This window comes from Aquabacterium sp. (assembly GCF_016234775.1).
Taxonomy (GTDB): Bacteria; Pseudomonadota; Gammaproteobacteria; order Burkholderiales; family Burkholderiaceae_C; genus Aquabacterium.
Genome location: NZ_JACRAH010000033.1, coordinates 1 through 43,883, shown reverse-complemented (window position 1 = coordinate 43,883; position 43,883 = coordinate 1). Strand labels below are relative to the sequence as shown.

At 58.0% G+C, this 43,883-nt stretch carries 39 protein-coding genes; 17 read left to right on the top strand and 22 right to left on the bottom strand.

The genetic code is table 11. From position 1 onward, the window contains the following. A partial coding sequence (locus tag HY836_RS09870) for an IS3 family transposase (RefSeq protein ID WP_290675923.1) occupies positions 1-101 on the top strand: 101 nt, incomplete at its 5' end. On the opposite strand, the gene HY836_RS09865 is transcribed toward HY836_RS09870, so the two are convergent. Both HY836_RS09865 and HY836_RS09860 read right to left on the bottom strand, forming a co-directional pair. Next, positions 80-475, bottom strand: coding sequence for a hypothetical protein (locus HY836_RS09865; RefSeq protein WP_290675920.1), 396 nt, complete (start codon positions 473-475; stop codon positions 80-82). The genes HY836_RS09870 and HY836_RS09865 overlap by 22 nt on opposite strands. Positions 476-489: 14 nt before the next feature. Further along, positions 490-771: a hypothetical protein gene (locus HY836_RS09860; protein WP_290675919.1), complete on the bottom strand. Its 282-nt coding sequence runs from the start codon at positions 769-771 to the stop codon at positions 490-492. Between the two features lie 579 nt (positions 772-1,350). On the opposite strand from HY836_RS09860, the gene HY836_RS09855 reads away from it, so the two are divergent. Then, positions 1,351-2,583: a hypothetical protein gene (locus tag HY836_RS09855; protein WP_290675918.1), complete on the top strand. Its 1,233-nt coding sequence runs from the start codon at positions 1,351-1,353 to the stop codon at positions 2,581-2,583. A 1,138-nt stretch (positions 2,584-3,721) separates the two neighbouring features. Here the strand turns inward: HY836_RS09855 and HY836_RS09850 are convergent. The 3 genes from HY836_RS09850 to HY836_RS09840 all read right to left on the bottom strand — a co-directional run bounded on the left by HY836_RS09850 (position 3,722) and on the right by HY836_RS09840 (position 6,565). Further along, positions 3,722-4,444: a hypothetical protein gene (locus tag HY836_RS09850; RefSeq protein ID WP_290675917.1), complete on the bottom strand. Its 723-nt coding sequence runs from the start codon at positions 4,442-4,444 to the stop codon at positions 3,722-3,724. A 70-nt stretch (positions 4,445-4,514) separates the two neighbouring features. After that, the gene (locus tag HY836_RS09845) at positions 4,515-4,727 is read right to left on the bottom strand and encodes a hypothetical protein (protein WP_290675916.1); all 213 of its coding nucleotides are present in this window, start codon (positions 4,725-4,727) and stop codon (positions 4,515-4,517) included. Positions 4,728-5,038: 311 nt separating this feature from the next. Further along, positions 5,039-6,565 carry an SHOCT domain-containing protein gene (locus tag HY836_RS09840; protein ID WP_290675915.1) on the bottom strand — a complete coding sequence of 509 codons (1,527 nt, stop codon included), beginning with the start codon at positions 6,563-6,565 and terminating at the stop codon, positions 5,039-5,041. A gap of 227 nt (positions 6,566-6,792) precedes the next feature. Here HY836_RS09840 and HY836_RS09835 point away from each other — a divergent pair, with 227 nt between their 5' ends. Next, complete coding sequence (locus HY836_RS09835) at positions 6,793-7,068, top strand: helix-turn-helix domain-containing protein (RefSeq protein ID WP_367114670.1); 276 nt, start codon at positions 6,793-6,795, stop codon at positions 7,066-7,068. Positions 7,069-7,116: 48 nt separating this feature from the next. On the opposite strand, the gene HY836_RS09830 is transcribed toward HY836_RS09835, so the two are convergent. The 5 genes from HY836_RS09830 to HY836_RS09810 form a co-directional block, all read right to left on the bottom strand. Then, positions 7,117-8,052, bottom strand: coding sequence for a phage capsid protein (locus HY836_RS09830; RefSeq protein WP_290675921.1), 936 nt, complete (start codon positions 8,050-8,052; stop codon positions 7,117-7,119). Positions 8,053-8,145: 93 nt separating this feature from the next. Further along, complete coding sequence (locus tag HY836_RS09825) at positions 8,146-9,153, bottom strand: lambda-exonuclease family protein (protein ID WP_290675914.1); 1,008 nt, start codon at positions 9,151-9,153, stop codon at positions 8,146-8,148. Between the two features lie 89 nt (positions 9,154-9,242). Then, the gene (locus HY836_RS09820) at positions 9,243-10,220 is read right to left on the bottom strand and encodes a DUF932 domain-containing protein (protein WP_290675913.1); all 978 of its coding nucleotides are present in this window, start codon (positions 10,218-10,220) and stop codon (positions 9,243-9,245) included. A gap of 524 nt (positions 10,221-10,744) precedes the next feature. Beyond that, positions 10,745-10,876 carry a hypothetical protein gene (locus HY836_RS09815; protein ID WP_290675911.1) on the bottom strand — a complete coding sequence of 44 codons (132 nt, stop codon included), beginning with the start codon at positions 10,874-10,876 and terminating at the stop codon, positions 10,745-10,747. Between the two features lie 461 nt (positions 10,877-11,337). Next, on the bottom strand, positions 11,338-12,894 hold the full coding sequence (locus HY836_RS09810) for a hypothetical protein (RefSeq protein ID WP_290675910.1): 1,557 nt from the start codon (positions 12,892-12,894) through the stop codon (positions 11,338-11,340). Between the two features lie 807 nt (positions 12,895-13,701). Here HY836_RS09810 and HY836_RS09805 point away from each other — a divergent pair. Together HY836_RS09805 and HY836_RS09800 are read left to right on the top strand one after the other, a co-directional pair. Next, on the top strand, positions 13,702-17,811 hold the full coding sequence (locus HY836_RS09805; RefSeq protein ID WP_290675909.1) for a hypothetical protein: 4,110 nt from the start codon (positions 13,702-13,704) through the stop codon (positions 17,809-17,811). 161 nt (positions 17,812-17,972) lie between these two features. Then, a complete protein-coding gene (locus HY836_RS09800; RefSeq protein WP_290675908.1) occupies positions 17,973-19,217 on the top strand; it encodes a hypothetical protein in 1,245 nt (414 codons plus the stop codon). 179 nt (positions 19,218-19,396) lie between these two features. Here the strand turns inward: HY836_RS09800 and HY836_RS09795 are convergent, their stop codons facing one another. From HY836_RS09795 to HY836_RS09765, 7 genes are all read right to left on the bottom strand, one after another. Next, positions 19,397-20,557 (bottom strand): inovirus-type Gp2 protein, encoded by a 1,161-nt coding sequence (locus HY836_RS09795; protein ID WP_290675907.1) that lies wholly within the window; start codon positions 20,555-20,557, stop codon positions 19,397-19,399. 232 nt (positions 20,558-20,789) lie between these two features. Beyond that, positions 20,790-22,139 carry a DUF3987 domain-containing protein gene (locus HY836_RS09790; protein ID WP_290675906.1) on the bottom strand — a complete coding sequence of 450 codons (1,350 nt, stop codon included), beginning with the start codon at positions 22,137-22,139 and terminating at the stop codon, positions 20,790-20,792. Positions 22,140-22,433: 294 nt separating this feature from the next. Then, positions 22,434-22,634, bottom strand: coding sequence for an AlpA family phage regulatory protein (locus tag HY836_RS09785; RefSeq protein WP_290675905.1), 201 nt, complete (start codon positions 22,632-22,634; stop codon positions 22,434-22,436). 425 nt (positions 22,635-23,059) lie between these two features. Next, complete coding sequence (locus tag HY836_RS09780; protein WP_290675903.1) at positions 23,060-24,337, bottom strand: site-specific integrase; 1,278 nt, start codon at positions 24,335-24,337, stop codon at positions 23,060-23,062. A gap of 311 nt (positions 24,338-24,648) precedes the next feature. Beyond that, a complete protein-coding gene (locus HY836_RS09775; protein WP_290675901.1) occupies positions 24,649-24,771 on the bottom strand; it encodes a hypothetical protein in 123 nt (40 codons plus the stop codon). Between the two features lie 86 nt (positions 24,772-24,857). Continuing rightward, positions 24,858-25,349: a GNAT family N-acetyltransferase gene (locus HY836_RS09770; protein ID WP_290675899.1), complete on the bottom strand. Its 492-nt coding sequence runs from the start codon at positions 25,347-25,349 to the stop codon at positions 24,858-24,860. After that, on the bottom strand, positions 25,346-25,633 hold the full coding sequence (locus HY836_RS09765) for a DUF1778 domain-containing protein (protein WP_290675897.1): 288 nt from the start codon (positions 25,631-25,633) through the stop codon (positions 25,346-25,348). Before HY836_RS09765 ends, HY836_RS09770 begins: the two co-directional genes overlap by 4 nt. Positions 25,634-25,748: 115 nt before the next feature. Between HY836_RS09765 and HY836_RS09760 the strand changes: the two genes are divergently transcribed. The 3 genes from HY836_RS09760 to HY836_RS09750 all read left to right on the top strand — a co-directional run bounded on the left by HY836_RS09760 (position 25,749) and on the right by HY836_RS09750 (position 27,225). Continuing rightward, a complete protein-coding gene (locus HY836_RS09760; protein ID WP_290675895.1) occupies positions 25,749-26,057 on the top strand; it encodes a type II toxin-antitoxin system HigB family toxin in 309 nt (102 codons plus the stop codon). Between the two features lie 18 nt (positions 26,058-26,075). After that, entirely contained in the window at positions 26,076-26,468 is a 393-nt protein-coding gene (locus HY836_RS09755; RefSeq protein WP_290675893.1) for a transcriptional regulator, read from the top strand. Between the two features lie 319 nt (positions 26,469-26,787). Continuing rightward, a complete protein-coding gene (locus HY836_RS09750) occupies positions 26,788-27,225 on the top strand; it encodes a hypothetical protein (RefSeq protein ID WP_290675891.1) in 438 nt (145 codons plus the stop codon). A 202-nt stretch (positions 27,226-27,427) separates the two neighbouring features. On the opposite strand, the gene trmB is transcribed toward HY836_RS09750, so the two are convergent. Continuing rightward, entirely contained in the window at positions 27,428-28,195 is a 768-nt protein-coding gene (trmB, locus tag HY836_RS09745) for a tRNA (guanosine(46)-N7)-methyltransferase TrmB (RefSeq protein WP_290675889.1), read from the bottom strand. A gap of 190 nt (positions 28,196-28,385) precedes the next feature. On the opposite strand from trmB, the gene HY836_RS09740 reads away from it, so the two are divergent. Next, entirely contained in the window at positions 28,386-29,024 is a 639-nt protein-coding gene (locus tag HY836_RS09740) for a chalcone isomerase family protein (protein WP_290675887.1), read from the top strand. After that, positions 29,011-29,919 (top strand): site-specific tyrosine recombinase XerD, encoded by a 909-nt coding sequence (gene xerD, locus HY836_RS09735; RefSeq protein ID WP_290675885.1) that lies wholly within the window; start codon positions 29,011-29,013, stop codon positions 29,917-29,919. The genes HY836_RS09740 and xerD overlap by 14 nt, the downstream gene beginning before the upstream one ends. A gap of 12 nt (positions 29,920-29,931) precedes the next feature. Here xerD and HY836_RS09730 read toward each other — a convergent pair whose 3' ends face one another. Together HY836_RS09730 and HY836_RS09725 are read right to left on the bottom strand one after the other, a co-directional pair. After that, on the bottom strand, positions 29,932-30,756 hold the full coding sequence (locus HY836_RS09730) for a ferritin-like domain-containing protein (protein WP_290675883.1): 825 nt from the start codon (positions 30,754-30,756) through the stop codon (positions 29,932-29,934). A 41-nt stretch (positions 30,757-30,797) separates the two neighbouring features. Beyond that, entirely contained in the window at positions 30,798-31,640 is an 843-nt protein-coding gene (locus tag HY836_RS09725; RefSeq protein ID WP_290675881.1) for an undecaprenyl-diphosphate phosphatase, read from the bottom strand. A 108-nt stretch (positions 31,641-31,748) separates the two neighbouring features. Between HY836_RS09725 and HY836_RS09720 the strand changes: the two genes are divergently transcribed. Genes HY836_RS09720 through HY836_RS09700 form a run of 5 tightly spaced genes read left to right on the top strand, consistent with a single transcriptional unit; the run spans position 31,749 to position 35,539 of the window. Then, positions 31,749-33,305, top strand: coding sequence for a YdiU family protein (locus HY836_RS09720; protein WP_290675879.1), 1,557 nt, complete (start codon positions 31,749-31,751; stop codon positions 33,303-33,305). Next, complete coding sequence (msrB, locus tag HY836_RS09715) at positions 33,302-33,706, top strand: peptide-methionine (R)-S-oxide reductase MsrB (RefSeq protein ID WP_290675877.1); 405 nt, start codon at positions 33,302-33,304, stop codon at positions 33,704-33,706. Before HY836_RS09720 ends, msrB begins: the two co-directional genes overlap by 4 nt. A gap of 41 nt (positions 33,707-33,747) precedes the next feature. Continuing rightward, positions 33,748-34,383: a septation protein A gene (locus tag HY836_RS09710; protein ID WP_290675875.1), complete on the top strand. Its 636-nt coding sequence runs from the start codon at positions 33,748-33,750 to the stop codon at positions 34,381-34,383. 26 nt (positions 34,384-34,409) lie between these two features. Beyond that, positions 34,410-34,685 (top strand): BolA family transcriptional regulator, encoded by a 276-nt coding sequence (locus tag HY836_RS09705; RefSeq protein WP_290675873.1) that lies wholly within the window; start codon positions 34,410-34,412, stop codon positions 34,683-34,685. Positions 34,686-34,714: 29 nt separating this feature from the next. Next, a complete protein-coding gene (locus HY836_RS09700) occupies positions 34,715-35,539 on the top strand; it encodes a peptidylprolyl isomerase (RefSeq protein ID WP_290675871.1) in 825 nt (274 codons plus the stop codon). A 128-nt stretch (positions 35,540-35,667) separates the two neighbouring features. Here the strand turns inward: HY836_RS09700 and HY836_RS09695 are convergent, their stop codons facing one another. Beyond that, entirely contained in the window at positions 35,668-37,512 is a 1,845-nt protein-coding gene (locus HY836_RS09695; protein ID WP_290675869.1) for a TolC family outer membrane protein, read from the bottom strand. A gap of 316 nt (positions 37,513-37,828) precedes the next feature. Here HY836_RS09695 and HY836_RS09690 point away from each other — a divergent pair, with 316 nt between their 5' ends. Together HY836_RS09690 and HY836_RS09685 are read left to right on the top strand one after the other, a co-directional pair. Beyond that, complete coding sequence (locus HY836_RS09690; RefSeq protein ID WP_290675867.1) at positions 37,829-38,446, top strand: transglutaminase-like cysteine peptidase; 618 nt, start codon at positions 37,829-37,831, stop codon at positions 38,444-38,446. 21 nt (positions 38,447-38,467) lie between these two features. Then, positions 38,468-40,384, top strand: coding sequence for an EAL domain-containing protein (locus tag HY836_RS09685; RefSeq protein ID WP_290675865.1), 1,917 nt, complete (start codon positions 38,468-38,470; stop codon positions 40,382-40,384). 104 nt (positions 40,385-40,488) lie between these two features. Here the strand turns inward: HY836_RS09685 and HY836_RS09680 are convergent. Further along, the coding region (locus HY836_RS09680) for a tandem-95 repeat protein (protein WP_290675863.1) at positions 40,489-43,883 on the bottom strand (3,395 nt) is incomplete at its 5' end.

The following is a 43,883-nucleotide window of genomic DNA, read 5'->3' as shown; positions in this document are numbered from 1 at the left end:
CCTTCTACAATCATGCTCGTTTGCATTCGGCGCTGGGCTACCTCAGCCCCATGCAGTACGAGCAACGCTGGCTGGTGGCTCAGCGCAAGAACGCCGCATGACAACCCGGGCTAAGCACTCCGAAATCCAGGGGCAACCTCATACCAGGTTTCAGGCCCAAGTGCTGCAGGAAGTTCCAGTCAGCGTCAGTCGGACCGCAAAACACGTTGAAGCGGTGGTGGCCGCCGATGTGGTCCTTGTAGTAGCCGTCGTAGTCCTGAATAAATAGGATGGTGCTGATGATTTCGACGAACCAACGGTTCAGGTTGACCTTCTTGGTGCCCCCCTGTTTGTCCTTAACCTTGAACAGGCGGTTGTGCACTGCGTAGTGGTTCAGTTCGACCTGGCACCGGCGCGCGCCACCAACCACGAACAGCCACGCAATGATCAGTTGCGGTACGGAAGAGATGGCTACGCCAGAGATTTCGTTAAACATGTTGACTCCTTGATCTACGAAAACACGCGCAGCGCATCGACGCCGAGCGCGACGCCGCTGGCCAGCGTCCAAGCCGCCGCGAACACCTTGCCCATCGGCGTGCACAGGTGCGGCATCAGTGGATGTTGGCCAGGCAGTGCCTTGCCGCTGATCCACGTGATGGCGGGCTGCATCCAACCCGGGAAGGCACGACCGAAGCGGGCGCGTTGGTCTTGGATCTCTGCGACACGGTAGCTGGACTCCTGGGCGTCGGCGAGCGTTGCAGGAGCGACTTGCTGAATGACGGCGACCTTCATGGGATCTTTCGTGGTGGCCAAGGCGGTGACCTGGTCCGACCCCGCTGAAATACAGCTGGGCAGAACGAATGATCGAGACGCGGCTCTTCCTGGCAAAGAGGACCTTCGCCGTCACATGCGGACCAGGCGCCGAAGGGTCCGGGTTTCCCTAGTAGTCGACGCAAAGCGCAGGAGTGGAATGAATCGAGTAGCCATCTCAGCGCCGATTGCAAACCTCAATTGCAAGCTGCCAAGTCAAGCGGCGTGGAATGGCGGAGACAAGAAATTTTGTATTTGCCCGATGAGCGCAGTCACGCTTGCCTGCTCAAAGACCCGACTGCCACCTGAAGACGGGTGGTGCAAAGGCCGGGTTAAGGCTATGTTGACCGTTGACTGTCTTGGCCAACGTCTCTCTGCTCACAAAAAACAAAGCCGATGACGACCGAGTGGTGGCGTTTAGGTGCGCAAAGTCGCACTACAGGGATACCCGCATATGGCGGTAGGCGAGGCGGCCTGCCACACTGGCTTCATTCAACTTCCGATCTGCATCGCTTTAAGACTCGCTGACGTCTTCAACACCAAAGCACCAAAGGTTCTCCTATGGCCCCGCGCAAACGCCAACCTGCCGTCCAGCCGCTTTCCCGTACCCCGGAGGGGATCGGAGACTTGGCGAAATCAGGAAAGGCGGTCATTCTGAGCCCGATCGCACCGAAGGAGCAGGAGAAGCTCCTTCGCGAGGTGATGCAGCACATCGATCGGGGCGCCATCGCGGTCGCAGTGATGGAACTGTGTAGAACCTATGCCATCAAGCCGGCTGGTGACCACTTGATGCTCATGGTGTTTCGCGCGGTGAGGGCGACGGTTCAAGTGCACTACCGCCGTCCCCTCGATGCGGATCAGATTACGGCTAGCACTATCGCCTTCTTGCCTTTTGTGCTGTCGGAACTGCTGCTGGGGCTTGCCGCAGTTCACGCCGAGTGGCTGCTGGTCGCCCATGCTCCCGCTCTCACGCTGCTTCCGATCCTTCTGGAAAGCCGGGGGCGGGCGCATCCAACCCTTCTCCGTGCTGCGCGCCGTGAGCGGCCCGTACTTCCGTCGGAGGACGAGGTACGAGGCTCGAAGGCCTTTGCTTATGCCCTCGGCTGGACGATAAGTTGGCTGCAAACGCAGGACGTCCCTGAGTCGGCGACCAATTCGAACGTGTTCGAGGTGGGCAACGAGGCACTCAATGTCTTCGAGAAGGCCTATGAGGACGCCCTCTATGGCCGAACCAGTTCAGACCACTTGAACGCCTACGGTCGCGACGGTAACTATCTCATCGCTCAGTTTGAGAAAGCAGTGCTTGCAGACGTTGGTCGCGAAGCCGGCGAACCGGAGTTTGACGCTTCGTCGCTGCAGTGGCGCCTGCATCCGATCATCGCTGCCGCCATGCACTGTGACGAGACGCTTGCTAATGAGGCACTGAGACGCGATCTGCGTATGGTGCTGGAGGGTGCGCTTCGCAAGCTGTCTCAGAAGCAGCAGGTGGCGTGGCACCTGCATCACCTGCAGCAGATGTCTGACGACGACATGGCGACCGCCATGGGCATCGACAAGCACACTGCCCGAACTCACCTTTACCGCGCCAATGAATCGATCGCGCGCGGCGACTACTTCACGACGTTGCAAGAATTGGCCAACAACTGCGAAGACAAGGCACTGTTCATGGATTTGGTTTCGCTGGCACTTGGCCCCGAAGCCTATGCAGCGCTCAACATAGAACTACCAAGCAATCCGGAGAGGACGGTACTGGCAAGCGTCAATCATCGGACGCAAGGAGGGGATAAGAAATGACAGAGATTTGCATGGACTACTGGCAGGCCGCCGTAGAGCTGCTGGAAGGCGAGCGGGGGTCTTTTTTAAACTTGCAACCAAGAGAAATCTCATGGCGCACCATCTGAGAGAAAATGCTGGGCCACTTGCCCCTGCGGCTGACGGACCAACGTCTGCCGAATCCCGAGCCGATGCGCCGCCCACTGTCCCCCATAGGCGGTCGGACGCCTCCGCGAGACGGGATACCGTGAACAAACCGGTTTCCCGTCTGCCGCAGGCGCCTGCAGCAAAAGTACGCGAGGATTCCCATGAGGCAGTAGCGCCACCATTGAGTACAAGAGCATCGCCCCGCCGCGAGCGACAGAGTCTGAATGCGAAGGGGGCGCCCACTGCATCTAAAAAGGAACGATCAACGGCACATCGAGACCGAGTTGATGTGTCTAAGTCTGGGACGTCTCACGGCAAGCTCCAAGCTCGCGGTGATGCAGATGGGAGCACTACATGCAAGACTGCTCGCTCTGCCACTTCGTGCGATGCAGTTGAAATTGCTGCAGCGCCTGTTCCAACTGCTAGAGATCGAGCCAATGTCGAGAAGCTGATGCTTGTGGCTGGTCTGATGGATGATCAGCTCGAACTGTTCACAGCCAGAGCCCTTGGCGTTGATCATTCGAAGCTGCGTCGCCTTGCTGATAAAGACCGGTCCTTGATCCCAGTTATTGGCAAGCGAGGCTAATCAGCGCCGGTTTGTAGCCTGGGGCAAGAGATCTTCAGATCTTCTTTCCGACCTTGGAGCTACCCACTGGATGCGGCGACTTCGCTTCCAGTGGGCTGCGAGGAAAAAATGTGTGCTGCCTAGTGCTCCTGCAGCTTGTATGTAGCAAGGCAATGCTCCCCTGCCTGCCGTCGGAGCAGATGCTCCAGATGAGTACGGTTGGCTGCCGGTAGCGCAACTGGACGCAAAAAGATAGCCCGCCACTGAACGCTTCACTACGCCTGTTTCGTAATAACGGATACCAACACGTCGGCGAACCAGCGCGACTATGCAGTTGCACCTATTGGTTTGCTGTTAAATCGCTTCGAGCAGCAAAAATTGGAGTTGTCCTGTTAGCCCATCTAGACAACTCTCGTCTAGATGGGCTTTATGGCGTTGTGTTTGGATTCAGTGATTGCCTTGGTGAATGCGTTGCTGCACGCATGTTTTGACCAGTTCGGTTTGCCGTTGCTCAAACGTTCGGTAAGCCCGCTCTTTCTCTGGAGGACTAAGCATCGGGTTTGCCTCGAAGTCATCTGTGTTGGGTAGCGCTTTCCTGCACTGCGTCTCGATGAGGGCTTGTTCCTTCAACGATTGAACGGCCTTACTCAGACGGTTTGAGAAGTCGTCGGCTTCACTGCTCAAAATCCGAGCCAACAGAATCTCGTCGCCGTCTGTCGTCCTGATGGGGCTGCCGTTCATGGATATAGCAATGGAGTCCAAAATCGGTAGCTTGTTCAAGCGAAGTGGACCCAATACCCGTTTCTCTGGTTGAAAGAAGTTGATGGCAACATGGACTTGTTTATCAACCTCAAATTTCACCTGTATGGCGTCCACAGTTTCATTCCCTGGTGCCAAGGGCTTGCTGGTGATCACCACGTCGCTGTAGTGAGGATTGGCGCGCAGCGTCTCCAAGAAGTTGCGCTTTGTGTCCACCCCCGCCTTATCCGCTACAAACTCGTACAGATCTCTACGGCTCTTCGATCTTTCAGGGGCTTCGTCAATGGTTTCACGGTTGAAGGCCGCGCCCCTGAATAGTTCGCCGTTTGTGGAGTGTTTGACCGCGCCGTCAATGGTGAAGTTGATGCTGCCATCGCAGCCAGCTATCAGCATGATCATGGCTGCGCCCATGCACCACCGTAAGGTGGTGTTGATATTTGGATACCTCATCGCTAGATCCTTGACGTGGATGCGTGCTTGCTTACAGCACAGTGATGGCGATCACGAAGGCGATGATGATCACGCCGCCGATCAGTGAGCCAAGGCCAGGAATCAGCACCGCAGGCCAAACTAATCCCTGACCGATGTGCCAGCCCCAGGGTTTGCTAGGGTTGGAGCCAAAGAAGTGGGCGTAGCAGGCGTACAGCAGGCCAATGGCGATGTAGGCAAGAATGAGTTTGTGTTTGAGTTTCATGATTGATTTGCGCAAATTTAGGTTTGATGAAGGCACTAACTGGCGTCGATCGCTTTCTCCGGCATGCGACAAGCGCCGTCACAGCGATACATAGGTCGGTGTCGACAACTACGACCAATGGCCAGTGCGAAGAAGTGGTCGGCGAGCGCTGGGCCCGTTACGCACAGGAACCTCAGCCATTCAGACTGCCGAGAAGCTCGCCAATGAAGGCGTCTCTATCAAAGTGATCGAGCTGTGTGCTGCCTCTGGTGTGACCTCGCCCCGCAGCACCACGATGGAGTTGGGGCCTGGGGGCTTAACGATTGCGTGGGTTATTGAATAGGGGTGATGTCATCGCTATCTGGATGGAATGCGATCACATGCCCGTTTTCAGTAACCTGATCGTTTTCGAAGCGAACGTGCAAGATCAATCCGTTGTCAGGAATCGAGAGATCAATGCGATCGCCTGTCTGTATGTATTGACCTCCTCCGGAGCACGATCCAAATTCAGGAGTCCAACTGGCTCCCTGGGTCTTACTCAAGATGACGAAGAAATACAAGGTGTCGCATTTCCCTCGGCCTCCGACACTGGCTACCAACAGTGCTTGACGGTGTCCCGAGAGGTCAAAGAGCTTGACTGGCGTTCTGCGAATGGCCGGATCCCTCTTGAATATGGGGGCCCCATTGAGAAGGATGTGCGCTTGCTGTTGCATGTCCAAACCCATGGAGATCTTTCCCGCCACGGTATCAGCGGCGAACGCCATGTTGACCGTCTGAAGATCTAAGTTTCCGGTGACGTTATTGGCTGGCGTTTGGGCCATTGGTGATGATTCAAGGGAAGTGCCAGAGGAGGCGACGACTTCCTGTTGGATATGACTGGCAGGTTGCGTGCCGCCGAGTTCTTTTAAGGCTGAGTGCTCAGCCTCATCGGCCTGATTGAACTTGGACTCCAGCACGGGGTAGGCTTTGCCAACGATAACGATGGATATAGCCACCACGTAGAAGACGGCGCCCGCCACCGTCCATTGACGTTGCACACGGTTGAAGTGCTCGACGCTATCCCACTGTCGATTGCGCCAGGCCCATTCACGTCCTTTGAATCCCAAAACGAATGGCATCGGGAATCCAATGATGGGAATGGCCGTAAGCAGACCGATCCAGGTGCGATTGGGGATGGCCCAAAAGAAGTTGAGGAAGAATGCACCCCATGACCAGCCCTTGATACCTGGCGGAAGATCCAGGTCGATGGCGTGTGGTCCGCCATGGATAGATTGTGGTTCACTGCCGACATACCCATGTTGAGCGATCACGGCTGGCGACCGTGCCTGAGCACCTTGCGCGTGGGCATCCAGCAGGGTTTGCTTTCGGGCTGCAAACTCTTCGTCGTTCAAAAGGCCCTTGTCCTTGAGTCGGCCCAATTGCTCTAAGGCGTCCTCAAAGGAGGTGGATGGCACAGGACTGCGCGCAAGGCCCGCTTGTGTGAACTCGTTCTTGACACGCTCGAAGCAAGTACGCACAGCCTGTTCCACAGTCTTTTTCTGCGTGATGTAAAAGAAGATGGGAATGAGCCAGCCGATCGCCGAGAACGCCGTGATCAGCAAAATGATCCAGAACGCCATGGAAGGGCGATAGAGCACATCGGCGACAAGGAGTTGGCCACCCTCAATGGGCTTGACGTAGACCAGGGCTTCGTCTTTGCGGTTGATCGAACCAAAGGAGGCATCCAAGGCAGAGGCCTTGAAGCGCTGACCATCTGTGTCAACACGATGTGCGACTTTTTGGAATTGCGCTTGCAGCGCGGCAAGCAGTTCTTTGTCAGACCGGGAGGTCGTGACGCGTTCGCTGATTTCGAATCTCATAAGTACAACCCTCTTGAAATCGGTCAGGCCCCCCTAAATGAATGGTGGCAGCCCAGCCCCTTGAAAAGCGGAAGTGGACGACAGGCGTCCATCTGCAGCGGTGTTTGCCTATATGTCCATCCAATTTGGAGCCTCAGGAGTGAGTTCCCTGCGGTGGTTTTGGCATCACTCACTGAAATCATTTTGCCGTATATATGCGGCAATTCGGATGTTCTCGCGCCTGAACCTTGCTCACCTTATTGAGCAAGCCCTTGGAACCAGATCAAGCATTCGGGCAGGCACTGCGAAGCCTGCGAACCAAACGCAAGTGGTCACAGACCGACTTGGCGTTGCGCGCGGACGTGGACCGAAATTACTTGTCCCTGATAGAACTGGGCCGCAATAGCCCGAGCGTTCGAATGGTGTTCCGCTTGTGCGATGCCTTGGACATTGCACCGTCTGACTTGCTCAAAGAGGTTGAGCGGCGCTTGAAGGTGCAGAGGAACGTGCCCCCCGTTTTGTGACGACCCGCAACCGGCTAACAGGGGGCTTCACTTTGTTGCCTTGGTGGACTAAGTGAGTTTTCGTGCCAACTTGTCGGCCAGCGTGTGCTGTGCCGTAGGGTGCTCATTGCCAGTTGAGTCGGTGTCCAGATGGTTGGCTGGAAAGAACTCTTCCACCACTGACTGAGACTCCTCAGCAGACTCTTCAAACGCCCCCATCGCCAGACCAGTGCGTGCTGCCTCGTCAAGGGCGCTCTGGTTGAACCCAGACGCTTGCCGCTGATCCCACTCAGCGAGGGCCCAGGCAACGGTCTCAGTTAACGCGCATCCTGTTCGTGGAGCCAAGTCCACGTAGTAAATCGGCGCTCGATGCGATTGAGCCGTTGACTTGCCACGCAAGCGCAATTCAAGTGGCATGGTTGAGAGTCGTCCACCAGAAACGGCATGGAAATAGCGCAGTCGAGTTGCCAGGGTGCGGATACTGTTGAAGCCTGTGGTCCGAAAGATGAAGCTGCCTAGCGCGTCCTCATCACCTTTGCTTGTCGATTTTGCTTCCGCGCGCTCTAGATCCAAGGTCGTCGTGTCCACTCGCACATTGAGCCGTCCAAAAGGTTTGCATTGGCTATTTGAAGGCTCACAGGCCTCAGGAGAAGGGCAGGGCAGTACCTGCATGCCCGCTGACGTTGAGCGGCGGCATGACTGGCCATCTCCAACACAGATAGGGCGACCGGTGTTGCGATCAAACAAGCTATAGCTAGCGCGCAGATTCAGGTCCGGGTCATCAAACAAGAGTCGAATGGGAATGCTGCGCAACTTTGCTGCGGCATTGGCTCGGCGCAATACCTCGTCAAGCGGATGCGCTATCCACCCATCGCGTTGCTGAACCTGGCTGGTGAGCGTGAACTCATCGTCCTTTTCCGGCAAGCGCTTGCCATTACGTTCGACGACTCTGCCGATGGAGATTCGGCCAATGACAGGTGGCGTCAACGCCAGTCCTTTGAGCATCATGATCAATATCCTTTGAAATGAAGGTGAGCCATGGCATGCATTGAGCAAAGCCTGGTCACGGTGTGTGGGGGGCGGTGCGGGCTTGACGGGCTACTTTTGCGGCGTGACCAAGAATCGCCGAGTGCCAACACGTGTCGTGGCATAGCGCTCAAGCAGCGCGCCGTGTTCTTGGGCCAGCCTGTCCACGTCGAAGGACAATCCATCTTTGCAGCGCTTCCAACTGACCTCGCCAGTCTCAAAAATGGCTCGCGTAGCCTCGCCCATGCGCTGTTGGATCTGTTGCTTGAGTTGTTCTTCCAACTGGGTTTGCGCAGACAGCATCTGACGTACGGCCAGCAAGTCGGAGAACACGGCTGCCATGCCAACATCCCCTGAGAGATCGACTGTTTGACCCGTGTCCTGGGGGTAGAGCGCCAACAAAGCCTTGTGTGCAGAATCAGAGCCATCGGCTGGTGGCGCCTGGTCACGTTCCACCATTTGCCAAAAGCGACTCTCCAACTCGATCAGGCGAGCGATCATGGTTTCGTCACGCTCGATACGGTGCACGCGCAACTCTTGACCGCAAATCAACACCGCCACATCAGCAGCCTGTTTTCCTGTGACGGCCAACTGGTGCATGACTTGAAGCTGCACGTATTCGGGCACTCCGTCTTGCCACAAGCGAGCACCGTTGAGTCCAGCAGTCTTGCATTCCAAGATTTGTACGTCTTCGCATCCCATGACCTCGCGGTCCAGGTTCGCACGCATCCACGGATGGCTCGGGTGCTGTAGCACCGCATTGACCTTGCGTACCCGGTTACCCGTTCGCTTGGTGTAATGCGCTGCCACGATGGGTTCCAGCAAGGTGCCCCAGTACATGGGGCTGGTCTCATCGTTTGGATCGGGCTTGTCCATGAGGGCATCACGCCCGGTCTTGTTCAGCCAGAGTGCCAACTGAGATTGGTAGGGGTTGAGTCCCACAGCGGCTGCCGCGTCAGAGCTGCCGATACCACCTTGGCGAACCTTGAGCCAATCGTCACGACTGAGGTCCGTGGTTTTGATCAGCTTGAGCGCAGGCCTACTTCGTATGGGCTTGGGCGTTGACTGTGCGTTGTTCATGTTGATTCCATTGATTGAGCAAGACAAACAAAAAGCCCCGCCCAGAATCAACTGAGCGGGGCTTATGCCGTAGGCGAGAAAGAATGAATTCAGGCAACCAACTGCAGGGCATGGTCCAGTGCACGTTGCTTGAGCGAGGCACCTTGGCCAAACCACGCACTGTCCAATCGATGATCTTGGCTGCGCGCGCGGCGTTCGTGGTCCACGAACTGGGTGACGGCATTCAACAGGCCCCAAGCGGTACCTTGGGCTGAGGCCAACTCGGCGCCTTTACCCTGTCCGTCGTAGAGCGCTTGCACGGCTTTGAGTGCGCGCTCGTTGACCAGGGCTGGGCTGGACGCATTCGCAGGGCCTGACAAGTCCGTCTGACACATGACTCTGAGAAAGTAGTTCATGGACTCGTGGCTCTTTACCTTGCGCTCTGACAGCGCCTTCATGCGGTACATGAAGCTGTCCCACTGGCTTACTGCAATGCCAAGTCGCTGCTTGACGGCTTGGGCGTCGAAGGTTGTGCTGTGCGGCACCCGGACGGCGTGGGTTGCTCCATTGAGTGCAACGGTGAGGGTGTTGTTGCACACCACGCGCACGGTGGTTGGCGTGGCAATGGTTGCCAAGGTGCCATCGCAGGACGAAGCCAGCAGGATGTAGCCGTGTACAACATCGTGGCCTTTGAGCACACTGGTCTTGCCTGTTTTGGCCAATGCCCAGAATTTGCGGCCGCCTTTGAGAACGCCCGCAGTCTCTAGTTCGAACCCGGACACTTCGGTGAGATCACGATAGAACTCCAGGACGGTCTTTGGTTGAACCACCTGGTAGCGGCCACCAACGACAGACAAGGCAGCCTTGGTGTCACTGCGGAAGAGGACCTTTTGATCATCGACCGTTTTGATCTCCCCGAGCATTCCGCTGCGCTCAGTCATATAGCGCACAGGGGTTTCGCAAATGGACCAGTCCATGCCGGCACTTTTTGCCCAGACCTCAATGGGTTGTTTGGGCGGGAGCTGGTGGCCGAGTTCATGCCAAGGCGTTTGGCCTACATAGGCCATGTTTTCTACAAGGTGAGCCATGAATGTGAATTTCTATTGAGACGCGCGAAAGCGCACCGATGCCCGGGGGCTCGATGTCGTGCACGAAAAGTAGGGGGATGCAGTCGACCTCGCAACGAGGCGATGCGTCAAGTGAGCATTAAGGCTGCGTAGTTGGACTGAAGCTGTGCTGACATGACAAGCAGCGATAGTTGTCCAAAATGGATGTATCGATAGCCGAGCCGAGCTTGGTACCGATGGTCCAGCCAGTGGTGCCACCCATGAGAGCACTGATCACGGCACCAGAAACAGCGCCAAGCATAGCCCCCGGGGGACCAAATGCCAGCGCACCAATGGCCAGGCCAGCTTCGTAGCCAGCAAGTCCACGACAAACACCACCTACTGCGCCAGCAATAGAGCCAATCGTTCCACCCACGCGTCTAGCAACGTGGCGCTGCGAAACCTGACTGGCTCCGCATCGCGGGCAACGTAGTTGGCTCGATGAGGTGCTTTGGCGATCTAGGCCAAATGGAGATGTTTCTGTCTGACCTGGCCAGTCTGAATCGTCATCGAGCATGGGGTTGCTCCTTGCGCAGACGTTTGACGTAGTTGGTCATGCTGACGGCGAAGGCAACACCGCTGAAAAATGCGATGGCGAAGGCAGCAAGATCTTCAAGAGGGGAGGGATAGGGGCGCATGGATTTCTCCTGTCTGGTTACGAAGGAACACCGACGAGTGGCATCGGCCTTGGGAACAAAAAAAGTGCCAAACCATCCCTGAGACGGTGGCACTTCTTGTTGATCGAGGAGGTAGTACGTAACCGAAAAAATCTGTATTCAAGTGCGCGCGCAGGGGGGCGCAGAGATATCGGCTTACCTCTGCGGTAGATGAGCTTCAAAAATCTGTGGGCAGGCAGCGCTAACAAGAACGCTTTTGCTCTCTATCTAGTCAGACTGGTCTGCGCGTAACCACGCACAAGACCACTCGGATTGGCGTGTATTTTCCGCCCCATGGGGTTCAAAGGCGCCCTTGTGGGGCTGGCAACATTGGCTCCAGAACCGCAGACATTTTTTGACCAAGGGGGGGGGGGGGGTATGGATAGCCCCCTGTCGCGCCTAGATAGTGCTTGGACAGGGAGCCAAGGTAAAAAAATCAGACGCTACGCTGCACGCTTCAACAAATGCAGCAGATGAGACCAGTCTTCTTGCAATACATCTTGAACAGCTTTCACGGACCTGCGTTCCGATCTCTGCTTAGAGGCTGATGGTTGGAAGAACTCATCCAACTCAGCCATACGTTTATCTCCCACTCGATTGCCAAGCCACTCGGCGACATCATTGTCATAGAACGGCATCGGTCGCATTGAGGGGCGATGAAGCGCAATGGCCCTTAGCTGCGTTGCCCGAAGGATGTCGCACACATCGCCATCGAAGGTCAACAATTCAGCAAGGTAAAAATCCAGTTGCTCGGTGTGCGCTGGTCGGGATGCCGCCAACATGTCCAAAGCTCTGGGGATGAACATGTCCCACGCACAATTTCTCAGCAAGGCCTCTGGGTTGGGGTGATTCTGAAGCGAGTTGAGTTTCTGCGCCATCCTGGAGTTCTCACTCTTAGAAAAGAGGTCTCCACACACAACGAGTTCGCGCAACATCATTGTTGATAGCTCCTCGTGCATAAAAGCCACCAGCAAGGCAAGCTTGTGCTGAGGAGATTTCTTTGAGCTCAATTGAATGATCTGCGCACGCACCAGAATTGCTTCCATCATGGCAACTTGCTGCGCAATCCCTTGCGCCAAACCCGCATCCAAGTCTTGTTCGAACTCCGAGATAAGGCCTTCCGCAAAGTTCTCTGCCTGCTCTCGAAATGCGCACCTATATCGATTGCCCCATTCAAGCGACAAAGGACTACCGGACGCAGATAGCGCGTGAATGGCCGCAACCGATTCCTTGCATCGAGCCCGCGTTTTTGGAGACCAATGACGCTGCGCCTCCCAAAGATAGAGATAGAAGTTGAGGTTCTGAAGGCGGCTGCCTAACTTATTCATCAAGCGGGCATTCTGAATTACCCTATCCTGCGGCTCAGCTTGATATGCCATCGCACGCACATAGCTAGCAGCGTTGGAATCCACAAACAGCGCCGATCCTCCTCGCAGGTCAACCTTTGCAGAGGATCCAGATGCTACAAACGGCGCATCCATGATCCAAAGAGACCTCCCTCTGAACACTGTTGCAGCAAGGCCGGAGTTGCCTAACTGCAAGTTCAACAGCTTGACCGTGCCGACGTCTTGCTGGTCGGCATAAATGATCTGCCAGTCTTTGAGTACGTCGAGGTTTTCGGCGAAGCGCTGATGCGCCTGCAATGCAGTTGGTGCAGAACACACTTCTTGCACAGTGAGATATGTCGAGAAATCTACCGGTGCACGCGTACCGACAGATCTCAATCTCTCATCTGATATCAACACGCGTAGCAGTACTTCTGGGCTTAACAGATCTACGCCGTACTTGTCGCACAGTCGGCCCGCCAGGCGCGCTACCGAAAAAGCATCTACGGTGCATGCAGACACACGATCCGGAAATGCCAAAACCTCTGGCCAATTCCTAAGCCCCGGTAATGCCGCGACAAGATCTAGAGCCTGTGAATGCCCAATGCGCACATCGCACGCTTTAAGTAGGTCGCGGACAAGCTCCGCCGACAGCTTCAATTGCTGAATATCCATGCTTCTCTCCATGGGGCGTCTAAGCCGGTGCACGCATTGCGGACCGCCCTATGAGCAACATGAAAAGGGTGGCTGGAGAAAGCTCCGTCTTCGTCATGCCCATTTGGGCGCGTGCGGCTGGTGACGGCGACCTAGCTGAAACATAGCATGCTAAGCAACAGGCACTTCTCCATGGCATCACATTTGCGAAAAGCTTTCAAACAATTACATGCGATCTCGAAGCTTCCAGGCGCAATGTGATCACTTGGTTAGCTCCCCTTTACATTGACTGAGAACAGTCGTCAAAGGTGGCATCGCCGCTGCCCAAATATCTGGTTGTCGTAGTTGTGAGATGGCGCTCAACGCTTTCAATTGGCTGGGTGCGGTCGTTCATTTTCCGCATATGAGGCCGATCAGTTGCATCCCGCTGGTACAGGCCTCTTCTTGCAAATTAGCGTCACGTTCCAGCCGGCATCTCGGAGGGGCGAACTAGGTCCTTTATGGCATCTTCAGAAAGCATGGTCTTTCGCGGGGGACTCGCCGTTGTCGGTGGGGACTTAGGGCACCAACCGACCGTGCGCCTGGAGCTCTGCTTGCTGATGCAGGTTCAGCGCCATCTGAAGCTGACCGCGGATCAACGCCTGCTGCCAAAGCGGCTTGCTGTCTTGACCCATGGCCGGGAACAGCAAGGGAACGACGTTGCAGGAGTTGTGCGATGCAATCCGTACGCAAACGATGGAAAGTGCCGGTGAGCTATCAATCGCCACGCAGCCCTAGGTTTCGGCACAATGTGGCCGCTAAGAGGACGACTCAGGGAATATTACAAACGTGCACAGCATTCCACTCGAAATACCCGCACCTAGAAATGAAGCTGACTTCGAGCGTATGTGTGCTCAGGTGTACGGGGTCGTCTTCAAGGACCCCAACCCCAAGATGAACGGGCGGCGCGGTCAGAAGCAAGGTGGCGTGGACGTGTTCATCAAATCTGCGGACATCGGGCGCATTGGCATTCAGTGCAAGAAGTACACGCTGAAGCCAGTCAAGTGGGAAGACGTCCTGGACGAGGTCACCAAGGCCGATGGGTTCAAAACACCCATCAAGCAGCTATTGCTGGCCACTACCGCGCTCTCGGATGCTGCCTTGCTGCACAAGGTACAACTGCTTTCGGACGAGCGGGAGGCCAAGGGCCTGTTCAGTGTCGAGATCGAATTCTGGGAAGACATTGCCAACCACATCGACACCTACGGCGTGCTTCAGGACCACTATGCTCCGCATGCGCCCGGAGCTGCGTATCACCGTCAGGAGCAACAACTCACGACGATCGCCGCGCTGCTCGTGGAAACTAAAGACGCCGTTCTGCACGGCAATGCTCTTCCCCCAGCGAGGTCGGACTCTGTTGACAAGCTGATTAGCGCGCAACTGGACCACACGAACGACCTGCTGAAGGTCGGCAGGTACCGCGACGCGTTGACGCATCTGGCCGCCATCGGCAAGGATTTCGCTCCCTTCGACGCCCACCAGCAAGCTCGCTGGTACTTGCAGCGAGGGCTAGCCCTGTGGCTCAGTCAAGACGACAGCACGGAGGCCGCTGAGCACTTCCTGAAGGCGTTCGCGTTGTACCCCGACGATGAGCGGCTCGCTGCCGCGCAAGTCCGCGGTTTGATGCTGCAAGGCTACCTTGATGACGCCCTGGCCGCAGGCGTCAAGGCGATAGAGCGGTTTCCGCTGTCGCAGCAGGTTTGGCTTATCGTGGCCAACGTCCGCATGGTCAAAGGTGATCGCCTCGTGTTCGATGAGGTGCCAAATCATTTGCGGGCCGAGCCAGATGTGCTTCAGCTTGTGGCCATGTCCGCGCAGGCCGCGGGCAAATTTGAGGAGGCGAGCAGGTACAGCTTTCTCGCTGCGGAACACCCCGACGCCGGCTTCTTCACCCGGGCCACGACTCTTCGGCTTGCGGTGGAGTGGGGCGCCAAGCAGCCTCTCGACGCGATATACGGTGTGTTGCCCGCTAGGGCACTCAAGGCGCTGGAAGACGCGGTCAAGCTCTTTGAACCCTGGCATGAATGCCTATGGTCTATCCAGTCTGAGGCAGTGCCAGAAACCGCTGGCCATCTGGGATATGCGCTCCTGCTGCAGCGGAGGTTTCAGGAAGCGCTCGACCTTGCTATCGACGCCGATGCCCACTGCGTCAAGACACCCGAACTGCTGCGCACGCGGGTTGGCGCGCTGTCGGAATTGCACCGATTTGATGAAGTGCTGGCCCTGGGACAAGAGCGGCTTTCTGAATTTAACGCAGAAGCTCTGGTTGCTTTTGGTGAGCTCGCCGCTAGCAAGGGCGCAGTAGACCTGCTGGCCAGAGCAGCGGAAGCCGCGAAGGTATTGACTCCGACGCACGCGGACACCGTGGAAATCCTGACAGCCCTCCGCTGGGAAGCATTGAATCGCGCGGGCGAAAGGGACACAGCTGTCCAGGAAATCTTGGCTGCAGATATTTCCGCTCAGGGTAGCTTAATCACCGCTTGCGTGGCGGCCCGAGTTTTGAGGAGCGCCGGGCGAGCCTTGGAAGCGGAGGCTGTGCTTGGTCGGGCCCGAGCCCTCGTGACCGCAGACAGTCCAGCGTCCGACCAACTGGCGTTGGCCGAGTTGCTCTACAGCGCGCAGCAATGGGCGGAGGCGGCGCTTTGGTACGCGCGCTTGGTTGCTCCAGGCAAGCTTTCTGACCTGCACAACCGGCTCCTGGCCTGCTATGTACGCTCTCACAATCGGCGCAAGGCCAAGGACTTGCTGAGCCGACTACCGTTGGACTGGATCGAGGACGACGATGTGCGCAGCCTGGCAATTGAGCTCGGCCAACAGGCAGGAGATTGGACCTTCTTACAGCCTCTGGCGGAAGCTCAGGTTCGCAAATTACCGCTTCGCGCTAAGAATTGGCTGTTCAAGCTCATCGTTGCCTTGCGTGCTTCAACGCCGGCCCAATTCCAGGCTGACCTTCGCGCCGTACCCGAGAGCCTCGATGGCTCTATTCGCACCCTAGCCCAACTGAGCTCGTTCGAGCTGCGATATGGCGAGCCACAGCGAGGTATGCGCCGACTGTATCGAATGGCCCGTGTCAACTTTGAAGAACCGGAAGCGCTGTCTGCCTACTTCCTCGCCATCGTGACTGGTCCGGCCGAGCTGCCGTTGATGGATGAAAAGCTGCCGGCAGTGGCGGTGGGAAGCGCCGTGATGCTGGTAGATGAGCTGGGCCACACCTTCCAAGTCATCGTTGACCCGGACCATGTTGCCGATGCCCCAAAGCGCGAAAGCTTTTATGCAGCTACCTCAGAGGAAGCTGTTGCTCTGCTTGGCGCTGAGCCTGGACAAGCAGTGGACGTTCCGACGCAAACGCTCGGTGGGGTGCGACGCTTTACGGTGTGTGCGATTCAATCGGCCTACCGCCGCATGGTTCATTTGGCTCAGGAACGCGCGGAGTCGCTGAGTGGCCTGCCGAACATGAAGTCGGTGCCTGTTGGTACATCCGGCGACGCCGAAAAGGACTTCGCCTACTTGCTGGCTGAGCTCAAGCGGTCCACCGAGGTATCGAAGAAGCTGTTTGAGCACTACGCCCGAGGCGCGATGACCTTGGGTGGCTTCTCGCACTATCAAGGGCGTTCCCCCGTTGATGTGGCCGTCGGTTGGCCAACTGAGGGCCCGGCCATCTTCGCCTCGGCGGGAACGGCTGACGAGCGGCAGGAAGCCCTTGAACTACTTGCCAGAAAGGATGCGAGCTATGTCATCGATTCTGTGACCATTGCTGAGTTGGTCAAGCTGAGTCTTCAGGACTTGCTGGGGTTGCTGCCCAAGCTGCTCATCACCCCGGTAACCAAGGAAATTTTGAAAGCTCGACTCACGGAAGAGACCGACCGACGCAGCCTGGGTACGGCGGCTGAGGTCGAGGGCCGGATAGCTGTCATTGCACTGGAGGACAAGCACCGCGAAAAGCGCATTGAATTCGCCAAGGCGATGCTGGCCGTGGTTGACAAGTACTGCACGGTGCAGCCGGCATATGGTGAGCTGAATGCGGCCGAGGATTTCCAGGAGTTGGCGCAAGTACTACAGCACGAAGAGCTGGAACTTCTACTGCTGGCGCAGGCGAACAAGGCCACCTTGCTGACGCTGGATGGCCGATTACGTACGCTGCTGACGCAGACAGTCCAAGTGCCCGGAGTCTGGCCCCAAGCGCTGCTGATGTACGGGGTGCATGCGGGAGCTATCTGCTCGGTCCAGTGCGCCAGGGCCACCACGCAAATGTTTTTGAGCAACAGAACCTTCGTTGCCCTGACGGCGGGAGACTTTATTTGGCTGTTGCTACAGGGGGGGGGCTATGTGCAATTGGGCATGCAGCGCTTCAAGCGCAGTTTGGCTTCGGGCGATGCCGACTTCGAGTCCACCTGCATGATGATCCTGGAGCTCATTGAACGGATTGCGTGGTTCCCAATCCAATTGGGCGCTTTCGGCGAACTGCTGACGCACCTCATCGAGGCAGCCTTGCGTAACAAGCACTGCCCGCCAGATTTCATGGAATACATCGGAGAGTTTCTGGACTGCTTGACTGAAGACCTGGCACCCGTTTCGCAGGCCTATCCGCTGGTGAATGCGAGTCGAGTGGAACGATTGAAGCTGCAGCGGCGTTTTCTCTCCAAAAAGCTTGAAGAGGCCCGTATGTTCTCCGAGCAGCCTCAAGTCGATAGGCCTGTCGCAATCCGCACCCTGTACTGCACTAGAGTACCTTTGATTATGCTGGACACAAAGGTGGGAGAGCCCGTGACAACTATTGAGCCCGGGGGGCTAGGGGCACCATTCCAGTCCGAATCGGATCCGCCGTCCATGCGACCGCCTGTGAACAACAAGACCGAGGCGGCATATTTGGTGTCGGCTCCAGCAGCACATCGACGATGACCCGCTCGTCATGTAAGGACGGCTACTGACCCAAAGCGGAACTTCGCCAGGGCTTTGTGGGCGTCACCGGTAACTGGGTGGCGACCATTGTGCGCATTACTTTGTTGACGGGGGCGGGCGTCCCCAGCCCATAACTGATCGGGAGACATGGATAAATGAGAATGAACATTAAGTTTGAGCGCGTTCAGTGGCCAGTGGGCCATGGCGGCTTCCATACCGGGCGGATCAAGGGCGGACGCGCGGATTTCCGCTACTTCTTCGATTGCGGGGCTTATAGCACGGAGGGTAAGGCGTTGATCCGCGACAAGCTTGCGACCGTTGATTTCGACTTTGGCGTGATCTCGCATTTCGATCACGATCACTACTCCGAGCTGGCCAGCGCGAAGAAGGTGAAGGTGCTTTTCCTACCCTACATGACGCAGGCGGACATGGTGCTGCAGGCGTTGGCCGACCAGGCCGCGAACGGGTTGACTGTGAAGCAGGCGTTCCAGGGTTTTAATGTGCTGCGGCAACTTCAAAATAGCGGGACGCGCATCGTCATGGTGGATGGCCGCGGCGAAATGCGGGATGATGTACGTCGAGGGAACCTGGAGGAGCTGCAAGGCGGGCTGTCATTGAGTATTCCTAGTGTCAAAAACGCGGCCAAGAATACTCAGGAGATGCAGCACGAGGCGGGTGTCGAGATTCTGCAGGGCTCGGCGACGTTGGTTTACTTCAAGTTCTTCAACCACCGGATGGAGGAGGCGTCAAATGCCTTCGCGATTCAGCTTGCAGCTGCCGTGGCCGCGGGCAAGCTGAATAGGGCGGACCAAACGGCCTACACGAATGTCGACGATTTCCTCGCCGATGTGGCAGCGGGTAACGCACAGGTTGTTCGCATCAATGGCAGGGCAATGCAGGGGGTCTACAAAAAGACGCTTTCCGCCCCAACGCTCAAGGCCTCGCCGATCACCGGCTCCAACTTGAGCTCGCTCACTATGTTCAGTCGCTCAGCAAACAGCCGAAATGGCGGCGACCTGCACAGGCAGAATATGGCGCTGCGTGTCCGGGGCTCACGCTGCGGGATGTTCGGCCGTGAGGACGGGTGGATGCTGACGGGCGACCTTGAGCTGACGCCCAAGACCTGGCCCGCCTTCAATGATCACTACTTCTACGAACTTTCGGAATGTTCTGTATTTAGCGTTCCCCACCACGCCAGTGAGATTTCGCTGTGCGAAGAAGCGGTCGCCTTCTTGGTGGAGCAGTTCTTCGTCATGCCAGTAGATGCCGAGGATGACAAGCATCCTGCCAACGCGCTGACCGAGCGGTTGGTGCGCCATGGCCATGAGATACGTAGCCTGCACAGCGTGACGGCGGCCTGGGAGTCGATGGTGGCCTCGGAGTCGCTGCTGCAGATCAGGAGCTAGTATTTCTTTGAGTTCGGGCGCGCGCTCTTCACTCATACCGGTCATGATCACGCCCCGTGGATTGGTTGGAAGAGCCTGACCTTTGGCGGTGGCAGTACAGTCAACCGCGGTTCCTTTCAACAAAACAGCAATGGTCTAAGTCGTTGACACATAACGGAAATGACAATTTAGGATATGGATCATTGAGGGGGCAACCCTGGTTGGTTCGAGTTGGCATCTCCTCTGATGCGTGGTCTACCGCGCCCCTTGGTTGTATTTCGGTGTGTCAAACCAGTGCCAAAGAGATTGCAGCCCGGGTAGGGGGTTACCTGTACGAGTTGATCGTTCTTGCATAGATAACCCAATACCTTCCTACGCAAGATCGACCGCTTTTCATTGTCATAGTGGTTAACTATGCCTAGACCATAGTTCGGAGATGTGCGTTTCCACTCCATGTTGCAGTTGTGAAAGCGGCCTTGTCCCTTTGTGATGTCTTGATTCCAGTATTCGCCGATTTGCTGCGCTAACCACTCGTGATGCTCGATCTGTGCACCATTGAAAAGCAATGCCACGTGCAAGTGGAACCCCGCTTTAGGGCTGCACTCAATTCTCCAAACATAGCCAATCAGATGCCCGAAAAGGCTTGGCTTGCCCTTCATGTTGGCAAATAGACGCGCGCGGTCACGCTGTAGCTCTTCTAATGAGACGCGACCTTCTTGTTGTGTGTGGTAGGCGAGGTCATCCTCCTCGCTCCAGTACGCGGCTTTTGATGTCAAGCCGTCGGTGTATTCGGCTTGCATGAAGCCGTAAATCTCGTCGGGACTGAATGTGGCCTTGCGGTAACTGAAGTCCAAGCGAATAACAGCGACTCGAGCGTGCCTGTCAAAAATTGACTTCTCAAGTTTTAATGTGGATTTTTCATTTTTTGTAAATTTGCTTTCCCAGTCAGAAATCCTTTTTTTGACTTTAGTTTTTGTTGCTTGAGTGCGCAGGTGTTTTACAAAGCTATCAAATACATCGGACATTAGCGACGTACCGTCAACAATCTCGTGTGCCTTGAAATTTGGGAGGTGATGTATTTGATGCTTTCTGTACTCTTCTAGGAAAAATGAGATGGCTGGATGGAAGTGGTGGTTGGGATTGTATACGCTAGTGTATTGATATAGGGATCGAAGATGTTTTCCTAGAGGGGATATTGTTTTTCTTCCTGCTGTGTGTGTTTTGTAAAATAGATCCTTTGTATACAGCGCCTCATGCATAAATGCCATCAACGCAGCGATGTTCTCTAGATGATGGCTAAGAATATATTTTTTACCATCTTGGCCTAACAAGCTGTATCTGTATTCAAGTGAGGCTGTCATGTTTGTGCTGCCCTTTGTCCTTGGGGGATGGTCTAGATATGTATATGCAATTGATGACGGCGTTGTTTATTGTTGTATTTGCTTTATTAATATTAATATTTAATATGGCACTAATAAGCAAAATTGCTGGCATGTTTGGGTGTGTTGTTTGGTGGGTGAATTGTTGAGTTTCTCTGTGAATTACCCTGTTTTTGTTTGTTTGACGGGGTGTGGGAATGTTCCGATTTTTCAGTCACCATAAGGCCATGTTTGGTCGTGTGGTGATTGTTCTGATTTGACTGTTTGCGTAGTAAGGTAAAGTTGCTGCAGCATTTAGGCGTAGCCCGGTGCCTCGATGAAATGCAAGTATGGTTACTGCACCTCGGCTTGCCAATATGGGTAAGGCTTTGTCGAACTGACTTTTTGTTAATCCAATATTTGGCGCTGAACTGCGGAGCATAGATAGAGGGAAATCTGTGCTGCCAAATGTGTAGTATGTTTTGCAAAGCTCTTGGTATATAAGCTGCGCGTGCTGTTCGCTCTGAGGGATTTTTGGTGGTGAATAAATCATTTTCAAATAGCATTCAATACTCTTGTGATCAAAATTTTCTGCAATTTGAATCGTAGGGAGCTGAATCTCTGAATCGATGCCTTGCTCAAAGGCGTGCATGCTTGCTGAAAGGCGTAGAACGCGCTCTGAATGTCGGCTCGCATATTCAGCGATGCAGTTGAGTTGTTCGTTGCTGGCAAGCCTTTGCTGAACGCGTTCGCGTAGATTGATAAAATATTGTTCTGCGACTGGGGATAGTCGCAGTGCATGGCGTTTGCGTCCTTCTCGTACGTTTTTTATGGTTATTGAGAGTAGATCCTTTACCCTTGTTGAATATAGGTTTTCTGTTTGTGCGGATAGGCCTATTTTGTGCAGTGAGGAACCTACAGGTAGGCTGTCTGCCATAAATACATGGAAGCGATTAATCAATCCTACGCTGCCTGCGCTCGCGCCAAGCAAGGCTTTGGTTTCTTGAAAAACCTGGGGTTGCTCAAGAAGCAGCATGCATAGCCTGTGTCCACGCAATGAAATGCGGCCAGTAGACACTCGCGAGTGATTTAGGGGGCTTCCGTCTAGAAGTTTGGCTAGCGTAGCTGTCCCGCCCTTTATAAGGCGCTTAAGCATGCCCGCCTCATCGGTGAAAATGCCGGCAATGGGCCATTCAGAAAGATGCAGTACTGTCGATTCGCGGGTGGCATCTTCTATAAGGAATTCTGGAGTTATGCCTTGCTCATACTCGGTTTCGTCGTGTTGTTCTAAAAATGAAGATATTGAACCCATTAGGGTTTTGAATACGGCGGACTTGCCGCCACCTGATGCCGCAACTAGTAGTGTGTTCGACCCGGCAGGAATGCGGTCGCCATTTGGCCAACATACGTCGATGGCACCTTGTGTTAACAGCGAAGCAAAAGCGGAGACTTGGGCGCCAATGATGGCCGGGTCAACGCCGCTGGAACCCAGGTCATTCGCCATGGCGCCAAGAATGCCAGGGAGGTCGTACGGGTTGAGGGTTGGTTGTAATTTGCCGTTATATGAGTTCCAGATGTTGCTCATTTGAATGCCTCAAGGTGGGTTTGTTCCGTTTTGAATTTTCTGTGACGATCATTCGTTTCTATTTTTATGGCCTTGAGCTACTGAGTCAATAGGGCGTTCGGTGCGCTTTGGTGCTTTAAAAGTTGGTATTGGATTTCGTTGGAATCCATTGAATAAAGTGCGCGGTTCAAATATTTTTTCTGGTCACGTGCCTTTGTTGCCAATTTGGTGCACGTGTGGCGGATTGGTCTGTTCAAGTGGCAAAAAAAAGCGCCAGGCAGTTAAGGCTGCCTGGCGCTGTGAATGTACTGATTTTTAGTCTTGGCTATTCGTTTGCTTGAATTTCATTTTCATCCACTCAATGATTTGAGAGTGAAGCCAAGCTACTGCCCGCTCTGAGATCTTTCTTCTTTCGGGGAAAGAGGGATCCCAATACGGAGACTTTTTGTCACTCTTCAAGTAAATCATCGAACGTGAGAGGCCGGTCATTTGGATGACCTCTTTCAGGCGCACCATGCGATCATCTGTGTTAATCAATTTTCACCTCAAGCAGCAGATCGAGTTCCATTGCGGATCTGCTAAAAAATTCTCCACCGAATCAAATCAATGAGTCGGACCACATCAATGTCCTCCAGTTGGGAGGTAGCCGGGGTGTAAAACCGCGGTATGCAGGCGGGGCAGCCTTGGGCTGGCGCACCTTAGTCAACTCGGCCAGGAATGGCTCGCGAGTTGTATATCTACCTGAAAACGAGATCAGGTTTTACATGTGTAGTGGCAATGCAGTGTTCGATGTATTTATCGAAGTCAACGCGCATTGAGAAGGTGTGAGCTTGACGTGCTGGATCTTGGCGTGGCAAAAAGTTAGGGAGAGGGATGGTATGCGTGCGCAATTGCCTTGTCAACGGTCTTCTTCGCTGGCGTGCCGGTTTTCCAGCCTATCGTCACTCGACCGCGTCGGGTTTTTGTGTGTGAGAACGATGGTTGGGTAAGGTAGCGCTTTGCATGATCTCGCTCATCGTCAAGCTCTTTTTTTCACCCATAAAGTCCGCCCACTCGGACATCATCTGGCGCCGTTTTTCGAGCGCATCGCCTCGACGATATGCAGCTTCTACCTTGTCTTTCAATGTGTGAGCGAGGGCCTGTTCCGCAAGCTCACGCGGGAAGTTTGTCCGCTCCCCGGCCCAATCACGGAAGGTCGATCTAAATCCATGAGGCACTGCGTCAACTTCCATCCGTCGCATGACAGCGGTGAGGGTCATGTCGGAAAGTTGGCCTCCCCGTGGAGCAGGGAAAATGAGATTGTTCTCAGTCCTGGTTGATTGGGCGCGAAGAATTTTGACAGCCCACGTGCTCAGAGGAACGCGATGTTCCTTTCCCGCCTTCATTCTTTCGCCTGGAATTGTCCACACTTGATCCTTAAGGTCTACTTCGGACCAGGTCGCTCCTCGTACCTCGCCGCTGCGCGCAGCTGTCAAGATGGCGAACTCGAGCGCTCGTGCGGCGTTGCCTTCCCTTTGACTAAGGGCCAGCATGAAGCTTTGCATCTCATCCAAGGGCAGCGCGCGGCGATGTTCTACCTTCTTCACTTTGCCCGGCGTTGCCAGCAAGTGGTCCAGATGGCCCTTCCATCTAGCAGGGTTCTCTCCCGTTCGGAACTTGCGTACAGTGGCCCAGTTCAAGACGCTTTCAATGCGTCCCCGTAGTCGGGATGCCGTTTCTGTTTTGATTTTCCATATAGGCTCCAATGAAGCCAGAACATGTTCAAGACCGATATCCTGAACAGGGATCTCCCCCATGAACGGGTAGGCATATGTTTCCAGCGTGCTTGCCCACTGAGCTCTGTGCTTTGGGTTTTTCCAAGAGTCTCCATGGGCTTCTAGATAAAGCTCTGCCGCCTGCTTGAATGTCTTGTCGGTGGCTTGTTTGGCGCGCAATTTGGCCTTCGCGGCGTGACGTTCTGCAATAGGGTCTACGCCTTGTTCTATCTCATCTCGAGCTTTGCGTGCCTTTTCCTTCGCCTGGGCGAGAGTAACGTCAGGATAGCCGCCCAGTCCCATGTGTCGGCGCTTGTCCCCAACCATGGTGCGTAGCACCCATGATCTGGCACCTGCATGGTTGACATAGAGATATAGGCCCGCAACTCCACCGACTGCGTGATGTCCCGGTGCTGTCAGTCTTCCAACTACAAGTGCCGATAGTTCTTTTGCTTTTCTAGCCATGTCAGGATCGCTTTTGTTCTACCTTCCTTTCTACCATAATGAGTTGGATTGAGTTGCTTTTTCTAAAATCGTAATGAACGTCGTTTCGGTGAATGTTTAATCAAATCAATGAGTTGTGGCATTTCTCTGGATGTTTTTAGACTAAACGTGTGCAGACGCCCTCTCCGCCAGGAACTTAAGAGCCCCAAAATCCCTGTCAAATCATTGACTTGCGGTTCTGGGGCTTTTCTCATTTCCCCCTGGCTTTTCCCCACGCGTCTTCCTCTCGTCAGGCCTCCCCGGGCGGACTGCCCGAGGAGTTCAGGGTAGGGCTAGCAGGCTCCGGTTGCTGCCAGGAACAGCAGGACCAGGGCCACCAGCAGCTTGGCTGCCAGCTTGAGCACTTGGATCTCCAGTAGTTGCGGTGCTGGTAAATCCGTTGCGTGGTCGCTCAACTGTGCTTTCAGCAATCCTTCGGGCCATCCTCGCGTTCCCACAGGGGAGGGGGCGGGCCATGTGGGCCCTTGCTGAATCAGTTCTTCTATGCCAAGGCAGCGATGGGTAGCACCAATGTCAAAGGATTGCTGGTCAAAGCCGTGAAGCCGTGGTGTTGATAGAAGGCCGCCGCGACGTCATCGTTGGCATCGACAACCAGCGCAAAGACCCCCATGCCTGCTTGCATGGCGCGCTGCCCGGCGTCCCATAGCAAGGCCGCACCAAGTTGCCGCTTCTGAAAGTTCACGCTCACCGCCAGGCGCCCAAGGCGTGCCACAGGGACAAGGGGGTAGCGTGGCAACTTCTTGGCCATCTGTTCGGTGACATCGGTCAGTGGCACGCTGCCAGCCGCCAGCGTGTAGTACCCGGCGATGGCACCTGTCGTGGAGTCGATGGCGACGTAGCAAACGCTGGTGCGGCGGCGCATGTCTTGCGAGGCTTGCTCGCGAAGGTAGCGGTCGAGCGGGTCACTGCCGCAGGTGAAGCCAGAACGGTCGTGCTCGGTTGAGAGCACCTCAATCCGGAACGTCCCCGTCACGGCTTGGAAACGATCAGCTTTTGATGCGCTTGCGCCGCGCGCTTCATGGCTGGCGCCAGGGCAGGGGGATCCAGAAGCAGCGATGCAAAGCGCTGTTGCTCATCCATGGACAAGCGGATGATCTGCGCTTGCTCAATGGTGCGGCGGGCGGCTTCCTGCGCTGCGCCAACCAGGAAGTCACTCAGGCTGCGGCCTTCGATTTCAGCCGCACGGCGGATAACGGCCAGCACATCGGGCGCAATGCGGGCTTCAACACGGGTGGTGCGGCTGTTATCGGTGGTCATGGCAAGACTCTCTTTCACGCAAAATGTACGGCGTTTTAACGTACAAAGTCAACTTGGAACTAGAGCAAACGTCCCCAGTCTTGCGGTAGTCCCAAAATGGGACTAAAATCTATCTATGCGAGTGATTGCCGTTTCCACCCTGAAAACCTTCTGGGAGAACCCGGATCACCAAGATGCCGAACAGGCGCTGAAGGCCTGGTTTGCCGAAGCCAGCAAGGCCAATTGGCAGCAGCCATCCGACATTAAGGCCCAGTACAGCAATGCCAGCATTTTGAAGGGGCGTCGCGTGGTGTTCAACATCAAAGGCAACGACTATCGGCTGGTTGTAGCAGTCTCGTACAAGCTGCAACTGGTCTATGTCAAGTTCATTGGCACGCACAAGGCGTATGACGCGATAGACGCTGAAACCGTAGAACTGGCTTGATGGCCACGGAGGTTCAACATGGAAATTCGACCGATTCACACCAACGATGACTACCTGGGTGCTTTGCAGGAAATTGCAGCACTGATGGATCTTGATCCAGACCTGGGTACGCCTGACGGAGATCGTCTGGATGTGCTTGCCACGCTGGTTCAGGCCTATGAGGCGAGGCATTTCCCCATCTCGGCGCCTGATCCCATAGAGGCTATCAAGTTCCGGCTTGAGCAAAGCGGTTTGTCCGTCAAAGACCTGGAGCCGATGATCGGTCGCAGCAACCGCGTGTACGAAGTGCTTGCTCGCAGTCGCCCGTTGACGCTCACGATGATCCGGCGGCTTCACAAAGGCTTGGGCATTCCGGCTGAGGTGCTCATTGCTGACCCTGGAAAAGGGCCCCCGCTGGCTGTGAGTTGCTGAGCCAGCAAACGTGGGGGACTTATTGGGGGACTTGCTTCAATCCAATCGCTCGCAAAGCCAGCATTCACGCACCTTGCCGCCCATGATGTGAACGACGCCCTCCCGCCAGATGCAAACACCAAGTGATTGATTCACTTGGTGTTTTTTGCTTTCTGACTCTTTTTCACACACAGTCAGGGCGCCAGTTTTGCAAGTGATACCGCTGGGCGGCGCTGAATCCCTAGCTTGTCGATTGACCTGTCGATAGGCCTTCACTAGTCTTGTCCGATACAAATATCAGGAGAAGTTGGTGACGCCCCAAGACTTTTTGAACATCGTGATGAACTGCATCATCCGCGCGGAAATTCCTGACACGATCAGCGTCAGCGGTGCCTACGAGTTGCAGCTCAGGAACTTCATCGCTATCGACCTGCTCAAGCTGTATGGGACGTTTGGCATTGAGGTGTGTTACCCGGGATCGCAAAAAAAGGTCGATCTGGCCTTCAGGCTGAATGGGCAGATCTATCTGGTGGAACTCAAGGTCGAGAGCCCGACCAACAGCGGGCACTTTTCTTCGCATTCCACCTTGGCATCGGCCTATGTGGCAGACACCACCAAACTGGCCAAATTCAATCAAGATCAGACGTATGCCGGGGCTACAAAATGGTTTGTCGCTGTTGCCTATAGCCATGTAGGCAAGACGGCTTTGGCCAACATGTCTGCCACGGTTGTGCTGGATAACGAAGCGGGCCTGCGAGCAGGGTTGCACGCAGTTTGATGACGCAGGCTTCATTTGAGTGAAGCAAGTCACGCAAGGGATCGTTTCGTATCGCTACAAATTGCAGGGGCATTCCAAAAGCGCTAACATTCGTTTGCCTTGATTCAAGGCCCGGCTTTACCTCCCTGAGCCGGTAGTGCATCGTGATGACAGCGTTGCGCTTTGCGCCCGCCGGTCCTTCGGACCTGCGGGTTTTTTCTTGTCAGGCCTTCTTGCGGAACACCAGATCCCACACGCCGTGGCCCAGCTTCAGGCCGCGGTTTTCGAACTTGGTCAGGGGGCGGTAAGCAGGCTTTTCTGCATAGCCCTCGGCGGTGTTGACCAGGGCAGGCTCGGCACCCAGGACCTCCAGCATCTGCTGGGCGTAGGGTTCCCAGTCGGTGGCACAGTGCAGGTAGCCACCAGGGGCCAGATGCGTCACCAGCTTGGCCACCAGGGGCGACTGGATCAAGCGGCGCTTGTTGTGGCGCTTCTTGTGCCAGGGGTCGGGGAAGAAGATGTGGATGCCTGCCAGCGAGCCCGGCGGGATCATGTTTTCCAGCACCATCACGGCATCGTGCCGAATCAGGCGCAGGTTGCTCAGGCCGCGATCACCAATCTGCTTGAGCAGGGCGCCCACGCCAGGTTCGTGCACTTCGCAGCCGATGTAGTCCGTGTCGGGTTGGCCTTCGGCAATCTTGGCCGTGGCGTCACCCATGCCAAAACCGATTTCCAGCACCACAGGCGCCGTGCGGCCAAACGTGGCGGGCAGATCCAGCATTTGCTCCTGATAGGGCAGCAGGAAGCGCGGGCCGAGTTCGGCCAGGGCCTTGCCTTGGGCTTCCGTCGTGCGGCCGGCGCGCATCACATAGCTGCGGATGGTGCGGGCGTGCGGGGGCAGGTCTCCCAGGTTGGGCGCTTCAGGGGCGTCGGCAGGGGCGGAATCGGGGAGGCCTGTTTCGGCGTCCTGGGGGCGGTTACTGTCTTGCATGTCGCGGATTTTAGTCGGGGTGGCCTGTTCCGCTTTCCCGAAGGGTAGACAAAGCTTTACGTCAAGTCGGGGGGGAGTTGTCAGCCGTCTTGCTGGGCCGGGCGTTGGAGGTTTCACGGCCTTTCGCTGCGCATGGCAACATGCTTCGCTAGCAAGGGTTGGATGGCGGCTGGTCGTCAATGAGGATTCAATGCACAAGGCAATGTGGATGAGGCGGTTCGCGCGCCAGGCAGGTATGGCGGCGATGCTGCTGGGGCTGTCGGTTGGCGCGGGTTTGCCGGCGTGTGCGCAGAGCGCTTCCGAGGTGCGCATGCCCTCGCTGGAAGGGCAGCGCTTCGAGGCGACGACCGTGCTGGGCGATCGCACTCTGCGCCTCAACGGCCTGGGGCTGCGGGGCGTGGCCTGGGTCAAGGCTTTTGTGGCCGGTTTGTATGTGGCGGCCCCCAGCAAGGACGCGGGGCAGTTGCTGGCGATGCCGGGCCCCAAACGCATCCGCCTGAAGATCATGCTCAGTGCACCCAGCCATGAGCTCACCAAGTCACTGACGGGGCGCATTGAAGACCACGAGCCGCCCGAGGTGCTGGCCAGGCTGAGCGAGCGCCTGGCGCGGCTGGCCGGCCTGATCGACAGCGTGGGTGATCTCAAGCCTGGCGACACCCTGGATCTGGATTTCATCCCTGACAAGGGCGTGCACCTGCGCGTCAACGACAAGGCGGTAGGCACTGCGGTGGCCGGTGATGACCTGTATCGGGCCGTGCTGAAGATCTTCGTGGGCGAGCACCCGGTGGACCGCCGCATGAGGGAAGGGCTGCTGCGTGGCGGCTACTGAGTCATCAGACGATCCGCATCTGGATCGCTTCATCGATGCGCTCTGGCTGGAAGACGGCCTGAGCGCCAACACGCTGGCGGCCTACAGACGGGATCTGCAAGGCCTGGCGCAATGGTTGACGGCCCAGAAACAGGGGCATACGCTGGTGACGGCATCCGAGCCGGATCTGCAGGGCTATGCCACAGCCCGGCATGCGGGGTCTCAGCCTTCATCGGCGGGGCGGCGCTTGAGCGTGTTCCGGCGCTTCTACCGGTGGGCCGTGCGCGAGAACCTGTGCGCGGCCGACCCCACCGTGCGCATGGATGCGCCTCGTCAGCGCATGCGTATGCCGGGCACACTCAGCGAGCATCAGGTGGAAGCACTGCTGGCTGAACCTGACATCCACGAGCCCATCGGTCTGCGGGATCGGGCCATGCTGGAGTTGCTCTACGCCAGCGGGCTGCGCGTCAGCGAACTGGTGGAACTCAAGTCCGTGCACGTGGGGATGAATGAAGGCGTGCTGCGCATCATGGGCAAGGGCAGCAAGGAGCGCCTGGTGCCGTTTGGTGCCGAGGCGGGCGAGTGGCTGGCGCGCTATGTGAGCCAGGGCCGGGGGCTGATTCTGGGCAGCCAGGTCAGTGATGCGCTGTTTGTGACCGCACGCGGTGGCCCGATGACGCGCCAGATGTTCTGGAAGCTCATCAAGAAGTACGCGATGCTGGCGGGTATCACGCAGCCTTTGTCGCCTCACACCTTGCGGCATGCGTTCGCCACACACTTGTTGAACCACGGCGCCGACTTGCGCGTGGTGCAGATGCTGCTGGGCCATGCTGATATTTCGACCACCCAGGTCTACACGCATGTGGCGCGGGAGCGCCTGCGGCAGTTGCACGCCAAACATCACCCCAGGGGGTGAGCGCCTGGTGGCTCAGTCCACGCCGAGTAGAAAAGCCATCTCGTCTTCAGTGAAGCCGGCAGCCTTGCGGGCCGCTTCGTTGAAGGGCGGGCGCATGCGTGGCGCGTCGTACTGTTTGACCAGCTTTGGGTACAGGCTCAGGGCATCCAGCCCGCGTTCCTGGCACAGGTGGTGGAACCAGCGGTTGCCGATGGCCACGTGGCCCACCTCGTCGCGCAGGATGATGTCCAGAATGGCCACGGCTTCGTGGTCGCCGGCGCGTGTCAGTTTGTCCTGGATCAGCGGTGTGGCGTCCAGCCCGCGGGCTTCCAGGGTGCGGGGCACCAGAGCCATGCGCGCCAGGATGTCGTCCTTGGTTCTTTCGCACATGGTCCACAGGCCGTCGTGGGCATCGAAATCACCATAGTTGGCGCCCATGGATTGCAGGTGCGCGCGAAGCAAGCTGAAGTGTTCGGCTTCTTCTGCTGCGACCTGCAGCCAGTCGCCATAGAACGCGGCGGGCATGCAGGCAAAGCGCCAGACGGCATCCAGCGCCAGGTTGATGGCGTTGAATTCGATGTGGCAGATGGCGTGCAGCAGGGCCGCGCGGCCTTCTGGCGTGAACGGCGAGCGGGAGGGCACCTGCGTGGCCGATACCAGGGCGGGGCGGGCAGGGCGCCCGGGCATGGTGGCGGCTTGCTCGGCGCTCAGTTTGAGCGCTTCGTTCCGGTCGGCCTCGTCCAGGCCACCATCCCGGTGAGCTTGAAGGTAGGCCGCGCTCAGTGCCTGTGTGGCGGCGGCTTTGGTGTGGGGATCGCAGATCAGCAGGACCTGCAGGGCTTCTTGTCTCAGGCGCATCCCGCTATTTTGCGCCTGAGAAGCCATGCTGCGTGGCGGGGTCAGTCGGCCCAGATCACCCAACCCATATTGGCCGACACCAGGATGAAGATGCCGAAGGCGATGCGGTACCAGGCAAAGGGAACGAAGTCGTGGCTGGACACATAGCGGATCAACCAGCGCACACAGATCCAGGCTGACACGAAGGCGAACACCAGACCCACGCTGAACAGGGGCAGGTCATCGATCGACAGCAGGGCGCGGTCCTTGTAGAGGCTATAAGCGCCAGCGCCAACCAGTGTCGGGATGCCCAGGAAGAAGCTGTAGTCGGTGGCGGCCTTGCGCGACAGGCCCATCAGCATGCCGCCGATGATGGTGGCGCCGGAGCGGCTGGTGCCAGGGATCAGCGCCAGGCACTGGATCAGGCCCACCTTGATCGCGTCCATGGGGGTCATGTCGTCGATCGTTTCAACGCGCTGTGTCGGGCGTTGGCCCGCAAATCGCTCGGCGATCAGGATGATCACGCCACCCAGGATGAAGGTGGTGGCTACGACCGTGGGGGTGAAAAGATGGGCCTTCACGACCTTGCCCACAGCCAGACCCATGACCACGGCTGGCAGGAAGCCGATGAGCACATTGATGGTAAAGCGCTGCGCTTTTGGATCGGAGAACATGCCCGCGATGGTCTCCTTGATGCGCTGCATGTAAACCAGGATCACGGCGAAGATGGCGCCCGTCTGGATGGCGATTTCGAAGACCTTGGCCTTGTCCGACCCCGTGGCGCGGGAGAACTCCAGCAGGGAGTCGGCCAGGATCAGGTGCCCCGTGCTCGAAATAGGCAGGAACTCCGTGAGCCCTTCCACGATACCCATGAGGGCTGATTTCATGAACAGCACAATATCCACGGCTGGCATCCTGCAAGAGTCAATGGGTGCCGCATCTTAGGACAGCACGCAGACGGGTATTAGCCGACCTGGCCCCAGGGACAGGGGGGCTTGTCTAAACTGCGCCACATGTCTGCCCTGCCTCACATCCCTTTACAGAATTTTTCCTGGTCGCCGCAAGCTGAGCGCTGGCGCAACCGCTATGCCGGTTTGAGCGAGCAGCTCCAGCGTGATCTGGGCGTGGCGCTGGGGACGGCATGGCAAGGCGATGCCCTGGCCATGCCGCGATGGGTGCTGCTCAACCAGGGGCTGGCGCGCGAGTTGGATTGGCCGCAGGGGTGGCATCAGGATCCGCTGGCCTTGAACGTGTTCAGTGGCAATGCCGTCTGGCCTGGCATGGCGCCTTTTGCGTCGGTGTACAGCGGACACCAGTTCGGCGTGTGGGCCGGGCAACTCGGTGATGGCCGAGCCTTGCTGCTCGGTGAAGTCGACAGCCCGATCGGCCCGCAGGAGGTGCAACTCAAGGGTGCAGGGGCCACACCTTATTCGCGGCGGGCCGACGGCCGCGCCGTGTTGCGCTCGTCCATCCGCGAGTTTCTTTGCAGCGAGGCCATGCATGGCCTGGGTATTCCCACCACACGGGCTTTGAGCCTGGTTGCGTCGCCGCAGCCGGTGCGCCGCGAGACCATCGAGACGGCCGCGGTGGTGTCGCGCGTGGCGCCCAGCTTCATCCGCTTCGGGCATTTCGAACACTTCGCGCACAGTGGTGAGGACGGGCATCACGAGGCCTTGAAGGCCCTGGTCGATTTTGTGGTCAGCCACCATTTCCCTGAGTTGCAGGATGCGCCCAACCGTGCCCTGGCCTTGCTGGACGTGGTGGTGGCGCGCACGGCCGAGCTGATGGCGCACTGGCAGTCTGTCGGCTTCTGTCATGGCGTGATGAACACGGACAACATGTCCATCCTGGGCCTGACGATCGACTACGGTCCCTTCGGCTTTCTGGATGCGTTCGATCCGAACCACATCTGCAATCACTCCGATGACCATGGGCGCTACTCGTGGAACAACCAGCCGCAGATCGGCTACTGGAACCTGCGCGCGCTGGCGCAAGCCTTGCTGCCTTTGATCCCAGAAGCCAAGGACGACAACCAGATCGTGATCGACGTGCTGCAGACTTACGAGCAGCGCTTCCCTCAGGCCATGCGCGCACGCTGGCGTGCCAAGCTGGGCTTGCACACCGAGCAGGACGACGACGGCAAGCTCGCCGTCGAGTTGCTGCAGGCCATGGCATCGGGCAAGGCGGACTTCACGATCACCTTCCGCCGCCTGTGTGATTTCCGCAGTGATGTGCCACCGGATCATCCCGCCAATGCGCCTGTGCGCGATCTCTTCCTGGACCGTGCCGCCTTTGATGCGTGGGCCGTGCAGTACACCGAGCGTTTGAGGGCTGAAGACAGCGTTGATGCCGATCGTGCTGCGCGCATGCGCCGCGTCAACCCGGTCTACGTGTTGCGCAACCACATGGCGCAAGTGGCCATTCAGCAAGCGCAGAAGGGCGACTACAGTGAGGTGCAGCGCCTGTATCAACTTCTGCAAACGCCGTTCGACGAACAGCCCGGCGCCGAAGCCGATGCGGGGTTCCCGCCCGAATGGGCCCAGGCCATTGAAGTCTCCTGCTCATCATGACCGACTACAAAGTCAAGAAGACCGACGCCGAATGGCGCGCCCAGCTCGACCCCATGGATTACCAGGTCACCCGCCAGGCGGCGACCGAGCACGCCTTCACGGGTCGCTTCTGGGATCACTTTGAAGATGGCGCCTACAAGTGCATTTGCTGTGGCGCCAAGCTGTTCGAGTCCGACACCAAGTTCGATGCGGGCTGTGGCTGGCCAAGCTACTGGCAGCCCGCCGAGGACGGCATCATCGAGCGCGTGGCCGACCACACGCACGGCATGATTCGCGTGGAAGTGCGTTGCCAGAACTGCGGCGCGCATCTGGGCCATGTGTTCGACGATGGCCCCCAACCCACGGGTGAGCGTTATTGCATCAACTCGGCCGCGCTAGACTTCGTGCCGCGCGACAAGTAGATCGCGGTAACTTGCGGCTCGCTGGTCGGGTCGTCCAACTCATGAAGATATTTTTCGACCTGCTGCCCATCATCCTGTTCTTTGCCAGCTTCAAGTGGGCGGAAGGGCACAAGGATCTGGTGGCGCACTGGATGACGCAGCACCTGGGCTTTGCCGTGTCGGGCGGTGCGGTGGGCGTAACCGAGGCACCCGTCTTGCTGGCGACCGTGGTGGTCATCGCGGCCACGCTGCTGCAGGTCGTGGTGCTCAAGGCCATGCGCAAGCCCGTGGACAAGATGCTGTGGGCAGGGTTGGTGATCGTGGTGGTGCTGGGCGGCCTGACGCTGTGGTTCCACGATGAAACCTTCATCAAATGGAAGCCGACCGTCATCTACTGGTTGATGTCGCTGGGCTTCCTGGTCACCGAAATCGTGCTGGGCCGCAAGATGCTGGCTCAGATGATGGGCGGGCAGATCGAAGCGCCCGATGCGGTGTGGCGCACGCTGGGTTGGGCCTGGGTGCTGTTCTTTGCCAGCATGGGCGTGCTCAACCTGTGGGTGGCCTTCAATTTCCCGCTGGATACGTGGGTGAGCTTCAAGATGTGGGGCAGTCTGGGGTTCACCTTGGTGTTTACCCTGGCGCAGGGCCTGTATCTCAGTCGCCACATGGTCCCCGAAGAAAACAGCAAAGCCGATTGAACCAACTGTCATCAAAGAGGTCCATGATGAGTGACGCTTCCATTACTGCCGGTCAGCTAGAAGCCGCACTGCGCGAGGCTTTGCAGCCCGAAGCCTGCGCCGTGTCGGACGACAGCAGCCAGCACGCGGGCCATGCCGGATCCAATGGCACGGGCTCTGGTACGCACTTTTCGGTGCAGATCAAGGCGCGTTGCTTCAACGGATTGACACACGTTCAGCGTCACCGGCTTGTGTATGATGCCCTGCGCGATTTGATTCCTCAGGGCGTTCACGCTCTTGCGATCAAAGCCGAGCCCGTCTGAACATCCTTAGAAAGCTTTTACTGCTCATCATGAAGACTTCTCGTATCGCCAAGGCTGCCATGCTGGCCGTTTCGATCTCGCTGGCTGCACCGCTGGCGTTCGCGCAAAACATCACCACCGTCAATGGCAAGCCCGTGCCCCGCGCACGCGTCGATGCCATGCTGGAACAGATCCTCAAGCAGCAACAGCCCGGTCAGCCTCCTCAGGTCAAGACGCCTGAGCTCGAGCAGCGCGTGAAGGACGAGATCGTGCTGCGCGAAGTCATGGTGCAGGAAGCCGAACGCCTCGGTCTGCAGCGCGGCAAGGAATACCAGACCCAGATGGAGTTCGCTCGTCAGGCCATTCTGTTCCGCTCCTTGTTCATGGAGTTCGAAAAGAAGAACAAGCCTTCTGACGCCGAAGTGCGCGCAGAGTACGACAAGTACAAGGCCACCAAGGGCGACAAGGAATACCGTGCTCGCCATATCCTGGTCGAGAAGGAAGAAGATGCCAAGGCCCTGATCGCTCAGCTCAAGGCCGGTGCCAAGTTTGAAGACCTGGCCAAGAAGAACTCGAAGGATCCTGGCTCTGCCGAAAACGGTGGCGATCTGGATTGGGCCAACCCTGGCAACTACGTGCCCGAGTTCTCGCAAGCGCTGACCAAGCTGGAAAAGGGCCAGACGACTGATGCCCCCGTGAAGTCTCAGTTCGGCTATCACATCATCAAGCTGGAAGACACCCGCGCTGCGCAGTTCCCTGCTTTCGACGAAGTGAAGGGCCAGTTGTCGCAGAACATGATGCAGCAGAAGCTGGCTGACTACCGCAAGAGCCTGAAGAAGTCTGCCAAGACCGACTACAAGTTCGGCGACGAGTAATGACCTTCACGCTGTGGCCGTCTTGATCGATGGCCGCAGCGATATGAGGCATCACCCAAAACAATGGCGCCCCGCGGGGCGCCATTGTTTTGGGCAGGCCCTGCTGTGGTGCAGGGCCTTGCGGCCTGTCAGCGGTTGCTTTCCTTGACGATGACCCACTGACCGTCAATCACCTTCCAGGTCAGAACCTTGTTGGTCTTGTCCTTGAAGTTGGATGAGGTGTAGGTCTGCTGGAAGCTGGTCACAACCGAATCACCCTTGGGCACGGCCTTGATGTCACCGACCGACACTTCAATCGGGCCGGGCTTGGTCACCAGACGGCGACGTTCGTTGATCCACTTGGCCGAAGTCGACTTGGCCGGGGCGAAGTCCTTGGCGTAATACGTGAAGTAGCGGTCCACATCTTTGGACATCCAGGCAGCAGCCCAGTCACGCAGGCGTTGGGCCACGGTTTCTGCGGCAGCTTCATCGGCCACGACAGGCTCAGCCTTGGCGGCGATCGGTGCAGGCGTCACCACAGGTGCGGCCACAGCCGGGCCCGCCAGTTTGCGCGCACGGGCATCCAGTTCCTCTCGGCTGGCCGAGGCGGCATCCACGGCGCTCACGGGGCAGCGTTGTGCCGCATCGTCAGCGGCTTGCCAGTCACGCGCCAGGCTCTGGTTGCCGTCGTCGTTGCTGGTCAGGCCCAGGGTCGAGGTCAGGGTGTTGCGCGCAGCTTGCGTGCGGGCATAGGCCAGCTGCAGGTCGTGCTCGGCGTTGGCGTACGAACGCTTGGCGGTGTAGAGCTCGTTTTCAGCGTTCAGCAAGTCCAGCAGGCTGCGCTGGCCGATATCGAACTGCTGGCGGTAGGCGTCACGGGCCTTTTCGATGGCCAGCACGTTGCGGTCCAGCGCGGCCAGTTGGTCCTTGAGCTTCTTGATGTCGTTGTGGGCGATGGCGGCGGTTTGACGCACGTCGCGGCAAGCCTTGTCACGCTGGTCAGCGGCCTGGTTGATCAGGTCGGTGTATTGGCGCACTCGGGCCTGGTCGGAGCCACCGTTGTACAGGTTCCAGTTGAGCAGCAGTTGCACGGAGGAGTCGCGCTTCTGGTTCTGGACGCCGTCGAAGTTCTTGCCGACACCGGTGCGGGCACGGGCTTCTACCTTGGGCTGGTAAGCGCTTTCCTTGCTGGTGGCCTGAGACTGCACGGCACGCAAGTTCTCGACAGCCGCGCTGATGCTGGCGTGACGAGACAGGGCCTGGTTCACGGTGTCGCTGTTGCCAGTGGGGATGCCGCGATCCAGGCCGCTGGCGCTGGGTTGCTTGCTCGCGGGCGCTTCACCCACAACGCGCAGGTAGCGCGCGCTGACGTCATGCAGGTTGGCGACTTCCGTCGTCAGGTTGGAGTCAGCCAGGGCCAGGCGGGCATTGGCCTGCTCGCTGTCCACGCCACGGCCCACGCCAGCCTTGACCTTGGAGGCCAGTTGGTCGAAAGCGTATTTGTGCTGAACGTAGTTGTCTTCAGCCAGCGAAACCAGCTTGCGGTAGCGCTGCACGTCAATATAGGCACGCGACGCTTCCAGTGCCGTGTCTTCCGTGGCCGCCAGGAACTCGAAGTAGCGGGTCACACGGGCATGGCCCAGGCGTTCCACTTCCTTGCGTGTGGCCTGGCCGTCCCACAGCAGCTGGTTGGCGCTCAGGGCCAGGCCATTGCGGCTGAAGCTGGTCGATGCGGGGTCTCGGTTGGTGATGCGGTTGCTGTCACGGCCAACGTCAGCGGCGAGATCCACGCGAGGGTAGTAGCCACCCCGGGCGACATCGGCCTCATTGCCGGCAGCGCGCATGGCGTTGAGGCGGGCAGTGACTTCCGGGTTGTTGGAAATGGCCTTCTGAGCAGCAGCTGCCAGAGATCCTGCAGGCGCGTTCTGTGCGTGTGCAGTTGCCACGGTCATGCAGGCAAGAGCCAGGATGGTCAGACGGGATTTCATCATCATCGGTTTTGTCACCTTGCACCTCGGGAGGATTTGTAAGAGCCCCGTTGAATGGCGCTTGAACGCGCAGGTATCAACTGGACACATTTGGTGTTAATCGGCGCATTTTGGCATTAAATGAAGGGCCGTTTCACATACCAAGGTCGTGGTCCGCGCAAGTGAGTGGCGCCACTCGCGACACAGGGGAGATAAGCGGTCAAGTTTGGGCCGTTTTGGCCGATCTGACTGTGTGGTCCGCTCGCGTCCGAAAACCCCTTTGTTGAACCCGTTCTGGCGTGGCTGCAGGCCAGCCTGCTTGTGGACGTGCGCGCGGCTTGTCTTGCTGGCGCTGCTGTGCAGTGGGGCGCTCACTCAGGCGTTCGAGTCGCCACGCGTGATGACGGCGGCGCAGAAGTTGGGGCCAGGTACCTTGGCCAGGGCGCAGGCGCTTCTCCAGGAGATCGCCGAAGTCGCCAATCAGGAAGACGACCTTCGCCTGAAGAGCATCAATACCTTTTTTAATCGTCAGATTTTGTATCGCGATGATCGGGAAACGTGGGGGGCGGTGGATTATTGGGCGTCACCGCTGGAAACCCTGAGTAAAGGGCAGGGCGACTGTGAGGATTACGCCATTGGCAAGTATTTTTCCCTGATTGCGGCAGGCATTCCCAGTGTGAAGATGCGCATGGTGTATGTCCGTGCGCAGGTTGGGGGGGGTATTCAGGCTCACATGGTGCTGGCGTATTACTCTGAACCTAATGCGGAACCTTTGATTCTGGATAACCTGGTTACCGAGATTCGACCCGCTTCCCGGCGACCGGATTTGGCCCCTGTTTTCAGTTTCAACGCGGAAGGTTTGTGGCAAGGTGTAGGTGGCTCCAATGCCGGAGACCCGTCAGCCCGCCTGTCACGTTGGAGAGATGTGTTTACAAAGGCCAAGGCTGAGGGCTGGTGGTGAGTCCACAAAGGTAGAAACCGTATGTCCTTGATTCGTCAGATCTGGTTGTTGTTGCTGGTGACGCTGTTGATGGCGTTCTTCGGCAGCTTTGCCGTCTGGATGTGGTCGGCGCGCGGATACCTGGAAACCCAGTTGCGGCTCAAGAATGCAGATAACGCGCAATCGCTCGCGTTAAATCTGTCTCAGCAAAAAGGCGACATGCCCTCCATGGATCTGACGGTATCGGCCATGTTCGATACCGGCTCTTACCAACGCATCACGCTCAAGGATGCGGGTGGGCGCGTGGTGGTCAATCACGAGGCCGACAACAAGCTGCTGCGCGATGTGGCTCCGGTGTGGTTCGTGAACCTGGTGCCGGTGGAGTCGGTTGCGGGATTGGCACAGGTGTCGGATGGCTGGCGTGCGCTCGGCTCCGTCGAGGTGGTCAGCCATGCTGGATTTGCGCACGCCCAACTCTGGCAGGGCAGCGTCAAGACAGCTGGGCTGTTGCTGGTTCTGGGGGGCTTGTCGGGTGTGGTCGCTGCCTTCGGTGTGCGTCGCATCCGCGAGCCGCTGGACGCAACGGTGGCGCAGGCTCAGGCCCTCATGGAGCGGCGCTTTGTGACGGTGGTGGAACCGCGCGTGCCTGAGTTGGCGCGCCTGAGTCAGGCCATGAATGCGGTGGTGGTGCGGCTGAAGTCCTTGTTCGAGGAGCAGTCCAGCCAGGTCGAACAATTGCGGCAGCAGGCGCACTGCGATCCGCTGACTGGCTTGTCGCACCGTCGGCATTTCATGGCCCAGCTCAATGCGGCGCTCAACAGCGACGAGGGCTCAGGCTCTGGCGTGTTGTACCTGATCCGTCTGGTGGATCTGGCGGGTATCAATCGACTGTTGGGGCACCGCACGACAGACGCCTTGTTGCAGCGCTTGTCCAGAACGATGGCCGAAGTGTCGTCGGGCGTGGATGGGGCCGCGAAGGGGCGGCTCAATGGTGGTGACTTCGCTGTCTGCCTGACTGCTTCCAATGTGCCTTTGCCTGATCCCGAGCATTACGCGGATGCCATGCGCCGCTCGTTTGCCGAGCAAGCCGTTTCAGCCTCGGTGGTGGTGGGGGCCGTGCACTGGCGCCGGGGCATGCCCTTGCAGCAGGTGCTGGCTGCAGCCGACTCGGCTTTGGCCAAGGCGGAAAGCCGCGGTGCGTTTGCGGTGGACATGGCCGAAGAGCCCTCTACCCATGCAGCCGTGCTGGGCGAGGACGAATGGCGCAACAGGTTGACGTCGGCGCTGGCCGCGCGGCGCGTGCAGTTGATGCGCTACCCCGTGGTGGACCGCCAGTTGATGTTGGTGCACTACGAATGCCCCTTGCGTTTGCAGCTCGAATCACAAGGCGAATTCGAGACGGCCGCCCATTGGCTGCCCATGGCCTTGCGCTCGGGCCTGATCTCTCAGATTGACGAGATGGCCGTGGTGCTGGCGCTGGAGGAGATCGCCGAAGATCGTCAGGATCGTGGCGTGAACCTGTCGCCGGCCTCGCTGGCAGACAGCAGTTTCATTCCCAGGATCCGCGCGCATCTGGCGGCCGCGCCTGAGGCTGCGCAGCACTTGTGGCTGGAAGTGGCCGAGAGCGCGGCCGTGGAACGATTCGAGCAGGTGCGCGAGTTGTGCAAGCAGTTGCGGCCTCTGAAGGCGCGCATCGGCCTGGAGCATGCCGGTGAAAAGCTGGCGCGCATCGAGTTCCTGTTCGAGGCCGGGCTGGACTACATCAAGCTGGATGCCTCGGTGGTGCAAGGTGTGGCGCAGGATGCCTCAAGGGCTGCGTATGTATCGGCCACGGTCAGCATGCTGCATGGCCTGGGTTTGCAGGTGTATGCCGAGGGAGTGTGCGAATCGGCCGACATCCTGGCCTTGCGCCAGGTTGGTATCGATGGTGTCACCGGGCCTGCCGTGCGTTTGAACTGAGGTTTCTGACCCACCGCGCGGTTCGCGCCCATGAAAAAGCAGCCCACTTGAGGCTGCTTTTGTTTGGGGGCTCGGTTTGTGCCGAGCCCTGTCCGGTCAACAGCTCAGCAGTTGTCCACCAGCAGCTTGCCGCGGTTGACCAGCTCGCTGATGATCTGATGATCATTGGCTTGCTGATCCAGCCCCAGCGAGGCGCGGATGTCCACATTGGCCAGCACGATGTGCTGCTGCTCGGCACAGTCCGAGCTGTCGCTGTGGCCTGTTGCATCGGCGTGGAAGGCGCCATTGGCGCTCACGTGGATGATGGTGCTGCCTGGCTGAGACTGGGTGTCAAAGTCCAGGAAGTTCAGCAACTTGTCGATGTTGGCTGAACCGGATGCCGAGCCGCTTTGCTCTGCATGGAGCAGGTCGCGCAGGTCCAGCACATCACCGCCAGCGGTACGTGCTGCGCAGTTGAAGTCGTGGATGGTGTCGATGTGGTGTTCACCGGAGGTCGGGCGATCGGCCAGGTTCCAGGAGAACACCTCGGTGTCGCAACTGCTGTGGTGTTCACCGTGGCCAGCCACCACATGCTCGATGTGGTCAGCCAGCGGTGCGGCGTTCACGTCAATCGCGACGATGCTGCTGGAGATCGTCTTGGTGTCGGTGGCACCAGCCGCATCGGTGGCCTTGATGGTCAGTTGCGGGAACAGATCGACCGACAGGCCCAGCACGTGTGCCGGGTCGTAGCTGAGTGTGGACAGCAGGTGATTGACCTGGGCGACATCGATCGTGGCGCCGGGTGTTTCCGCTTCGATCACCAGGTGACGAGAGTCGGCGCCACTGATGTGCAGGCCGTGCGTGAGGGCGGGGTCGAGCGAGAGGCTGAGCTTGCTGTGGTCACCCAGCAGGGTGCCCAGTGACAGGAACTGCCCGACGCTCACGTCCACGCGAATCAGGTTGTTGTCCACGTCGTTGACGGCCACGTGCTGGTTCTTGCTCAGATCCAGCAAGGGGTTCACGGCCAGGTCAACCAGGCCCAGGATGTTGTGGCCGTCGCTGTTGGCCAGCACGGTGGGGGCGTGGTTGGTGGCGGCTGTGGCGGCGGTCGTCAGGGTGACGGAACCGCTGGCGCGGTCGCCGTCCTTGTCCACGATGGTGTAGCTGAAGGTTTCGTCGCCACCGTCTCGACCTTGCTTCATGGTGAAGCTGCCTGTGAGGGTGTTGAGCTTGATCTCCGCGCCCGATTGCAGCGTGATCGTGAGGATCTTGGTGACCGGATCCAGCACGGAGCTGACTTGTTTGCTCGACGAGAAGGCCTCAATGGTCTTGAGGCCATCCGCACCAGCCAGGCTGGCCAGGCTGCCGGACTTGAGCGTGGGCACCGTGTCAATCAGGTACTTGGTCAGCTCGGCATTGGTCTTGAGCGTGGTGGCACTTTGTTCCGTGCCGGAGATGCCGTTGTAGGCAATGGGCTCGATGTTGGCGACGTACTGCGCGGTCAGTGTGCCGGTGCCAATGGCGTAGGAGTCGATGTGGTTGTCCTTGAGGAACTTCTCCCAGTTGGCTTCGTCACTGCCGGTGTCGATGGCTTTGCCGGAATTGGGTTGACCATCGGTGATGAAGTAAGACACGTTGACGCCATCGGCCAGCTTGCCTGCCACGGCAAAGGAGGCCTTGGCGGCGGCGAGGGCCGCGTCGTAGTTCGTGCCGCCGTTGGCGGTGAGCGCGTCGACGAATGTTTTGGCCTGGGCCACGGTCAGCCATGCGGGGCGGCCTTGGCCACCGTCGTTGAACGTGACGATCTGGATCTTGACGTCCCCCAGGTCGTCATAGCGATCGATCAGGGACTTGATGGCGGCCTTGATGCCGTTGACCGTCTTGTCCGCGAGGGTGTCCTTCATGCTGCCCGAGGTGTCGATGATCAGCATGAGGTTGGTGTTTTGCGTGCCGGTGGTGGCATCGACGCGCGTGACCTGGGCACCGGAGGCGGGGCTGTCATCTTCGATCAGCACGTTCAGTGTGGCGCTGCTGGTGGTGTGCCCGTCGTTGGCATTGACCTTGAGGCCGATGCTCAGGACGTCTTCCGTGCTGGTGTTGGGGTGATCGACTGGGCCTTGCAGGGTAACCTTGTAGTGACCCTGGTCGTCAATGGTGGCCGTCAGGACGGGTTTGCCCGCCACGACGCCGATCAGCGGGTTGGGCGCCGTGCCATTGCCGATCCAGCTGATGGCGGTGCCACCCGAGGTCAACCCGCTGGGGCCCGAGAGGGTCAGGGTAATCTTGTCGCCCTCGGTGTCGCTGATGGCGAACTGGCCGGTGGCCTCCTTGGTGTTGACCGTGTCGGGAGCGCCTTGGTTGTCGGCGTTGGCGCCTGCCAGGCCTTCTTCGGACACGACGGCCGGGCTGGACTGGGTACCAATGATGGGGCCGTCGTTGACAGGCGCGATGCCGATGTCGATCGTGGCGGTGGTCGTGCCGCCCTTGCCGTCAGAGACGGTAACGGTGAACGAGTCAGCGCCGTTGTAGTCCTTGGCTGGGGTGTAGGTCCAGGTGCCGTTGGTGTTGACGGTGACCGTGCCATGCGCGGGGTCGGAACCCTTGGCGTAAGTCAGTGCATCGCCATCCGGGTCGCTGGCCTTGACCTGGCCGGAGACAGGCTTTTCCTCGTCGGTGTTCAGCTTGTAGTGGCCGGTAGCCGGATCCAGATTGGGATTGGTTGGATCATCGATCTTGGGACCATCGTTGACGGGGTTGATGCCGATGTCGATGGTGGCCGTGGTGGTGCCGCCCTTGCCGTCAGAGACGGTCACGGTGAAGGTGTCCGTGCCGTTGTAGTCCTCGGCTGGCGTATAGGTCCAGGTGCCATCGGCATTGACTGTCACCGAGCCGTGCACCGGGTCGGAGCCCTTGGCAAAGGTCAGCGCGTCGCCATCCGGATCAGTGGCCTTGACTTGACCGGAGACGGGCTTGTCTTCGTCGGTCGTGAGCTTGTAGTGGCCGGTGGCAGGATCCAGATTCGGGTTCGATGGATCGTCGATCTTCGGACCATCGTTGATGGGGGTGATGCCGATGTCAATGGTGGCCGTGGTTGTGCCGCCCTTGCCGTCTGACACGGTCACGTTGAAGGAGTCCGAACCGTTGTAGTCCTTGGCTGGCGTGTAGGTCCAGGTGCCGTTGGCGTTGACGGAGACGGTGCCGTGTGCGGGGTCGGAGCCCTTGGCATAGGTCAGGGTGTCGCCATCGGGATCGGTGGCTTTGACCTGACCGGAGACAGGTTTGTCTTCGTTGGTGGTGAGCTTGTAATGGCCGGTGGCCGGATCCAGATTGGGATTGGTTGGATCGTCGATCTTGGGGCCATCGTTGACGGGGTTGATGCCGATGTCGATGGTGGCCGTGGTCGTGCCACCCTTGCCGTCAGACACGGTCACGGTGAAGGAGTCAGAACCGTTGTAGTCCTTGGCCGGGGTGTAGGTCCAGGTGCCGTCGGGATTGACGGTCACCGAACCATGCATGGGGT

Excerpts from the sequence above, each read along its gene's own strand:
- HY836_RS09795 (WP_290675907.1), bottom strand. The coding sequence starts at position 20,557 with ATGACAGCCTCACTTGAATACAGATACAGCTTGTTAGGCCAAGATGGT.
- HY836_RS09865 (WP_290675920.1), bottom strand. The coding sequence starts at position 475 with ATGTTTAACGAAATCTCTGGCGTAGCCATCTCTTCCGTACCGCAACTG.
- HY836_RS09710 (WP_290675875.1), top strand. The coding sequence starts at position 33,748 with ATGAAGATATTTTTCGACCTGCTGCCCATCATCCTGTTCTTTGCCAGC.
- HY836_RS09850 (WP_290675917.1), bottom strand. The coding sequence starts at position 4,444 with ATGGGCGCAGCCATGATCATGCTGATAGCTGGCTGCGATGGCAGCATC.
- HY836_RS09780 (WP_290675903.1), bottom strand. The coding sequence starts at position 24,337 with ATGGCTAGAAAAGCAAAAGAACTATCGGCACTTGTAGTTGGAAGACTG.
- HY836_RS09765 (WP_290675897.1), bottom strand. The coding sequence starts at position 25,633 with ATGACCACCGATAACAGCCGCACCACCCGTGTTGAAGCCCGCATTGCG.
- HY836_RS09700 (WP_290675871.1), top strand. The coding sequence starts at position 34,715 with ATGAAGACTTCTCGTATCGCCAAGGCTGCCATGCTGGCCGTTTCGATC.
- HY836_RS09790 (WP_290675906.1), bottom strand. The coding sequence starts at position 22,139 with ATGAGCAACATCTGGAACTCATATAACGGCAAATTACAACCAACCCTC.
- HY836_RS09695 (WP_290675869.1), bottom strand. The coding sequence starts at position 37,512 with ATGATGATGAAATCCCGTCTGACCATCCTGGCTCTTGCCTGCATGACC.
- HY836_RS09830 (WP_290675921.1), bottom strand. The coding sequence starts at position 8,052 with ATGCTCAAAGGACTGGCGTTGACGCCACCTGTCATTGGCCGAATCTCC.
- HY836_RS09845 (WP_290675916.1), bottom strand. The coding sequence starts at position 4,727 with ATGAAACTCAAACACAAACTCATTCTTGCCTACATCGCCATTGGCCTG.
- HY836_RS09820 (WP_290675913.1), bottom strand. The coding sequence starts at position 10,220 with ATGGCTCACCTTGTAGAAAACATGGCCTATGTAGGCCAAACGCCTTGG.
- HY836_RS09755 (WP_290675893.1), top strand. The coding sequence starts at position 26,076 with ATGGAAATTCGACCGATTCACACCAACGATGACTACCTGGGTGCTTTG.
- trmB (WP_290675889.1), bottom strand. The coding sequence starts at position 28,195 with ATGCAAGACAGTAACCGCCCCCAGGACGCCGAAACAGGCCTCCCCGAT.
- HY836_RS09705 (WP_290675873.1), top strand. The coding sequence starts at position 34,410 with ATGAGTGACGCTTCCATTACTGCCGGTCAGCTAGAAGCCGCACTGCGC.
- HY836_RS09720 (WP_290675879.1), top strand. The coding sequence starts at position 31,749 with ATGTCTGCCCTGCCTCACATCCCTTTACAGAATTTTTCCTGGTCGCCG.
- HY836_RS09815 (WP_290675911.1), bottom strand. The coding sequence starts at position 10,876 with ATGCGCCCCTATCCCTCCCCTCTTGAAGATCTTGCTGCCTTCGCCATC.
- HY836_RS09860 (WP_290675919.1), bottom strand. The coding sequence starts at position 771 with ATGAAGGTCGCCGTCATTCAGCAAGTCGCTCCTGCAACGCTCGCCGAC.
- HY836_RS09810 (WP_290675910.1), bottom strand. The coding sequence starts at position 12,894 with ATGGATATTCAGCAATTGAAGCTGTCGGCGGAGCTTGTCCGCGACCTA.
- HY836_RS09800 (WP_290675908.1), top strand. The coding sequence starts at position 17,973 with ATGAACATTAAGTTTGAGCGCGTTCAGTGGCCAGTGGGCCATGGCGGC.
- HY836_RS09785 (WP_290675905.1), bottom strand. The coding sequence starts at position 22,634 with ATGGTGCGCCTGAAAGAGGTCATCCAAATGACCGGCCTCTCACGTTCG.
- HY836_RS09685 (WP_290675865.1), top strand. The coding sequence starts at position 38,468 with ATGTCCTTGATTCGTCAGATCTGGTTGTTGTTGCTGGTGACGCTGTTG.
- HY836_RS09840 (WP_290675915.1), bottom strand. The coding sequence starts at position 6,565 with ATGAGATTCGAAATCAGCGAACGCGTCACGACCTCCCGGTCTGACAAA.
- HY836_RS09760 (WP_290675895.1), top strand. The coding sequence starts at position 25,749 with ATGCGAGTGATTGCCGTTTCCACCCTGAAAACCTTCTGGGAGAACCCG.
- msrB (WP_290675877.1), top strand. The coding sequence starts at position 33,302 with ATGACCGACTACAAAGTCAAGAAGACCGACGCCGAATGGCGCGCCCAG.
- HY836_RS09730 (WP_290675883.1), bottom strand. The coding sequence starts at position 30,756 with ATGCGCCTGAGACAAGAAGCCCTGCAGGTCCTGCTGATCTGCGATCCC.
- HY836_RS09855 (WP_290675918.1), top strand. The coding sequence starts at position 1,351 with ATGGCCCCGCGCAAACGCCAACCTGCCGTCCAGCCGCTTTCCCGTACC.
- HY836_RS09825 (WP_290675914.1), bottom strand. The coding sequence starts at position 9,153 with ATGAACAACGCACAGTCAACGCCCAAGCCCATACGAAGTAGGCCTGCG.
- HY836_RS09740 (WP_290675887.1), top strand. The coding sequence starts at position 28,386 with ATGCACAAGGCAATGTGGATGAGGCGGTTCGCGCGCCAGGCAGGTATG.
- HY836_RS09750 (WP_290675891.1), top strand. The coding sequence starts at position 26,788 with ATGAACTGCATCATCCGCGCGGAAATTCCTGACACGATCAGCGTCAGC.